Origin of the sequence: Collinsella aerofaciens (genome assembly GCF_018785265.1) — a bacterium.
GTDB classification, from domain to species: Bacteria; Actinomycetota; Coriobacteriia; order Coriobacteriales; family Coriobacteriaceae; genus Collinsella; species Collinsella aerofaciens_AI.
This window is the reverse complement of the sequence record NZ_WQPK01000024.1, coordinates 1-57,671: the sequence shown is the minus strand read 5'-3', so window position 1 is coordinate 57,671 and position 57,671 is coordinate 1. Positions and strand designations below refer to the sequence as shown.

Sequence of the window (57,671 nt, the reverse complement as noted above, 5' to 3'; positions counted from 1 at the left end):
AGAGCAGGCCATACGTCGCAGTATAGATGCCCATGGCATGATACATATTCTCCTTGGACGAAAGATAGCGGTCGTTAGAGGCTCGGAACTTGGAGCGCTCAGCTTCCTCGTTCGCAAAACTCTTGACCACGCGCATGCCAGCCAGCGAATCCTGCAGCTGAGCATTAATACCGCTGATCTTTTTGCGGTTGTCGCTAAAGACCTCGCGCATGCGCATGTTCTGCCAAAACATGATGACCGCAAACACCGCCGTCACCACGGCCATGGCAAGCGCCAGCACCGGAGCGATGGTAAAGAGGATCACAAACGAGCCGATAATCTCGATACCGCAGATGATTATCCACTCGGGCACGTGGTGTGCCGCCTCGCAGATATCGAACAGGTCGTTGACCACGCGGCTCATCATGTCACCCGAGCTGTTGCGATCGAAGTACGCAAAGCTAAAGCGCTCGTACTGATCGAACAGGTCCTCGCGCATCTTGGACTCCATGCGCGCGCCCATCACGTGGCCCCAGTAACTCACAAAGTAGCGACAGGCGCAACGGATGGCATACATCAGCACCAGACCAACCGCGATCATACCGAGCGCCTGCATAATAGCAGCCTGACCCTGGGTAAAGAGCCCACCAGTCAGATTGCGCAGAATAATAGGAAACGCCAGGTCGATGGCGGCAAGCACCAGGGCGCAAACAGTATCGGCAACAAAAAGCCCCATCTGGGGCTCGTAATACGAAAGAAACCTCTTCAGCATGTGATCCTCAAAGAAATATCAGCAATGTAAGGCCCTGGGACAAAGCAATCAGTACCACTTGTCCCAGGGCTATCCCCACTCGTTAAAGATCGGCTCCGCCCAAGCGGTGCGCGATGCTATCGCAGGCCAAGGCGCCCACGACGGTCTTGGCATCTTCGATCTTGCCGTCGAGCACGGCGTCAATCAGCTCGTGCAGCGGCACCAGATCAACGTTGACAAACTCATCATCATCGGGGTTGGGTGCATCGAACTCGAGCTTGGTGGCCAGGTAGATGTGAATGATCTCATCACAGAAGCCGCAGGACGTGACAATCGACGTCAAAAAGCGAATGCGACCAGCCCTAAAGCCCGTCTCCTCGTGCAGCTCGCGCTTGGCGCAATCGAGCGGGTCCTCGCCTGGATCGAGCTTGCCGGCGGGAATCTCGACCGTCACGCGGTCGATGGCGGTGCGGTACTGACGCACCAGTACGATCTTGCCGCTCTCGGTCAGTGCCACAACGGCCGCCGCACCCGGATGGCGAACGATATCGCGGGCGGAGCGGTGACCATTGGGCAGTTCAACCTCAAGACGGTGGACGTCGAGGATCTTGCCCTTCCAGGCGCACTCCTCCGAAAGAATCTTCTCGTGCAGCTCGGCATCGTGCGGGTCGTCGTCGCCCAGCACCAGCGCCGGCTCGTCAGCGACCTCGCCACCAGGCTCGCCCTCGGCGTGCCCATACATGCGGCTGTCCTCTTCGACGATCTGCGCATCCACGAGCTCTTCGTTCTTCTCGTCCATCCGTCTCATTCCTCTCGGACTTTAGGCATCCCAGGCGTCGCGGCCACGCAGCGCGCGCAGACCGATGTCATGACGCAGGGTCTTGCCCTCAAAATCAATCTTCTCGCAGGCCTCGTAGGCAAGGTTGCGAGCGTTCTCGAACGTGTCGCCCAGCGCGGTCACGGCAAGCACGCGGCCACCGTTGGTCACGAGTTGACCGTCCACCACGGCGGTGCCGGCATGGTACACGGTCACGTTCTCCATGGCCTCGGCGTCGGCGATGCCGGTGATGACTTTGCCCTTCTCGTAGCTGCCGGGGTAGCCCGCGCTCGTCAGGACAACAGCCACGGCCCACTCGTCACGCCAGTCGAGTTCAATCTGATCGAGCTCGCAGTTGGCACAAGCCAGCATGACCTCGACCAGGTCGTTCTTGAGGCGCGGCAGCACGACCTGCGTCTCGGGGTCGCCAAAGCGGGCGTTGAACTCCAGCACCTTGGGGCCGGCGGGGGTAAGCATAAAGCCGCCGTACAGGCAGCCGCGGTAGTCGATGCCCTCGGCGGCGAGCTCGGCCACGGTCTGCTCCATGACCTTCACCATGGTGGCGTGCTCCTCGTCGGTCACGATGGGCACCGGGCTATAGACGCCCATACCACCGGTGTTGGGGCCCTTGTCGCCCTCGAGTGCACGCTTGTGATCCTGCGAGGTGGCCATAGGACGCACGGTCTTGCCGTCGGTAAAGGCCAGCAGCGAGCACTCGGGGCCAACCAGCATTTCCTCAATGACAACGGTGTTGCCGGCATCGCCAAAGGTGCCGCCAAAACACTCACGCACGGCTTCCTCGGCCTGCGCAAGCTCAGTCGCCACGATAACGCCCTTGCCTGCAGCCAGGCCGTCAGCCTTCACGACCAGTGGGGCGCCCTGCTCGCGCACATAGGCGAGGGCCGAAGCCTCGTCAGTAAACGAGCCGTAGGCGGCCGTCGGAATGCCGGCACGCTCCATGAGCTGCTTGGAGAACAGCTTAGAGCCCTCCATCTGGGCGCCCTCGGCACCCGGGCCAAAGCAGGGAATACCCGCCGCGCGCACGGCGTCGGCCACGCCTGCCACGAGCGGAGCCTCGGGGCCAATTACCACGAGTCCGCATCCGTGGCTCTGGGCAAACGCCGCCACGGCCGCAGGATCACAATCGTCGAGAACCACGTTCTCGCCGCAGCTCGCGGTGCCGCCGTTACCCGGTGCAATGTAGAGCTTGCCGGCGCGCGGTGATGCTGCGAGCTTTGCTGCCAGAGCATGCTCGCGGCCGCCGCTGCCCAACAACAGGATGTCGATGGTTTGAGTGTCCGCCTTCAAGGGTGCCTCCTCTATGGATGAACGGCCCGCCAACCATGCGGACCCATTACAAAGCAAATATACCCCTCGGCCGCCCGCCTGGGCTGCAAAGGGGTATATCGCAATAACCGAATAGTGCCGATTACTTCCAGAATCGGTTGATGATCTGCTCGCGACCGGCGCCGACGCCAATGAACGTCACGCGGGTGTGTGCCAGATCCTCGATAAATGCCACGTAGTCCTGAGCCTCCTGCGGCAGCTCCTCAAAGCTGCGGCAACCGGTGATGTCGCACTTCCAGCCCGGGAGCTCCTCGTAGATGGGCTTGGCGTGCTCAAAACGAACCTGATGCTCGGGCACGCTCGTGTAACGCTCGCCGTCGACGTCGTAGGCAACGCACACCTTGATGGTATCGAAGGCCGAAAGCACGTCGAGCTTGGTCATGGCGATATCAGTGAGGCCGTTAACACGCGAGGCGTAGTTGGCGATGGGGCCATCGAACCAGCCGCAGCGACGACGGCGACCGGTGGTCACGCCGTACTCATAGCCTTCCTCGGTCAGCGTATGGCCGGCCTCGGACTCATAGGAAAGCTCAGTGGGCATGGGGCCCGAACCGACGCGGGTGATATAGGCCTTCATGACGCCCAGCACGCGGTCGACATTCTTCATACCAACGCCGGAGCCGGTGATGGCGCCGCCGGCGGTGCAGTTGGAAGACGTCACGTACGGATAGGTGCCGTGGTCGATGTCGAGCAGCGTCGCCTGGGCGCCCTCGAACAGCAGGTCCTTGCCCTCGTCGATCATGTTGTTGAGCAGCAGGCTCGTCTCGGTGATGTAGGGGCGCAGGCGCTCGGCCATGGGCAGGTACTCGTCGCAGATCTGGTCCACGGTGTAGGTGGGCAGGTGGTAGATGAGCTCCAGCTCGGGATTCACGCGGGCAAGAGCGGTCTCCAGCTTGTCGCGGAACAGCGCCTCGTCCAGCATGTCCTGCATGCGCAGGCCGATGCGGGCCATCTTGTCCTGGTAGCACGGACCGATGCCGCGCTTGGTAGTACCAATGTTCTTCTTGCCGAGCTTCTGCTCAAAAGCACCATCCAGATCGATGTGGTACGGCATGATAATGTGCGCGTTGCCACTGATCTTGAGGTTCTTGGTGGTGATGCCGTCGGCCTCGAACATGTCAATCTCCTCAAGGACAACCTTGGGGTTGACGACGCAGCCGTTACCGATCACCGACATATGGTCGGAATACATGATGCCGGAGGGCACCTGGTGCAGGCCGTACTTCTTGCCGTTGACGACGATGGTGTGGCCGGCGTTATTACCGCCCGAATAGCGCACGACGGCATCGAAGTCGCCGGCGACCAGGTCGCAGATCTTACCCTTGCCCTCATCGCCCCACTGGGCACCGACCAAAACGGTTGACGGCATGTTTACTCCTTACATTCATGGACTGTCTACGCGCCACGCCGGCACGCAGAAGCACAAAACATTCCCAGTATACCCGTGCAACGGGCGCCTGTCCTACTCCTCGGTATGCGCCCCATCAAGCTCATAGAACTTGGTGGATGCCGGCAGGAACATCAGGTCGACGTCACCGATCGGGCCCGAACGGTTCTTGGCCACGACGATACGCGTAACGCCCTCGTCGGGTCGATCGTCACGCGAGGCCTCGGCCTCATCAGCGGAGCGATCCAAGAACATAACGATGTCGGCGTCCTGCTCGATGGAGCCCGATTCACGCAGGTCGGACAGCTGCGGGCGCTTGCCGGTACGGGACTCAACCTGACGCGACAGCTGCGATAGCGCGATTAACGGAATCTTGAGCTCCTTGGCCATGATCTTTAAACCACGCGACATCTCGGAGACCTCGACGGTACGGCTCTCGGAGCGACGTCCCGGCGGAGGACTCACCAGCTGCAGGTAGTCCAGGATAATGATGGCCTTCTCCTTGTTGTGGAGCATGCGGCGGCTCTTGGCGCGAATCTCGGTCACCGTGGTGCCGGGCGTATCGTCAATCAGAATGTCGAGCTTAGACAAGGTCTGCGTGGCCTCGTTGATATTGGCCCACTGTTCGGGACTAATGCGGCCCGTACGGAAGTCGCTGATTGAAATCATGGCGTAGGCGCAAATCAGGCGCTGGGCAATTTCCTTGCCCGACATCTCCAGCGAAAAGAAGCCGACGGTATAGCCCGCAGCGGCGGCGTTGAGCGCTAGGTTCAGAGCGAACGACGTCTTACCCACGGCAGGGCGGGCGCCGATAATGATGAGCTGGCCCTCGCGGAAACCCATAAGCATGCGGTCGAGCGACGGGAAGCCGGTGGGCACGCCAGCGGCCTGTCCGCCGGCCTTACACACTTCCTCGGCCTCGTTATAGGCCTCGACCATAAACTCGGTCAGTGTCTTATAGCTCGACTTGACCTCGCGCGCCGTGACCTTGAGCAGCTTGCTCTCGGCCAGCTCCACGACCTCTTTGGTGTCGGTAGGGGCGTTGTAGGCCAGCGCGTTGATCTCGTTGGTGGCACCGATCAGCTCGCGCAGCATCGAGTCGCGACGGACGATGGCGGCATGGTGCTGCCAGTTCACGAGCGACAGGGTCTGACCCATCAGCTCCAAAATGTAGGCCTCGCCGCCCACGGCATCAAGCTTGTTAATGCTGCGCAGGTAATCGATCAGCGAGATAGAGTCGATGGGAATGCGGCTGTTGTACATATCGACCATCGCGGTGTAGATGGTCTTATGAATGGGCCGGTAGAAGTCATCGGGCTGCAGCTCGACCTGGGCCTCCTCGACCACCTCGGGCGACAGCAGCATGGCGGCCAGTACGTTGGCCTCTGCATCTTGGTTTTGAGGGAGACCCAATTTGGAACCGCGGTCCTCAACCGTCAGCCCCATCTCCCTTTCGTCATATGCCATGAGCATCCTCATTCATATCGCTTGCGAGCATCCATAGTATCAGCCACGGTCCCAAAACGGGCCGCGCCCCGGCAATCATCACCGAACGAAACGGATGAACGGTCCCGTATATAGGACTTCGACGCACCGTTCACCATGACACTCACTCAGCGCAAAAAACAAAAGGGCGCCCTGGTCTCCCAGAGCGCCCTTCTTAGAACAAGATTGTTGCGTTGCAGCAAATGCTACTCGGCAGCAGCCTCAGTCTCGACCTCGGCGGTCTCGGCCTCGGCGACCTCAGCGGCCTCCTCAGCCTCAGCCTCGGCAGCGAGCTCCTCGGCGGTAACGCCAACGAGAACGACAACCTCGGCCTTGATCTCGCGGTACAGCGAGATGGCAACGGTGTGGGCACCGGCAACCTTGATGGGCTTACCGAGCTCGACGCGCTTGCGGTCGATGTCCATACCGAGCTGAGCCTTGATGGCGTCAGCGATCATAGCGGCGGTAACGGAGCCAAAGAGGATGCCCTCGTCGCCGACCTTGACGTCAACGGTGACCGTCTTGCCCTCGAAGGCAGCCTTGGTCTCGTTGGCGGTAGCCAGACGGACGGCCTCGCGCTTGGCGATGTTGTTGCGACGCTCGTCAAGCTGCTTGAGGTTGCCCTTGGTGGCGGCAACAGCGAGCTTCTTGGGGAACAGGAAGTTCTCAGCGTAACCCTGAGCGACCTCTACGACGTCACCCTCGCCGCCCTTGCCCTTGATCTCATCGAGAAGAATAACCTTCATGATGTGTCTCCCTTCTTAGCCGCGGTCGCGGTTGCCACGAGAGGAAACCACGGGGACGGTGTACGGCAGGAGAGCCATCTCGCGGGCGCGCTTGATGGCGTTGGCGATGTCATGCTGATGCTGCGTGCAAGCGCCAGTGACGCGACGGGGCTTGATCTTGCCACGGTCGGTCATGTACTTACGGAGAAGCTGAGTGTCCTTATAGTCGATGAACTCAGTGTTCTCCTTGCAGAACTGGCAGTACTTACGACGCGGCTGACGTGCAGAAAAATCATTAGCCATGTCAAAATACCTTTCGTTTGGCAACTTCGGCGAACCGAAGCCGCCTCTCACTCAAAAATAGGTGAACAGCCCTTAAAACGGGATGTCCTCATCGTAGACGTCGACCGCGGGCGGCGTAGCCACCGGTGCGGCAGGACGCGGTGCGGGCGCTGCAGGGGCTGCGGGGGCGTAACCGCCCTGATCGTAGCCACCCTGGCCACCGCGGGAGCTCATAAACTCGATCTCATCGACGATGACCTCAAGCTTGCTCCGGCGCTGGCCGTCGCGCTCCCAAGAGCTGTAGCGCAGCTTGCCCTCGATCGCGACCTTGTTTCCCTTTGCCAGGAAACGGCTCACGGCCTCGGCGCGGGTGCCGAACATAGTGCAGTCGACAAAGTTGGGATAGTCCTCCCACTCGCCAGTCTGCGCGTTGCGGCGACGATCGTTCACGGCGACGCCAAAAGACAGAACCTGGGTTCCGCCGGCGGTGGCGCGCAGCTCGGGATCGCGGGTGAGGTTACCGGTGATGTTCACTCGATTGATGCTCATAACTCACTACTTCCTCTTGGGGCACAAGCCCAGTCCAAAACGACAGTCTTACTCCTGGTCGTCGCGACGGACGATCATGTGGCGGACCACAGCGTCGGTGATGCGCAGGACGCGATCAAGCTCGGCGATCTGGGTAGGATCTGCGTGGAAGTTGATGAGGGTGTAGTCACCATCGGTGAGGTCGTTGATCTCGTAGGCGAGCTTGCGCTTGCCCCACTCGTCAACGGAGTCGACCTTGCCAGCGCCCTCAGCGATCGTGGTATCGATACGCTTCATAACAGCGAGACGAGTCTCGGGGTCGAGCGACGGGTCAACAAAGAACAGCAGTTCATAAGCCTTCATATTGTCACCTCCTCTGGGCAAATGTGGCTTCAGGTCGTGAAGGTGCGCCTGAAGCAGGAAAAGACTTGGTAATAATATCTTTCAACCTCCCAAGCCGCAAGAATATGCAGCTACAACCTCATGACCTCCACATATGCCCATGCTCGCACCACGTTTCATGCGCATTCCAACCAAATGCCGACCAAGAGCTTGACGGATTTGTGAACAAGATACGGTGCCGCGGGGACAAGCTGAGCCAAGCCGCAGGTCAACGGGCACAAGGCTGTGGTCGCAAAATGCATACCAGTGGTCCACAGTACCACCCATAGATTTTTAAATTCATTGCCAAGTCGCTTATGAATACCCCTTTTGAACAATTGAGTTAATCAACCACGCTGGTCGGAAGCCGTTTTTTGGCACCTCAAACCCCACTGCAACGCCAGGCGCGGCCAAGCGTTTTAAAAAATGCCAACTTTTCTGTTTGCACTTTGCGATTCCTCGTGTATACTGACTTTCGCATTTAACGGAGAGTTGTCCGAGTGGCCGAAGGAGCACGATTGGAAATCGTGTAGGCGTCAAAAGCGTCTCCAGGGTTCAAATCCCTGACTCTCCGCCAGTTAATTCCAAAGCAGGCCTTCGAGCCTGCTTTGTTTTTACCCCACGCGGAGGGGTGGCAGAGTGGTTGAATGCGGCGGTCTCGAAAACCGTTTGGCCTGTATAAGGTCACGAGGGTTCGAATCCCTCCTCCTCCGCCATTTAGATTGAGAGAGCTCCCGAGAATGGGAGCTTTTTTGTTATCGAAATACGTCTCGATCCCACGCTTCCCCAAACATGTACGTCACCCTCCAAAACCGACATTTTTCGACATCTTTGAAGGCTGACGTACACGTTTGGATTGAGTTCACGGGAGTGGCACTATTCGGAAGGTGCCTCTTCGTCTCGCATGCCCTTCCAGTTGCGAATAAGCGCCTTGCGTAGTTCGTTTTGCTCTCGCTGGTACCCGGTGTCGGTACAGCGAGGCATGCCGAGTGCTTCGCGAATGTTGTTCATGGCGCGGTGAAAGGCGAGCTGGCTGCCGAACTGAGCCGAAGTGAGCGTAACGATTCGATATCCCATTTGGGAGAGAACGGCCTCTCGCTCCGCATCTGCTCCCTTGCGCTCGAACTCATCGTGAAAACCGCCCTTATATTCGATACCGAGCTCCCTGCGCTTATAGGTAATGAGGGCATCGATTTTGAGTGTTCGGGCTTTTGTGCAATGCCAGAGACGTTGAGGGATCTCGAGCGGTTTGTTGAGTTCGATACCTCGGATACCAACGCCGCCTTCGCTTGTTGGGAGCGAGAGGGCAATTGCCGAAGCGGTCTCCATAGGCGAGGCCGAGTGATCGTAGATGTGCCTGAGCGCGAGCCGTGCACGTGTGGCACCGGGTTTGCCGGGGTGCCGATCGAGCAGTTTGGTTATTTCATCCTTGGAGGTAGTGGCTGGTTGCCCGGTATAAGGGTCGGCGGGATTGAGCCTCATGCGATAATCGCCGCAAACTTCATAGCCATATTCGAGATATTCGATCCTATCCATCCACTCGGCAGCGAGCACAAAGGTGAAGGCTTCGTCGGTGATGAAGATTCCGGGCGTCAACTCGTTAATATGCTCGTAGGGAAGATTTTGTCCAAGAATGTGACAAACGACGCCTTTGGTACGAATTCGCTCGAATTCGAATACAACCGCGATATCGATAGTCTTAAGCATATCGGACGGAATGCCGCAGTCGGTAAGAGCCTGTCGTATGCGCGCAACACGTTGCTGGGTTGAGATGCCTTGTGCGCCTATCTGGTAGTCGTGCCGCGCAAGAGACTGAACCAAATTCTGGGGTGCATGATGGACAAGCCATGCGGTTTTATGCGAAATGAGAACAGGGGTATCCATTAAGGGCCTCTCGCTCTGAGCCGGTATCCAACTCTTATGTCCGTTGAAGTGGGGAAATATACCGGATGTGAGTAAATCAACTCACTCATGCTGTGAGCTCAATCCAAACATGTACGTCCGCCTCCAAAGATGTCGAAAAATGTCGTTTTTGGAGGGTGGCGTACATGTTTTGGATCCCTGGCATTCCAGCAATGCCATGTCAGCATCCGCTGTCAACCGTTTACCGAGCAATAGGGTCGCAATCGGCGCCGAACATGTACTATGTACGGGCATTGTCTAAACCCACAATCCAAAGGACCCCATATTGCCCGTCGTCGCCGCCATAACCGTTACCTCACATGCCTCGGATGCCATGGTCGCTATTCCGTTTTGGCTCGAGATGTTCGCTGTTGTCGCTGCATCGATCTCGGGTGTACTGGTTGCGCGCGAGCACAAGCTCGACCTGGTGGGCGCGGTCGCGCTCGCGGTGGTCTGCGGTCTGGGCGGCGGTCTCTTGCGCGACATGACGCTGCAGGTGGGCAACGTCTACATCCTCAACCAGCCAATGGCGCTGCCGCTTTCCATTGCCACGGCAGCCATCATCTACATTTTCCCGGCAATCGTCGACAAGCCCGAAAAACTCATTCCCCTGCTCGACATCATCTCGGTCGGCATCTATGCCGCCACCGGAGCGGACAAGGCGCTTGTCTACGGCTTTGCACCGGCGGTGTGCATCATGATGGGCTTCTTCACCGCAGTAGGTGGCGGCATGCTGCGCGACGGCTTTATGGGCGTGGTTCCGGGCATTTTCCAACGCACTAACTTTTATGCCATCGCGGCCATCGCCGGATCGACAAGCTACGTGTGTCTCGTTATGAGCGGCATCATGAGCAATGTCGCCGCGCTGATCGTATGCGTTGTCGTGACCATGGGTCTGCGCTGGCTCTCGCTGCGCTTTGACATCAAAAGCCCCACCGAAGAAGACATCGCGCGCTTTTTGCACCGTAAAAAGTAGGCAGCACGACACGACCCCTCGAAATGCAACCGAGAGGTTCTTTTAGAGCGCCCGCGCGTTGGGTACCCTGTTAGATGCATATCGAGCATCTGACGAAGGATTCACTATGCCCTGTAATCAATTCCCGTTGACCCAGCGCCGTAAAGCATGGGGCCGCATCACCATCCTGTTCGCGCTCATCGCGCTCGCGCTCACCGCACTTCCCACGGCGTCGTTCGCCGGCACGGACACCGCAGGCAACGTACTTGCGACCGACAATGACGCCAATCCGTCCGGCGTCGATGGTGACCTGTACTGGGCCGGCCAGGCCCTCAACTTGGACGATGCCTCCATCGGCCGCGATATTATCGCGGCGGGCGAGAGCCTATCGATTCGCGACTGCACCGTAGGCGGCGCTATTCGCCTGGCGGCGCGCACCATCGACATCGCCAAGACCACGGTTGATGGCAGCGTCACGGTGGCCGGCCAGCACGTTGTGCTCAACACCGGTAGCACCGCCAACTGTTTCTATGCGATGGGCGAGACGGTTGCTCTGCGCGGCTCCGCCAGGTCGGCAGCGCTTGCGGGCGACACGGTAACCATCGATGGCACCGTCGATGGCGATGTCGAGGTTTGGGCCGACAAGCTCATCCTGGGCAAGAACGCCCACATCACCGGCACCGTGAACGCGCACGTCTCCGAGGACCCCGAGCGCGCCGCGGGAGCCGAGGTCGGCGCACTCAAGATCGACCGCACCGAGAACGAGGATACTTCCACCGTTAACGATGTCATCGGCGGTATCGTCGCCGCGGCACTCTCGACCTGCTTTGTCGCTCTGCTGCTCGAGCTCGTCTTTCCGCGTGCGACTGCCAGCGCCGCCGGTATGCTCCACCAGCGCCCCATGCCCCTGTGGGTGAGCGGTCTTCTGGGCACGATTGCTATCGTCCCCGCCGTCCTGCTGCTAATTATCTCTATCGCTGGTCTGTCGCTTGCCGGAGCCCTCATGTGCGGTGTTATTGGCATCGCGCTGGTGTCGAGTGCCTTTGCGGGGTGTGCGATCGCCCGCATGGTCGGACACAGCCAAAACCGCTACGCCATGGCAGCCATCGGCGGCGTGATCGCCGGCGCCCTCACGGGGCTTCCCTTCGTAGGCGACTTCATCAGCGGCGTGGCCTTCGTCTTTGCACTCGGCTACATCATCCAAATCATCTGGCGCAACGCCCACCTCAAACCGCAGCAGTCGGCTAACACGCCAGAACTCCCCACCGCTTAGCCGCCAACCGCCACAAAGGGGCCAAGCACCTTTGTGGCAATGCAGACCAGCTAAATCCCCTTGCACCAAAAAGGGCGCCGACCATTACGGTCGGCGCCCTTTCTTGTTAGACGTTATAAAGCCCAGCGCTTATTTGTTGACCTGACCGGCGCGGACGGCGGCCTTCTTGCGGTCGGTGGCATTGAGCAGACGCTTGCGCAGGCGGATGTTCTTGGGAGTAATCTCGACCAGCTCGTCGTCGGCGATGTACTCCAGCGCCTCCTCCAGCGAGAAGGTGCGGGGCGGCACCAGCTGGACGGAGATATCGGAGGTCGAGGAACGCTGGTTGCCCAGGTTCTTGGTACGGGCGATGTTGACGACCATGTCGCCAGCCTTGCTGCGCTCGCCCACAATCATGCCCTCGTAGCACTCGGTGCCCGGCTCAACAAAAAGCTGGCCGCGCTCCTGCAGCGTACCCAGGGCATAGGCAACGGCCTTCTCGGTGGTCATGGAGATCATTGCGCCGTTCTGACGGTTACCGATCTCGCCGGCGTAGGGACCGTACTCCAGGAAGGTGTGGTAGAACACGCCCTCGCCGTGGGTGACGTTCATGATGCGATTCTTAAGGCCCATGATGCCGCGGGTCGGGATCTTAAACTCGAGGTGCGTCACGATGCCCGAGGTGTCCATGCTCGTCATGATGCCACCGGAGGTACCGAAGACCTCAACGACCTTGCCCGAGTACTCGTCCGGGCACTCGACGACGGCCTGCTCGACAGGCTCCATCTTGTTGCCGTTCTCGTCCTTCTTAAACAGAACGCGGGGACGGCCGACCTGGAACTCAAAGCCCTCGCGGCGCATGGACTCCATCAGGACGGACAGGTGCAGAATACCGCGGCCCGAAACCTCGACGCCACTCTTGTCCTCGAGTTCCTCGATCTTCATGGTCACGTTGTTCTCAGCCTCGTTGAACAGGCGCTCCTTGAGCTGACGGGCGCCCACGATGTCGCCGTCGCGACCGACGAGCGGGGAGGTCGAAGCCTCAAAGACGATGGACAGGGTCGGCGGGTCGATCTCAATGGGCTCGAGCTCGACGGGGTTCTCGGGGTCGGTGTAGACATCGCCGATATCGGTGCGGTCAATGCCCACGACGGCAGCGATGTCGCCGGCGCCGACTTCCTGGCACTCGGTACGGCCCAGATAGTCGAAGGTAAAGAGCTGCTTGACGGTAGCGGTGGCGCTGGAGCCGTCGTTCTTCACAACCAGAATCTGATCGCCCTGATGGATGGTACCGGAGTACACGCGACCGATGCCGATACGGCCAACGAAGTTGGAGTGGTCGATGGTCACGCACTGCATGGCCAGCGGGGCGTTCTCGTCAACCTCGGGCGCGGGCATGTCGTCGATGATCATATCGAGCAGCGGATACATGTCCATGTTGCCGTCGTTGGGATCAAGGCGGGCAAAGCCATTCATGGCGCTGGCGTAGACCACGTGCTCCATGGCGAACTCAAGCTGGTCGTCGGTGGCGCCCAGGTCGGCCATGAGGTCCAGGCAGTCGTTGTAGGCCTTCTCGGGGTTGGCGCCCGGACGGTCGATCTTGTTGATGACGATCATGATCTTGAGGCCGGTGTCGATAGCGTGACGCAGCACGAAGCGGGTCTGGGGCATGGGGCCCTCAAAAGCATCGACCAGCAGCAGGGCGCCGTCGGCCATACGCAGCACGCGCTCGACCTCGCCGCCGAAGTCGGCGTGGCCCGGGGTGTCGATGACGTTGATCTTAACGTCCTTGTACTCGATAGAGATGTTCTTGGCGAGAATCGTAATGCCGCGCTCGCGCTCCTGGTCGTTAGAGTCCAGGACGCGGTCCTCGACCTGCTGGTTGGCACGGAAGGCGTCCGTGGCACGCAGGAGCTTGTCGACCATCGTCGTCTTGCCATGGTCGACGTGAGCGATGATGGCGATGTTCCTCAGATTGTCTACGCGCATGTAGTTCCCCTATCTTCTATCTATATACAACCGGCACGCGTATGCGACCCACCCAGCAATGCAACGCTCGGCGGGAATATTGAGCCTTTTACCGAAAACTCGTTTATTTTAGCGATTTTAGATGAGAGGGGTTTCCTCACCTGCAGGTTCAGGGTCGCTCCACATAAAACCATCGCCGGCGCCCATGCCCTCATACAGCACATATGCCGAAAAACCGCTCTCGAGCGTGGTTTCGAAGAAGCTCACGAGCAGAGCATCGTGATAGCCGCCGTCAATCTCGACGCAGCCGGTGTAGCCGATGGCATAGCGAGCGATACGGCCCAGGCCCTCGTCCTTAAGACCCATCTTGTGCTCGGAGATAAAGTTGGTGGCCGCCTCGAGGCACGCCTCTTCGCCGTCCTCGTCGAGCGCCGCCAGATAACGGTTGGAAGCGGCGTCCTCAATTGCCACGACCACGCCAGGGTTTTCACCGGCGGCAAGGTCGTCCAAGAACGCGCCGATCAGATCGCACACCATGGCGTCGAGCTCGGCGGAGACGTTACCGGCGTCCTGCATATCCTGTGCCATCTTTAGACCTTCCCATCGAGTCTGGCGTCGTTACAGTTCTTGTGCCTCAGCAGCGATCTTAGCGGCAGCGTCGCGGGCGCGCATCATATCCATCGCGCGCTTGTCGAGTACCTTGATCTGACTGGTCAGCATGACCGCATCGACCACGCCCCAGATCATAAGGCCCGTAGAGATCGAAAACCCAAGCGCACCAACTGTACCACGAAGGCGCGAACAGATTGCCGCGACAAGGGCGGAGACGACAACCATCTTGATAAACGAGCCGCGGCGTTCGCGAAGCGTGCGGGCCTGCGTCACATAGGCAATGCGAGCCGCCTCAGAAGCCTCCGAGCGCATCTGGGCCTCGCGCGCAATGGTCGCCGCCTCAGCCGACATACCGCCGGCCATCAGCGAACGCTCCGCAGCCTGGACGCCCCGCATTTAGAAGTCATCGGGGGAGAGCGTATGGACGAACTCGTCGAACTTCTCGAACTCTTGCTCGTCGTCGACTTCCTCGGCATGGGCAGAAACGGTGCCCAGGCGATTCATGATGTCGTCTTCAACGAACATGGGGGCATTACTGCGTACGGCGAGGGCGATGGCGTCGCTCGGACGCGCATCGATCTTATGCTCGTTGCCATCGGCCAACACGACAACCGTCGCGTAAAACACGGGCGGCTCGGCGCGAACGATTTCGATGCGTTCGAGCTTGGCACCCAGGGCACCAACAGTATCGAGCAACAGGTCATGGGTAATCGGGCGCTCGGCGCGACCGCTATCGATGCCGCGGCTGATGGCAGCAGCTTCAAACGAACCAGTCTGAATGGAAAGGGAACGCAGTGGCGCGGGCGAGTCAGGTTTGCTGCAGCGCTCGCGAAGCACGATAAGCGATGGCACGGGACCGGCGGCCATGACGATGGTCTCTATGTCGACACGAACCATGGAACACCTCCGGTACGTAGCGGTTAACACGCGGCAGTCCGCCGCATTGAATAGCTATACTACCCAAACTTTCGCACAGCACACAAAACCAAAATGAGATTTATCGCAGACAAGAAAAAAGCCCCGAGGCAATGCCCCAGGGCTCTTCACAGTTTTGATGGTGGACCTGACAAGATTCGAACTTGTGACCTCCCGGTTATCAGCCGGACGCTCTAACCAACTGAGCTACAGGTCCATCATGGTGGAGGTTAGGGGGATCGAACCCCTGACCTCAGGCTTGCAAAGCCCGCGCTCTCCCAGCTGAGCTAAACCCCCACGGAGACAGTAATAAACACCCCAGCGGCGACTCGGCTCTCGCTGGGGTGTTTATTGCGAAAGAAAGTGGTGGACCTGACAAGATTCGAACTTGTGACCTCCCGGTTATCAGCCGGACGCTCTAACCAACTGAGCTACAGGTCCATCGCGCAAGGGATATATTAGACGAGTCGTTACGCGCGCGTCAACAACTTTTTTTGAAAATCTTTGAAGGGTGTTCGCCCCGGTCGCACGGCGGCATGTGAAGTCGCCTACTCGGACAGTCCTGACTCGCACAGAGAGCACATTAAGTGCTCTCCGGCTCGTGCGGAACTCGCGATCGACTTCGCATGCCGCCGGGCAGCCGGGGCCGACGCGGGGTTCAAAGGTTTTCAAAAAAGCGGTCGGCGCGCAGTGCGCCGACCGCCGATATATGGGGTCTGATATTTTCTAACAGTTAGGGCCTCTTACTCGTCAAGGAGATCTTCCGGCATGTCGTTGCCGTCGCCTAGATCGACAGGGGTTTCTTCGGGGGCGGAGCCGTTTTCTATGGCTTCGCCTTCGGGCCTCTCTTTGGCGGCCGTCATGCGGGCCACGGCGCAGATGCGGTCGTTGTCGTCGACGGTCATCATCTTGACGCCCTGGGTGGCGCGGCCGGTCTGGCTGATCTCGTCGGTCTTGACGCGAATGACCGTCGCGCCCTCCGTCACGATGAACAGCTCGTGCTGCGGGCCCACCGTCTTCATGGCCGCGAGGTTACCCTTACGCTCGGTCATTTGAATGGTGTAGACGCCCTGACCGCCGCGATTCTGCTCCGGGTAGTCCGCGACCGGCGTGCGCTTGCCGTAGCCGCGCTCGGTGATGACGAATAGATCGCCGTTGCCGTTAGTGACTTCCATGCCCAGAACGCTCACGCCGTCCTTCAGACCGATACCGCGAACGCCGCTGGTATCGCGGCCGGTGGCGCGCACCTGCTCCTCGGAGAACATGATCGCCTTGCCCGCGGTGGTGGCCAGGATAATCTTGTCGCCCTCGCGCACGCGGCGCACGTTCAGCAGCGCGTCGTCGTCACGCAGGTTGATAGCGATCAGGCCGTCGCGACGGCTGCGGTCATATGCGCTCATCACGGTCTTTTTGACCATGCCGCTCTTGGTGGCAAACATCAGGTACTCGTCGGCCGGGAACTCGCGGCAGCTGATGACGCTCGCGATCTTCTCGCCTTCCTCGAAGGGCAGCAGGTTGACGATCGCGGTACCGCGCGCCTGGCGCGTACCCACCGGCAGCTCGTGCACCTTCAGGCGATAGACCTTGCCCTTGCTCGAGAAGAACAGCACGTACTCGTGCGTGGACGCGATGAACATCTCATCGATAACGTCGTCCTCTTTGAGGTTGACGCCCGACACGCCCTTGCCACCGCGCTTCTGGGCACGGTAGGCAGCCACTGGGATACGCTTAACGTAGCCGGTGTGGGTGATGGTCACGACCATATCCTCGTCGGCGATGAGGTCCTCGACATCCAGGTCCTTCTCAACCTGGCTGATTTCGGTACGGCGCTTGTCGCCAAACTTCTTGGAGATCTCGCGCATCTCTTCCTTGATGACGCCCAGAATCTTCTCCTCGTGCGCCAGCAGGTCCTCGTAGTAGGCGATGGCGCGGCGCAGGCCGTCCAACTCTTCTTGGATCTTGTCGCGCTCCAGGCCGGTCAGGCGGCGCAGCTTCATCTCGAGGATGGCCGTGGTCTGCTCGGGCGTAAAGCCAAAGCGTTCGATCAGTCGGCTGCTGGCCTCGGAGTCGGTCTGCGAGGAGCGGATGATGCTGATGACCTCGTCGATATGGTCAAGGGCCATCAGGTAGCCCTCGAGGATATGCGCGCGGGCCTGGGCCTTCTTAAGGTCGAAGCGGGTGCGGCGGGTGACGACGTCGACCTGGTGGTCGATGTAGTGCTGCAGCATCTCGCGCAAGCTCAGGCATTTGGGAACGCCGTTGACGAGTGCCAGGTTGTTGGCGCCAAAGGTCGTCTGCAGCGAGGTGTACTTATACAGGTTGTTGAGCACGACCTGCGGAATGACGCCCTTCTTGAGCTCGATGACCAGACGGATGCCCTTCTGGTTGGACTCATCGCGCATATCCGAGATGCCCTCAATGCGCTTGTCGTTGACGAGTTGGGCGATCTTCTCCTGCAGGGTGCCCTTGTTGACCATGTAGGGAATCTCGGTAAAGACCAGGCGGCTGCGGCCGGTCTTGGTGGACTCCACATGTGCCTTGGCACGCACGGTAATGGAGCCGCGGCCGGTCTCGTAGCTCTGCTTAATGCCGGCGCTGCCCATGATGATGGCGCCGGTGGGGAAGTCCGGACCGGGTATGATCTGCATGAGCTCGTCGACGGTGGCGTCGGGGTTGTCGATCAGGTAGCAGGTGGCCTCGATCGCCTCGGTGAGGTTATGCGGGGCGATGTTGGTGGCCATGCCGACGGCGATGCCCTGGCTGCCGTTGACCAGCAGGTTGGGGAAGCGCGCAGGCAGTGCCACGGGCTCGGCGAGCGATTCGTCGTAGTTGGGCTGCCAGTCGACGGTATCCTTCTGCAAGTCACGCAGCAGTTCCATGGCGGGCTTGGCCAGGCGGCTCTCGGTGTAACGCATGGCCGCCGCGCCGTCGCCATCGATGTTGCCGAAGTTGCCGTGACCGTCGATGAGCGGCGTGCGCATGGAGAACCACTGCGCCAGGCGGACCATGGCCTCGTAGACCGCAGAGTCACCGTGCGGGTGGTACTTACCGATAACTTCGCCGACCGTCCAGGCCGACTTTTTGTGTGGGCGGTTGGGGTAGATGCCGCTCTCGTTCATCGCGTACAGGATGCGGCGGTGTACCGGCTTTAAGCCGTCGCGCACGTCCGGCAGGGCACGCGCTGTGATAACCGACATCGAATACTCGATGAACGACTGCTTCATCTCGCGACCGAACTCCGAAATCTGGAGCTGGCCGCCGTTGATGTCCTCGCCGGCCGAGGCGCCACGATCGACTTCGCCAAAGCTCTCCTCGAGCTCACCGTCGTCGTCCTCTTCCTCATCATCATCGGCATCGGGGTTATAGGCGTCCGGATCGCCGTCCTCGCCCTGCTCAGCACGGGCAAGCAGGCGCTTCAGATCATCGGGCATACCGGCATCGCCGGCCTCGTCCATACCCTCGTTATTGTTGATATCGTCTGCCACGTTACCTCCTCATGGTTTGCGTGGTCTATTAGTTCCCTACCACGGAGACGGCTTTTCCAGGTGCCGCAGATTCGCCCGAAAGAGGAGGGAAGCGTACTTGGGTACGCGACCGACGATTGAGGGCGAAGGTGCGGTGGCTGGGAAAGCCGCGGGGATTAGGCATCCAAGAATCGTGCGTCGTGGGCGTGTTTTTCAATGTACTCGCGGCGATAGCCGACCTCGGAACCCATCAGCTCGCGCACGGCGCGGTCCGCCACCACGGCGTCCTCGATCGACACGCGCTGCAGAATGCGGGTCTTGGGGTCCATCGTCGTCGAGGCAAGCTGCTTGGGGTCCATCTCGCCCAGGCCCTTGTAGCGCTGGACGGTATAGCCCTTGCGCTTTTTGGTGATCTTGCCGTCCTTGGCCTTGCCGTCCTCGTCGTTATCGTCGGGGTTCAGGCCCAGGCTCTGGATGGTGTCGCGCAGGATCTCGTCTTCGGGCTGGCGGCCGTTGGGATACACGTAGTGAATCTTGTTGCGCACCTTAATGCCAAAGATGGGCGGGCAGGCAACATAGACGTAGCCGGCATCGATCAGCGGACGCATGTACTTGTAGAAGAACGTCAGCAGCAGGATGCGGATATGCGCACCGTCGACGTCTGCATCGGTCATGATGATGATCTTGTGGTAGCGCGCCTTGGTGATATCGAAGTCGCCGCCGTCGCCGGCACTCGTCGTGACGCCGCAGCCGATCGCGGTAATCAGCGACTGAATGGTGTCACTCGAGAACGCGCGATGGTCACCAACGCGTTCGACGTTCAAAATCTTGCCGCGCAGGGGCAGAATCGCCTGGATGTCTCGGCGACGGCCGTCCTTGGCCGAACCGCCTGCCGAGTCGCCCTCTACGATGAAGAGCTCGGTCAGCTCGGCATCGCGCACCGAGCAGTCGGCGAGCTTACCGGGCAGGGACGCCGTCTCGAGCAGGCTCTTGCGGCGGGTCGCCTCGCGCGCCTTGCGGGCGGCGTTGCGGGCCTTGCAGGCCTGCTGGGCTTTCTTGACGATCTCGCGGGCGGGCTTAGGATGCTCCTCAAGGTAGTCGGCGAGGCCGTCGGTCACGATCTTGAGCGTCAGCGCGCGCATATAGGAGCTGCCGAGCTTGGCCTTGGTCTGGCCCTCAAACTGCGGATCGGGCAGCTTGACCGAGATAACGGCCGAAAGGCCCTCGCGCACATCGTCGCCGGTCAGGTTGGCGTCTTTTTCCTTGAGCAGGTTCTGCTTGCGCGCGTAATCGTTGATCACGCGGGTGAGCGCGGTACGGAAGCCCTCAAGGTGCATGCCGCCTTCGGGGGTGTAGATGTCGTTGGCAAACGACATGACGTTCTCGCCGTAGCCGCTATTCCACTGCAGGGAAACCTCGACCTCGCCCATCTTGGCCACAGGCGCGTCCGGGTCCGATTTGCCCTCGATGTAGATGGGCTCCTTAAAGGCCTCGGGGACGTCCTTGCCCTCGTTGAGGAACTTGACGAAGTCGATGATGCCGCCCTCGTAGCAAAACTCCTCCACGTGGGGAGTCGCTTCGCGCTCGTCGGTCAGCACGATTTTGAGGTTCTTATTGAGGAACGCCGTCTCCTGCAGACGGTTGTGCAGCGTATCGAAATCGTAAATGCAGGTCTCGAAGATCTCGTCGTCGGGCCAGAAGGTGACGGTGGTGCCCGTCGAATCCGAGGTGCCCACGACCTCCATCTTCTTGACGGTCTTGCCGCGCGAGAACTCCATCTCGTAGGTGTTGCCGTCGCGACGAACCTGAACGACCACGCGCTTGGACAGTGCGTTGACGACGGAGATGCCAACGCCGTGCAGGCCGCCCGAGACCTTATAGGCCGAGTTATCGAACTTACCGCCGGCGTGCAAAATCGTCATGACGACCTCGAGCGTCGGGATCTTTTTAACAGGGTGCTCGTCGACGGGGATGCCGCGCCCGTTGTCGACGACCGTGATGGAGTTGTCGGCGTGGACCGTCACCTGGATCTCGGTGCAGAAACCGGCCATGGCCTCGTCGACGGAGTTGTCAACGATCTCCCACACCAGGTGATGTAGACCGCTGGCGCTCGTCGAGCCGATATACATGCCCGGGCGCTTACGAACGGCCTCGAGACCTTCGAGAATCTTAATCTCGCCGCCATCGTAATCGTTTTCGTTTGCCACACGTCCTCCTTCAGTCAAGAAAATGTGTACAGCCTTACTAGTTTATCGTAAAAAAATACCCTCGGGAACGAGGGTATTTGGCTCTACAAGGCCACCAGATGCGATTTAAGGCTCTTTTTTGCTTTGCACGCCCTTGGCCCACTCGGCGCTGGCTCTCATGGCATTCTCGAGGGCCTCGCGCAGTTTTTGGTCTTCGATGGGCGCCACTTGGCGCTCAATCTCGGTGCGCTCGGCCTCACTTAGGTCGGCGTGCGGGGCCGGCGGGCGCTCGGTCGTCGCCGGGCGCAGGCGCTGCTTGGCGGCGGGCGGCGTGTGACCGGGCGCGGTGGTTTTGAACACCAGGCCGTCCACATGTGCACCGGCGCGCTCCATACGTGCGCGGATGATCTCGCGCAACAGCGTCATTTCCTGCGTCCACGAGGGCGAGTCGAGATATACCAGCAGCTCATTGGACTCGGGCAGGTAGCGCAGGCCCGTCACATGCCGCCCCTCGCGCGTGCCCGAGCACACCGCGTTCCACGCGCGATAGATCGCGCGCGACTCCTCGGCAGCCTCCATCTGCGCACGGCGCTCAGGTGTTGCAGCCGCCAGGATGCGCTGGCGCTCTGCGTTCAAAAACCCACTGAAGGCGACTGTCTCGCTCTCGCGCTCGTAATTAGCACGTCTCACCCATGCTCACCACCTTGGCTCGATCAAGCAGGTCATCGGTAAAGTACCCCAGGTTGGTCGTGGTTATGACCGTCTGGATATCATCGCCGATCAGCCGCAGAAAAGCGCCGCGACGCTCGCCGTCGAGCTCGCTCATCACGTCGTCTAAAAGCAGCAGTGGGGCGGTGCCCAGGACATCGCGAGCCACGGCCACCTCCGCCACCTTCCAGGCCAGAACCAACGTTCGCTGTTGACCTTGGCTGGCAAATGAACGGGCGGAGCGACCCGCCACGGTAAACTCAATCTCATCGCGATGCGGTCCCACCAACGTCACGCCGCGGCGAATTTCCTCGTCGGCGTGCTCATCAAGGGCAGCCAGCATGCGCTCGTACGCCCAGCCCTTCAGCTCTTCGCGATCCTCGACCTGGGGCAAATCCCCCAGCGTGGACGTATAGGTCACGTTGGCAGCCTCGCCGGACGCCACTTGCCCGTAGGCAGTGTGTACATGGCCCGCCAGCCGGTCGAGCAGGGCCAACCGGTGCACGAGCAGAGCCGCGCCCGCGCGGGCAATCGAATCGTTCCACGCGCCGAGCATCTCACGGCAGCACCAGGTCTCCTTGAGCAAGGCGTTACGCTGGGTCACGCAGCGCCCATAGGTGCTCGCAAGATCGGCATAGCGTGCGCTCAGTTGCATGCCAAAGTCATCGAGGGCGGCGCGGCGCACACTGGCGCCTCGCTTAACCATGTCCAGATGGTCAGGGCAAAACAGCACGCTCGGCAGAACCCCGCGTACACCGGCGGCAGAGCATCTCTTGCCGTTGCGGCTAAACGAGCGCTTACCGTCCTCCGCGCTCAATCCCATATCAAGCACGCGGCCGTCGCCCTCGAGCCTCAGCTCGACCTTGCACGAGCCCACGCCGTCATGGACGAGCTCGGCTGCGGTCGGATGCCTAAACGAGGCGCCGCTCGTCAGCAGCTGCAGCGCCTCTATGAGATTGGTCTTTCCCGCCGCGTTTGGTCCCGCAAGTATCGTCACGCCCTCGTCCAGGGCAAGGCGATAGCTATCGAAGCTGCGGTAGTGCGCGACGGAAAGATCGCGGGCGAACATGGTCATAGGGCAGTTGCTAGATGCGGACCGGCATGACCAGGTACAGGTAGTTGATCTTGTCGTAGGACTTGAAGATGCCCGCCTGCGAGTAGCTCTTGAGCTCCAGCGTGATCTCCTTCTCCTTGGACAGGGCATTGAGGCAGCCAAAGATGTAGTGGTAGTTGAAGGCGATGGTGCCCGACTCGCCCTCGGCCTCGACATCGATCGTCTCCTGCGCAAGGTCCTGGTCATTGGAAATGGAGGACAGGCCCATCTGCCCGTTCTCGACATCGATCTCGAACTTGACGGCGGGGTTGGCGCTCGCGATAACGGCCACGCGCTTGAGGGCGGCGTTAAAGGCGGCGACGTCGATCTTGACGCTCGTCACGCACGAATCGGGGATGAGCTGCTTGTAGTTGGGGTACACGCCCTCGATGCGGCGCGACACGTAGGTGGTGTTGCCGGCCTCAAAGACGACCTGGGTGTCGGTAGCCCCGATCATGATGGTCGCCTGGCTGGCCATGATGTTCAGCGCGTCGTTAAAGGCGTCGGCCGGAACGTTGAGTTCAAAGGAGCCCTCGAGGGTTGAGGTCTCGACCTGCGTATCGCACACGGCCAAGCGGAAGGAATCGGTCGCCACCAGGCGCACGGTGTTGTTCTCGACCTTCATGTGCACGCCACCCAGGATGGGGCGGGCCTTGTCAGTCGAGGTGACGCGCCACACGCGGCCGACCATTTCGGACAAGATATCGGTCGGCAGTTCCACGGCGCTCTCGATGGCATAGGCCGGAAACTCGGGGAAGTCATTGGCATCGAGCGTGTTCAGGCGGAAAGAGCTCTTCTCACAACCAATCAGCACCTGGCGCTCGGACAGCTCAAAGGTGACCGGGGCATCGGGGAGGGTCTTGGTGATATTGGAGAGCATCTTACAAGGGATAACCATCTCGCCCCCTTCTTCGACATGTGCCGCGATGCGATGACGGATCGAGATGGTGTAGTTAGAGGTCTGGAATTCCAAGATGCCGTCTTGCGCCTTGACGAGCACGCCCGACAGGATGGGAAGGGTGGACGCCGAAGCGACACCCTTCATAACGACGCCGATGGCTTGTGTAAGCGAGCTCTGGCTGACGGTGAACTTCATCTTTTAATACCTTTCTTTAGATATAAATATCTTAATAATAGTAATAGCACTGACGAAACTGTTGATTACTCCCAAAGACGCAGGTCAGACCCAGAAAGAGAATCGACAGCAACCTGTGTGCAACGGGGGTGGTTTTCCACGTTCAAAACCTGCGCAAAACTTTTCACCACCGCGGGTTGGGTTTTAGACACCTTATGCCCATGGTTTCGACAAGTTTTCAACAGGTGTCTCTATTTCCCTACGAGCGCAGTGTAATTTTATCGCGCAGCGATTTGAGGTCTTCGGTGACGGTACGGTCTTCCTGGATCATCTTCTGGACCTTTTTGTAGCTCGTGCTGACGGTCGAGTGGTTGCGGTTGCCAAATTCGGCGCCCACCGCCGTGGTCGTCATCTCGCACATCTCGATGGCCAGGTAGATAGCGATATGGCGTGCTTTGGCGATATTGGCGTTGCGACGCGGGCCGATGAGCTCCTCGTGCGTCACGCCGTACTGCTCTTCGATGACGGACTGAACCGTCTGGACGTTGATCTTTTTGGCCGATGTGTCGAAGTACTGGCTGGCGATGGCGTCGATATCGTCAAAGGTGAGCTCCCCGCCCTCGCGCTCGCGGTCGCCCGCCTCGCCGGCGCAGCGCTCGCAAAAGCTCTCGAGTTCGCGGATGTTGGTGCCCGAGACCTCGGCCATGTGTTTAAAGTGCTCGTCGGTCAGGTGTCCGCCGTCGCCCCCATAGGCCGCCAGCAGCGAGTCGTCGCCTGCCTCGGGAGCGGCGACGATGGTGTTCTCGTAATAGCGCTGCAAGATCTTGTATTTCATCTCGTAGCTGGGCTCTGCGACCAGGCAGAGCATGCCGGCGTTGAAGCGGCTGGTCAGACGCTCGTCCATGCTCAGGTCCTTGGGGGCACGGTCTGCCGCGATGACGACCTTCTTGTTGTTGCGGATGAACTCGTCCATGAGCTGGAAAAAGTAGTCCACGCTCGCGCGCTTGCCGATGATGTTTTGGATGTCATCGATGATGAGCACGTCCACGCCGTGGTACGCCTGCATGATGGGGGCGTTGCTCTTCTTTTGGCGGTCGAACTCGGTCATCAGGTCGTCCAGATATGCCTGGGAGTTGGCATACTTGACCTTGATCTCGGGCGACTTCTCGGCGAGCTCGTTTTTGATGGCAAGCAGCAGGTGCGTCTTGCCCAGGCCCGATTTGCCGTAGATGAACAGTGATGTGCATGTGCCGCGCTCGTCCGCGAGGGCGGCAAACTTGAGTGCCGAGCGATAGGCATGGCTGTTCTCGGGGCCGTAGACAAAGTTCTCAAAGGTAAATTTTGAGTTCGCGGCGAGCGGGGCTCCATCCGTATTCTGCTCGGCCGGCACGGTCGGTGCTGGCATGGGTGAAGCGGGGGTCGCAGCTTGCGTGGATTTAGTCGGCGCTCCGCCCTTCATCTGGTTCATCATGCGACGAAAATCGTCGGCCGAGAGCGTGTTCTTGATTGCAATGCCCGAATCCGCGCCCGCCGCTGCGTCGTGAGCGATGGGCATGTGCGTGACGGGTGCGTTCGTTGACGTCGCTACCGCGGTCGGCAACGGCGCCATGGTTTCACGGGAAACATCGCTGTGCTGGTGCTCGATTGTCGGCACGTCGCCTGCGGAGGCCGGCACCGCCGGGGAAGCAGCGGGAGCCGTGGCGGGCGCCGTCGCGGCAGCGGATTCCGTCGCGGCGCCTTGCGGTGCCACGATGTCGAGCGCAATCGGCGCAAAGGCGATTTCTTCCAGATAGGCCTCAATAGTCGGCTGATGCTTTTTGAGCTGCGCGATGGCAAAGCGCGAGGGGGCCTCGATCGTGAGCGTATCTTCGGTCAGGCTTATGGCGCGCGATTGCCCCAGCATGTTGATGAGGCGTGCATCTTGGCCGTCGCGCTGACAAAAGGCGATGGCATCCCCCAGGATGATGCTTGCTTCCTCGTCCACTGTCTCTCCCGTTCTTTAGCTCTGAGCTCGCACGCGAGCGGCGCCGAGTTCGGTCAGATGGTATTTCTGGCCATGCTTGATGACCAAGCCGGCCTGCGCCAAGTCATTGAGCGTGCGTGACCAAGTGGGGGCCGAGTTTCCAAACGTCCTCGCCAGATCGGTTGCACCGCACGCTTGATTTTGCGCCAGATAGCCCAGCGCGGCGTTGCCGCGATCGCTTACGAACACGTCCGGTTGTGGCTGCGCATACTGATTTGCTGCATTAGGATACATCATTTGAGCTGCTGGTTGTTGAGAACTCTGCATCGGCGGCATTTGCTGTTGAAAACTTTGAGGCCACTGTTGGTAAGGCTGTGGAGGCATCTGCTGGGTCCAAGGGTTGTACTGCTGCTGCGGCATCTGCTGGTACGGCTGCTGATATCCCTGCTGGTACTGCTGCGGGAACTGCTGGACATACCCCAGTGGCGGCATCTGCTGATATGGATATCCCCGTTGGTACGGCTGATAGCCCATTTGCTGGCCACCCGGCGCCCCCGTCGCCTGCTGCATTGCTGCTGCATCCTGATCAGCCAGCGGCATGGCCTCTGGCATGTTTGGCGGCATCGACATAGATGCCGCCTGGGGTTCTTGTGTGGGAAGCATTCCGGGCTGCTGCATCTGTCCCACGGGGGGCTGCATCTGCTGCGTTGCCACGGGCCGCTGCGCAAAAGCTCCCGGCAGGGGATATGTGGGCTGCTCCGTCTCGGGCCGCACGGCAGCGCCGCGTCCGCCGGCACGCTCGATTTCCTGCACGCGTTTAGGGTTCAGGCTTACCGTAACCACGGTGCCGTTGCCCATGTTGTCCTCGATGGATACGGCACCGCCGGCGTTTTCCAAATACTCCTGCACCATGGGAAACCCTGCTCCGGTTCCACGGATATAGCGCTTCATCTTGCTGTTTGCGCTGGTAACGCCAAAGTCGAAAGCACGTTCCTTGTCGTCGATGCCGGGTCCTTGGTCAGCAAAGCGGATGGTGTCTCCGCCGTCCAGAATCGAGATGATGGGCTCGGCAAAGTGTGCGTGGATAAAGTTTTCGACAATCTCGCGGATGACCATGAGCGAGATGTGGCCACCTTGTTCTTTCATGCACTGGTAGACGGTGTTGGTCGTCTCTTCCAAATACGTGCGGACATCTTGCGGATCAATGACGATCACACGCGGTGTCGACAGCATGTCGTCATAGACGGCGATGCGCGCGGCGTACATGGCTTTTGGCGCCTGCGTTGTCGTCTGTTCACCTTCGTCACGCTCTTCGCGCACGCCGGTGATGTGCTCGTTGTCGGGTGCCGGGTCTCCGGAATCGACCATGGTGTAAAAGTCGTCAGACATGCCGCTCGCAATCTTCCAAAAGGTTTCGAACAAATAGTAGCTCACTGTGCAATGTTTCTCATCTTTCGACAACTTTTCAAAACCTGTTGAAAACTTTGGAAAACGGACGAAAAGTTCTCAACATTGCCAACATGACCTGTTGAAAACTCGATGAAATATCGTGAAAAGTTGCCATGCACCGCTAAATCGAGCTTGGCTTATGGGGGAACCGTGTGAACTGCGCAACCTTTTACCTTTGATTTCTTGACATTTGAACATTGATTTCCCTACAATCTTCAAGCTCACGTGTCTATATCTGCGTCCGCGTCCCCGCGGACACTCGAAATGCAGCAGGAGGAACTTAAGATGAAGCGTACGTATCAGCCTAATAAGCGTAAGCGTGCCAAGACCCATGGCTTCCGTGCCCGTATGGCCACTAAGGGTGGTCGTGCCGTGCTCGCCCGTCGTCGCGCCAAGGGCCGCAAGCGTCTCACTGTCTAGCAGCGATACACACATCTCGCATGAAGACTATTAAGTCTCGGCAAGATTTCGAGCATGTGTTCAGTCAGGGGCGTCGTTTCAATCACCCTCTGATTCGAATGACCATATGTGAATCGGTTGGCGAAGGCGACTCCGGAAGGGTCGCCTTCGTTGGTGCTAAGCGACTCGGTTGTGCCGTCGTGCGCAACCGATCCAAGCGTGTGATGCGCGAGGCCGCCCGCAGCTGCGGATTTCCCGTTGCGGGTTATGACATCATCTTGTTCGCAACTCCCAAGACGAGGGTTTCCTCGCCGCAGGAGATGGACAAGGCGTTGCGTTCGCTTATGAAGCGCGCCGGCGTTGCCGGGGAGGAGCGATGAGCAATCACGTTTTGCGACGTGTTGCCATCGCTCCTATTCGCATATATCAACAGGTTATTTCGCCCTTATTGCCTGACGCCTGCATTTATTACCCAACGTGCTCGCAATACGCCGTCCAGGCGATTGAGAAGCACGGTGTTTTGAGAGGCTGCTGGCTTGCCGTGAGGCGCATCGCTCGCTGCAATCCCCTGCACGTCGGCGGTTATGACCCTGTGCCCTAGCGGGCACTCGCTATCGGAGGAAAACTTACATGTGGGATTGGATCGTTAACATCCTTTTCGAGCTGCTCAAGCTCATCCAGACCTTTGCGGTCGACTGGGGCCTGTCCATCATCATCCTGGTGGTCATCATCCGTCTGCTGCTGACGCCGCTCATGCTCAAGTCGACCAAGTCGACGGCTCGCATGCAGGTGCTGCAGCCCAAGATGCTCGAGATCCAGGAGCGCTATGCCGACGATCCCCAGCGTCAGGCCGAGGAGATGCAGAAGTTCTACAGCGAGAACAAGTTCAACCCCATGGCTGGCTGTCTGCCGCTGCTGATTCAGATGCCTATCCTGTTCGCCCTGTTTACATTGCTGCGCAACCTGCCGCAGTACTTTAACGACGGCACGTTCTCGTTCTTCAACATCCTGCCCGACCTGACCACCACGCCGAGCGCTTCCTTTGCCGATGGCTTTATGGTCGCGCTGCCTGCGCTGGTCTGCCTGATCCTGTTCGCTGTCCTGACCCTGATTCCGCAGCTCTATATGTCGCGCAACCAGACCGGCCAGCAGGCTCAGAGCATGCGTATGATGGCCGTTGTCATGACGGTCATGATGCTTTGGATGGGCTGGAGCCTTCCCGTTGGTGTTCTGCTGTACTACGACGTCTCGTCTGCTTGGCAGGTTATCCAGCAGATTTTTGTGACGCAGAAGGTCATCGACAAGGCGAAGGCCGATGAGGAGGAGCGCCTTAAGAACGCGCCGCTGCAGGTTGAGGTCACTCGTCGCGAGAAGAAGCCGCGCCCGCACAAGAAGAAGTAGCGGGATATCAATCTTATTTAGGTACCTAACTTTTGGAGTACGTTATGTCTGAAGAGATCATCGAGGGTATGCTTGAGGAGGTTGCCCCGCAGGTCGCGGGCGATTATCCCGAGATTGCACAGCGCTACAAGGCCGGTGAAGAGCTGACCGACGAGGAGCTCGACACCATTGCCGATGTCGCGATTTCCATCCTGCGTTCCATCCTTTCGCACTTCGATGCCGCCAACTCTCCTATCGATGAGTATGAGGGCGACGAGGGTGAGCTGATTCTGGATGTAACGGCTCCCGACCTTGCTGTTCTCATTGGCCGTCATGGTCGCACCCTTGATGCCCTTCAGGTTATGTTCTCTTTGCTGGTGAGCCGCAAGCTTGGCTTTAGGTATCCGGTTGTAGTGGACGTCGAGGGATACAAGAGCCGCCGTCAGGACAAGGTTGCCTCCATGGCACAGTCTGCAGCCGAGCGTGCCATCCGCACTCATAAGAGTGTTTCGCTTCCGCCCATGAATGCCTATGAGCGTCGACTGGTTCACATTGCACTTCGTGGCAATGATGCCGTCGATACTCATTCTGAGGGTTCTGACCCTGATCGCCATGTGGTGATTGTTGCTCGATAATCTGCTCGAGCTTATGCTAAGGGGACGTGGTTTCCACGTCCCCTTTTTTTGTCAAAAGTTCTCGATACACTGATTTTTGTCAGAAAGGAGCTTTCGTTGTTAGTACTTACTGATCAGCAAGCTGACGAGATGTTGACTCGTCTAACTTCCTATTGCAAAGAGTATTCCTTGAGCGTATCTGATGTTGAGCTGAGGAAATGTATTCAGCATTTGGATTTGGTTCTCGAAACAAATAAGACAACTAATCTCACCCGTATTCTTAACGTAGAAGATACTGCGGTACTTCATATCCTCGACTCACTTGTTTTGCTCCCCTATATCAATAAGGCTTCTGAGGGAGCTTTGCTCGATATGGGGACTGGTGCGGGCTTCCCTGGTATTCCGTTAACCATAACCACGCATCGTAAAGCTACTTATATTGACTCTGTTGGTAAGAAGGTTGATGCCGTCAATTCTTTTGTTCATGCTCTTGGGTTGAAACATGCTCATGCGATTCATGATCGCCTTGAAGAATATGCTCGAAGCCATAAGAAGCAGTTTTCTGTCGTAACCGCCCGCGCACTTGCCCCTCTACCGATTCTTGTTGAGTATGCGGCTCCGTTCCTCAAGGATGGAGGTCTATTTGTTATCACCAAGGGTAATCCTTCGGATGAGGAGCTAGTTTCCGGCATGTCGGCAGCTAAGATTTGCGGCTTCACTTTGCTTCTTAATGACGCAATCGATTTGCCTGAGGGCTTGGGCCACAGGGAGTTCATTGTTCTTAAGAAGAGTCATCCAGCATCCGTTTCATTGCCTCGTGCAAATGGCATGGCTAAGAAGAATCCGCTTGCCTAGATGTTTCACGTGAAACATAATGGATACTAACAACTTGCAGTGTTTCACGTGAAACATGGCGGTTGATATCGAATCGGAATGTTTCACGTGAAACATCCTCCGTTTGACAGCTTTAATACACACCAGGAGGGACCGTGGGATTTCGCGACGTTAAGCGTTCTAAGAACGCAAAAGACACGCGTATCATTGCAATCATCAATCAAAAAGGCGGCGTCGGTAAGTCAACGACGGCTGTAAACCTTGCAGCAGCACTGGGTGAGCAGGGTCGTAAGACACTGATTGTCGATTTTGATCCGCAGGGAAACAGTACCAGTGGATTTGGAATTGAAAAAGAAGACCTTGATCACTGCATCTATGATGCATTGTTGAATGATGTGCCGGCAGAATCGCTTGTTCTTGATACAAATTGCAAAAAGGTATTCGTAATTCCAGCTACGATTCAGCTTGCAGGTGCCGAAATTGAGCTCGTAAGCGCAATTGCTCGTGAAACCCGCCTCAAAGATTTGCTTGAGCCGATTCAGGACGAGTTCGAATTTATTTTCATTGACTGTCCTCCTTCGCTCGGCCTGCTTACTATCAATGCCTTGACCGCAGCAGATAGCGTTTTGATTCCAATCCAGTGTGAGTATTACGCACTCGAGGGCGTTACGAAGCTGCTTGAGTCAATGAAGATGGTCAAATCACGTCTGAACAAGGGCTTAGACACCTATGGCGTGCTTATGACCATGTATGACTCACGTACTTCTTTGTCGAATCAGGTTGTTGAGGAAGTTCAATCGTACTTTGGTGATAAGGCGTTTAAGACGCTGATTCCCCGTACGGTTAAAATCTCTGAAGCTCCGTCTTTTGGAGAACCGGTAATTACCTATGCACCTCAAAATAAGGGTGCAAAAGCGTATATGAACCTTGCAAAAGAGGTGATCAAGCGTGCCTAGTGCAAAGAAACGTGGTGGATTGGGACGCGGACTCAATGCTTTGGTCTCAGAGGCTGAGTATGAGACCGGTGGTTCTGCTGCATCTGCTTCAAATGCCGCATCTGAAACAAAGCTACCTATTGAGGATATCGTTCCCAACCCTAATCAACCGCGAATTCACTTTAATGAAACTGAACTTCGCGAGTTGAGCGAGTCAATCCAAGAACATGGCGTTTTGCAGCCGCTCTTGGTTCGCAAGCATGGAAACGGCTATGAGATCATCGCTGGTGAGCGTCGTTACCAGGCGTCAAAGCTTGCTGGTCTTGAGGAGCTGCCTGTCATCATTAAAGATGTTAATGATGAAGAGATGCTGGCTCTTGCTCTTATCGAAAATCTTCAGCGTTCTGATCTGAATCCCGTCGAAGAGGCTAAGGGCTATCGCCAGCTCATCGATGCTAGCGGTATGACCCAGGAGGCGTTGTCGAAGGCCGTAAGCAAGTCACGCTCTGCAATTACAAACTCGCTGCGCCTTCTCGATCTCCCCGAAGTAGTTCAGCAGATGATTTTTGAGGGTAAACTTACTGCTGGTCACGCACGTGCGATTCTTGCAGTTCCCTATGAGGATGCTCGAATTCGACTTGCAGAGAAGGTTGTTGCGGAGGGCCTTTCTGTAAGAGCGACAGAAAATCTTGCTCCATTGTTTTCTGCCGGAGAGACACCTAAGACGCTGCGGCCTGCAACGCCTCAGTCTTTTAAAAAGGCTGCGCGTGTACTTCGTCAGGTATTTAATACCAACGTGCGCGTGAAAAGCTCGCGTGGAAAGAATAAGATTGAGATTGAGTTTAAAGACGAGGAAGAGCTCTCTCGTATTCTTGGTGAAATGATTCAGTTTGATCAAGGAGGCCAAGATGAGGAATAAGATTTTAACTGCGATTGCATTGGTGACGACTGTCGCGGCCGGTGCCTTTGCTGGCTATAAGATCGCGACAGACGATGAACTTCGAGGTCGTTTGCTTCGTGGTGCGCAAGATATTGTCGATACTTCCAAGAAGAAAATGGATGTTATGACAGAAGATGTTGCCATGCGCACTGCTCAGGTAACAAAAAATCCTAAGATTAATCAAGGTTGGGTTAGCAACCAATGGGAAAATGTAGGCTATTAGGTACCTAACAATTACCCTGCATATTTTGAGCGGCCCTTGTCTGATTCATGAGACAAGGGCTGCTTATTTTGTCCGTAAACAATGGGGAAGCTAGCGGCGGTCCAAAATTGAGGTCAATAAATGAAACGGCCCCTGTTGCATATCCTGCAACAGGGGCCGTCCGATGTTTCACATGAAACGTTTTGGAGTGCGACTCCCCTATGCGCTCTTCTGAACTTTGAAGCGCTGTTTCAGCTGTCCGCAAGCGGCGTCAATATCGTTACCACGGGAGTTACGAATCGTGGTCTCGATGCCACGGGACTCAAGACGACGCTGAAGATCCTCAACCTTATGAATCGGCGACGGCTTGAGCGGGCTGCCCTCGATGTCGTTAAGTTGAATCAGGTTAACGTGGCACAGCGTTCCCTCGCAGAAGTCGCAGAGTGCCTGCATCTCGGGATTCGTATCGTTGACGCCTTCGATCATGGCATACTCATAGGTCGGGCGGCGGCCAGTCTTCTCGGTGTAGAGCTGAAGCGCTTCGTGAAGGCGAAGCAGCGTGTATTTCTTAACACCGGGCATGAGCTTATTGCGCGTCGACTGGATGGCGGAATGCAGGGAAACGGCAAGAGTGAACTGCTCGGGGATATCGGCAAATTTGCGAATACCGGGAATAACGCCGCTGGTAGAGACGGTGAGGTGACGAGCGCCGATACCGATACCATCGGGGTCGTTGAGGATACGCAATGCCTTGAGAACCTCGTCGTAGTTGGCAAACGGCTCGCCCTGGCCCATGAAGACAACGCTTGTGGCACGCTCGCCAAAGTCGTTGGATACATGAAGTACCTGGTCGACGATCTCTTGAGCGGTCAGAGAGCGCTTGAGGCCGTTGAGACCGGTAGCGCAAAAGGCACAGCCCATGCCACAGCCTGCCTGGGTGGAAACGCAGACGGAAAGCTTGTTACGACGGGGCATGCCGACGGTCTCGACGGAAACGCCGTCGTGGTACTCGAGCAGATACTTGCGAGAGCCATCTTTGGAAACCTGCTTGGTGAGTTCAGTCGGCGTGTCAAAGGCAAAAGCCTCTTTAAGCTGCTCGCGGAAAGCCTTGGGAAGGTTGGTCATATCGTCAAACGAACAAACGTTCTTCTCAAAGACCCATTCGATGAGCTGCTTCGCGCGGAAGGCGGGCTGGCCAAGTTCGGCCACGAGCTCGCGAATATCGTTTTGGCTCAAGTCGCGAATGTCCTGAGATTTAGTCCTGGGATTCATGGAAGCCTTTCGATTTTGGGGAAACGTAGAGGGTATCGCTACAATATGGTATCAGCTGCAGAAATTATAGAGGAGGAGTCTGCCCATGCCGGGTAAAAGCCTAGAGAACATGCACGTAGCGGTCTTGGCGGGCGGTCATTCCGCCGAGCGCGAGATCTCGCTCGATTCGGGAAAGAACGTTGTGGTGGCACTGAAGGAAGCCGGCTACACCTCGGTGGAGCTGCTTGACACGGCCGCTGATGACTTTATGGTAACCATGGCGACCGGCGGATTCGATGTGGCATTTATTGCCATGCACGGCGCCGGCGGTGAGGATGGCGCCATGCAGGGTGCCATGGAGACCCTGGGTATCCCCTACACGGCCTCGGGCGTACTTGCCAGCGCCTGCGGTGCCGACAAGGAGGTCTCTAAGCTCCTATACGCCAAGGCGGGCATTTCCATTGCCCCCGGCCTTGCGCTCGAGGTGGGCGATGAAGTCGATATCGATCATATCGTCGAGGTTTGTGGCGAGCGCTGCTTTGTGAAGCCGGCCGTCAACGGTTCCAGCTATGGCATTTCCCTGGTCCATGAGCCCTCCGAGCTGCCCGCGGCAATCGCCAAGGCGTTTGAGTACGGCGACAAAGTGCTGGTCGAGAAGTATGTCGAGGGTACCGAGATCACCGTCGGCGTATACGGCGAAGATGACGTACGCGCCCTGCCGATTGTCGAGATTCGTAAGCCCGAGGACTGCGAGTTCTACGATCTGGACGTGAAGTATGTCGACCCTACGGATATCCATCGCATTCCGGCGCAGATTTCACCCGAGAATTACGCTCGCGCTCAGGAACTTGCCTGTGCCGCTCACAAGGCCCTCGGTTGCCTGGGTATCTCGCGCAGCGACTTTATTGTGAGCGAGGACGGCCCCGTTATCCTCGAGACCAATACCATTCCCGGCATGACCGATACGTCGCTGTATCCGGATGAGATCCGCCACACCGACGACATGACGTTCCCGCAGGTCTGTGACAGCCTGATCCGTATGGGCCTTCGTCGAGCGGGCATTGCATGCTAATCGAGGACGCGGTTTCGTCAGGAACGCCGCAGTTTGTCATCGACTCCTATGCCACGCTTGCTGACCGCGCCAAAACGCAGTCCTTCGGCCTTATCGAGGAAGATGTGATTGTCCTCGATACCGAGACCACGGGTCTTTCGGTGCAGGACAACGAGCTGATCGAGATCTCGGCGGCCCGTCTTTCGGGCCGCGAGGTCATCGACCGCTTCGATACCTTCGTGCATCCCAAACAGCTGATTCCCGCCGAGATTACCGAGCTCACGAGCATTACAAATGCCGATGTGGCAGATGCCCCGTCGGCGGTTGAGGCCGTCGCCGCTCTCGCCGATTTTGTCGGTGGCTGCCCGGTGATCGCACACAACGCCACGTTCGACCGCTCGTTTATCGAGTCGGTCAAAGGCGGCGTCAACGTGAGCGATATTTGGATCGATTCGCTGGCGCTGTCGCGCATCGCGCTTCCGCGCCTGGCCTCGCACAAGCTGTCTTTTATGGCCGATCTGTTTGGCTGCGACTCGGTATCACACCGTGCCAATGCCGACGTCGACGCCCTGTGTGGCGTATGGCGCGTGTTGCTCGTGGCGCTCACCGACTTGCCCCAGGGCCTCATGGCGCGCCTAGCCGACATGCATCCGGACGTGCCTTGGTCCTATCGTCCTATCTTCTCATTCTTGGCAGGGCAGAACCCTGGTTCCATCTTCTCTCTCAGCGCCGCTCGTGCTGACGTTCTCAAGGCCGATCGCGCCGACGATCGGGTGGACGCCGATGAGCTGCCGGTTCTCAAGATGCCGAGTCGTGAGGAGATCGAGGCAGACTATGCACCAGGTGGCCTGGTCAATCGCATGTATCCCACCTACGAGCCGCGTGATGAGCAGATCGCGATGGCGCTCGAGGTCCGCGATGCGCTGGTCACGGGCACTCATCGAGTAATTGAGGCAGGCACAGGCGTCGGCAAATCGATGGCCTATCTGGTGCCTTTTGCCGAGGCAGCACGCCGTAACAACATCACGGTTGGTATTGCGACCAAATCGAACAATCTTGCCGACCAGCTCATGTACCATGAGCTGCCAAAACTTGCGGAGCAACTGGACGGTGGTCTGTCATTTTGCGCTCTCAAGGGGTATGACCACTATCCGTGCCTGCGCAAGCTCGAGCGCATGAGCCGCGGCCAGGTCGAGATTACCACCAAGCGCGATCCGGCGGACACGCTCACGGCGGTCGCGGTCATTATGGCGTACGTCTGCCAATCAGCCGATGGCGACCTTGACTCGCTCGGCATTCGGTGGCGCAGCGTCAACCGTCCCGACTTTACGACGGCCTCGCGTGAGTGTGCTCGTCGCCTCTGCCCGTTTTTTCCTGATAAATGTTTGGTCCACGGCGCTCGCCGTCGTGCGGCGCATGCCGATGTGGTGGTCACCAACCATTCCCTGCTGTTCCGCAACGTCACGGCCGAGGGCAGGATTTTGCCGCCGATTCGTCATTGGGTAATCGACGAGGCCCATTCCATCGAGCGCGAGGCGCGCCGTCAGTGGGCGCGTGTGGTTTCGGCGGACGAATCACGCGTTCTGTTTGAGCGTCTGGGTGGCTCGAGCACCGGCGCGCTAAGCCAGGTTTCCCGTGATTTGGCAACCTCCGAGGGCTCTACGCTCTATCTGGGCCTTACTGCCAAGGCGACGTCGACGGTTGCGCGCGCGAGCATGGCGATCGCCGGCGTGTTCGATGGCGTTCGCGAGCTCGGTCGCCGTGCCCGTGGGGGCTATGACAATGCCAATCTATGGATTGGCCCCGAGCTGCGCGAATCTGACGACTGGCATGATTTCTTACAGTCGGCCTACACTGGCATCGACGCATTGGAACAAGCTGACAAGAGCGTCGACGCGCTGGTGCAAGCCGTCGCCGCCGACAAGCCAGAGGTTGTTGTCGACCTGGGTGATATCTCGCGCCGCCTGCACGAGCTGGCCGAGAACCTAAAACTCATCATTGATGGTACCGATGAACACTACGTGTATTCGCTGCAGGTCAATCGCAGGCTGCGTGCCGGCGGAGAGTCAATGACCGCAGGGCGCATCGACATTGGCGAGGCCTTGGCAACCGAGTGGCTGCCCGAGGTTCACACGGCTATCTTTGCCTCGGCGACCATGACGGTGTCCAAAAGCTTTGAGCACTTTAACCATGCGGTCGGCCTTGATCGCATCGGTGCTTCAACGTCGTCATCGCTGCACTTGGATTCGAGCTACGACTTCGATTCGAACATGGCTGTAGTCGTTGCGGGCGATATCCCCGATCCGCGCGATCGTGAGAGCTATCTTACGGCGCTCGAGCGCGTACTGGTCGACGCCCATCTTGCCATGGGCGGATCGGTGCTCACGTTGTTCACCAATCGGCGTGACATGGAGGACCTATACGCCCGCGTTGAGCCCAAGATGGCCCGTGCGGGTCTGGAGCTCAACTGCCAGCAGCGCAACTCATCTCCTCGTCGCCTGCGCGACCGGTTTATCAACGAACCGACCTCGTCGCTTTTTGCGCTCAAGGCCTTCTGGGAGGGGTTTGATGCCAGCGGCGAGACGCTGCGCTGCGTCATCATTCCCAAGTTGCCGTTCTCGAGCCCCACGGACCCGCTCTCGTGCGAGCGCAACCTGCGCGAAGACCGCGCATGGGCGCGCTATTCGCTGCCCGAGGCGGTGCTCGAGGTTAAGCAGGCCGCGGGGCGTTTGATTCGCTCGTCGACCGATAGCGGTGTGCTGATCTTGGCGGATCCTCGCCTGGTGACGAAGGGCTATGGCAAGAAGTTCTTAACGTCGCTGCCCACGAGCTCCTACCAGCGCATCGAATCGGCGCAGATCGGGCACTATCTACAGCTGTGGCGTGCACGCCACGAGCGGCGGCGCTAAAGCGGACAGACGAGGGTTTTTGCCATATCGCACAGACGCTTTGACAGGGCGGGATCATCCAAGATGCGGATGGCTCCGCCCGCTGCGATTATCTGGCTCAGCAGCCAACGCTCGGAGCCATAATGTACGGTTACCGTTGCCATGTCTGTCCCGCTGCGCTCGATTAGGGTGATGCCGGCCCAGTCCAGATGCTCCGCCATATCGAATGGCATCAAGAGCTTTGCGCTACGCTGCGTCCGGGCAAGGGAATCGTGGAGGGATGCAACGTCCGGTGCGTGAGGCACGACGGAGTCTTCCGTCAAGGCGAGTCCCTCGATTTTATCCATGCGATAGGTGCGCTGCTCATCGACCGCGATGTCCCAGGCAATCAGATATGTTTGGTCGCCGTTTGCTGTAATGCGCAAGGGGTCGACCAGACGCTCGCGTGGCCGCGCATCGTCCATCGAGCGATACGAGATACGACAGCGAACGCCGTCCTGAATGGCGCAGCTCAGCTGCTGCCAGTGCGACCCGTGGTTGACGGTGTCAAAGACGTGCTGGTTATAGCCGAGCTCTTCGGGTAGAAGAGCATGTCGAATTCGAGCCGCCGCCTGGGGCTCGATCCCCAACGATTCAAGTTCGTGGTTGAGCACAGCGCCCTCGGCGGCACTCAGGCGCAGCGGTAGTACACGCCCGGCGTCACCGGTGAGGACCACGCGCTCGCCGTGGCATTCGCAGATGATACGCGCACCCGATTCTCGGTCCGCGAGCGTCGAGACGATTTCGAGAATCTCGTCGAGCGACGCCCCCGTGATGTCAAAGCGACTGCAAATCTCGGTTCGTGTCATGCCGCTCTCGCCGGCGGCGTAGACGGCCTCCATGATGTCGATGGCGCGCGAGAGTCTCTGCTCGCTGGTGAGTTTACGCACGGGCATGCTCGTGCACCGTCCTTTCAATGAGGTGGTTCCACGCCTGCTTGAGCGATTTGGGGGCCATGGGCCTCATGCCGTCCATGGCGTGGGCCATGCAAAATGAGGCGGCGGCTTCAAGATCGCGCACGTCAACGGTCCAAGTCCATCCCGAATCGGTGTGTGCGAGCTCACCTCGCCCGCGCGTGAGGCCGTTGATCATATCGATCTGCGTCTGCGGGGCGAACGAGAACGTAGCCGCAACGGGCGGGCGGTCGGCAAAATCGAATTCAAAGAACAGGTAGTCGTTGAGATTGAAGTCTGCAGGGATGGCGTAGGCCTTCGAAGGACGCCAAGCGCGAACGATACGGTCGCAGCGGAATGTCCTGATGTCGTCGGTGGCATTGTCGAGGCCGCAGAAGTACGCAACGCCCTCGCGCTCGAACATGCCGTAGACGCAGACGGTACGCTCTTTCTGCTCACCGCGTCCGTTCTGATATAAAAATCGCAGCGCGCATCGCTCGGCAAAGGCGCTCCATACCGCATCGACGGTGGGAGAGCGGCGGATCGGTGCTTCGTCCGCCGTCGTCCTGCCGGTGAGGTAGGCAATCTTGGAACGAATATCGGCAAGCGGCGCGGCAAAAGTGGATGAGCCGGCCGCTATTGTCTGGTCGATAGCGTTGAGCAGGATATCGGCGTCGTCTGCGGTGATGAGGCCGCCTGCCGCAAACGTGTGCTCGCGGTCGATTGTCCATGAGCTTTCCTCGGTCTCCTGCGCGCCGGCGGGGCGAACCTCCTTGATTAAGATGCCGCGTTCGAGCAGTTTGTCACGATCGCGCCGAAACTTGCGCTTATCCGAGTCGATATTGCCCGAGCCATATCCCAGGTCAGAATCCAAGACGATCTGCTCGGTCGTCAGCGGTTCGGGGGAGCTGTTGAGCACAAAGAAAAGATTGAGGATGCGCTGAGCCGTTTTATCGAAACTGGGCTCCGAATTCCCCTTTTTAATTGTCGCGGTCGCGTCGCTTGCCGTCATAGAGTCCTCGCATGAGAAGGTGGTTTGCTGCCATGATTTTAGTCCGATATGGAGATTAGGCTATATCCTTGTCCGCTCGGGGCGTTAAGATGGCCCGAATTCGGTCGTTTGCGCTCGCTCGGGGTATACTTTCGACTATATACGGTTCTAATGTGCATGCATTGGGCCTATTTGTCGGATTATGGATGTGGAGCGCACATGGCGAACACCCAGAACTATATTAACCACCTGCTGCAGAACACCGGCATCACGCCGGCATGCAGCGAAGAAGAGCGCTTGGCTGCCGAGGATATCGCTCAGATCTTCCGCAACCACGGCTTTGATCCCGAGGTTCAGGAGTTCAATGCCCCGGCGCCCAGCAGGTTGGCATTTGCCGTTACCGGTATTCTTGCGTTTGCCGGCGCCCTGCTGATGGGCATCGGCGGCGGCATCGGCTTGGTCGGCACCTTGCTGGCCATTGTCGGCGCCGTTCTTTACGTGCTCGAGCGCACGGGCCACCCCGTGGTTTCACGCCTGGGCAAGACGGGCGTGAGCCAAAATGTCATCGCCTACCACAAGGCCTCGGGCCCGCTCGCGTCTCCGCGCAACCGCCCGGTGGTCGTTGTCGCACACTACGACTCTCCCCGTGCCGAGCTGCTCGCCCGCGAGCCCTATGCTTCGTATCGTGCGCTCATCGCCAAGCTGTTGCCCGTTGCCACGGTTGCCCCTGCTGCCGTTGCCATCTTGCGTATCCTGCCGCTCCCCGGCGCGCTCAAGGTTCTGCTGTGGATTGTCGCGATCCTCGCTTCCCTCGTTGCGCTCGCCAACGCGGCAAACATCATTTCTAACCGCTACATTCTTCCCTATACGTCCGGCGCGGTGTGCAACAAGTCTTCTGTCGCCGCTATGCTCGGCGTTATGGACAACGTTGCTCCCTTCCAGGGCGAAAACGAGTTTCCCGACGATGTTCCGTTCGATACCTATTTTGGGGAGCAGAAGCGTCGTGCCGAGGAGATGGCGCGCGCAGCAGCGGAGTATGCCGCGGCCCAACAGCAAAACGACTACGGCAACACCATCGAGTATGAAGAGCCTACCTACGCCGAGGATGAGTTCGGTCAGCCGATTGCTCCCGACGCTCAGGCCGAGCCCGAACAGGGTGAGGATTTCGACGAGCAGATCGAGGGCTTTGAGGGTGCGTCTGCCGACGAGACGCTGATTGGCGCCATTGTGCCCGAGGATCAGAATCAGGCTGTCCAGGCCGAAGAGTTCAATGACGAGGTTTCCGCTGCCGAGCCGGCGGAGGAGCCTGTCGCGGCCGAGCCCGAGCCCAAGCTCTATCGCAATGCCGCCGGCAACATCCGCTTTGGTTCGGATGCCATCCGTGCGCTCGGGATGCTTCCCGAGTCCTGCACGCTCGATTACGAGGAGGGCGAGGAGCCGACGTTTGAGCCCGAGCCTGCCCCCGTCGTGACTGCACCTGCGCCCGCCGTCACCGTGGATGATGAGTCTGCCGCGGTTACCGCTGCCGTTGCCGAGCCCGAGGCGGTGTCCGCGATCGATCCCGCGGCAGGACTGGACATTTTGGCCCCCGCCGCGCCGGCGCAAGACGTTGCGGACGAGCCTGACGATGATTACGCTGAACAGCCGAGGCGCGTGTCTTACGAGAGCGATACTGATTTCTCGGCCGAGATTCCCGCGGCAACGCCCCATGCCGATATTGCATCCGCGTTCTCTTCGATTGGCGCCAGCGCTTCCAACTTCTTTAAGGGTGCGCTTGCAAAGGGCAAGAAATTTGTCGACGATTTCGAGGAGAAGCGCGCTGCCGCACGCGAGGCTGCCGAGCAGGAGGCTATCGCTCAGCAGCAGGCAGCCGAGGCGGCACGTGAGCGCGCGGCGCAAGAGCTCGAGCAGAACGAGGCTATGCAGTCCGTGCCCGTCAACGCTGCCGAAGCTACAACGTCCTTTGAGTCCCAGCAACCGGCGTCCACGGATGTTGTTGAGGCGACGACGTCTTTCGAGGCTCAGCAGCACGTCGATAGCACCATGTCGTTTGATGCCGCGCAGTTCGATTCCACGATAACGTTTGAAAAGCAAGGAACCGCGATTGCCGAGCCCCTTCCTGTTTCCGATGAGCAGGGCGACGCGGCAGACGATGACGAGCCCATTGATGCTGCCGAAATTCAGGATGCTGCCGAGGACGAGTCCGTCGAGGCCAACTCTGACGAAGAGCAATACGCGGCAGCCGATCAAGGTGATTCGGCCGAGGTCGAGCAGGAGGAGGTGCCTGCGGTTTCCGAGACTCCCGAGACGGATGAGTCGAGGCCTTACTCCACGCAGATTTTCACCATGCCGACCCCGAGTGGTTCCGGTGCCACGGTTGCCAATGTCGCTCCCACCCAGGACGAAACGGTCGATTCCCTTATGGCCCAGATTTCCTCCCAAGCATCGCCGCGTCCGCAGATGAATGTTCCCGATCCGGCGTCGGCACCGTCGCCTGCACCCTCCTCGTCTCCGCTGGCTTCGGTCCCCGATCCGTCGCTGCCGTCGATGAAGCAGACAAACGTTGCGTCTCGCACGTCGCTGTTCGACCTTCCCGATCCCTCCGCACAGGTCAACGACCCCTTTGCTACCGCCCAGGGTCCCGAACCCACATCGGCACCCGTTGCGCCTCCTATGCCCGTTGCGTCGGGCGCACAGCCGATCGAGACCATTTCGGCTCCCGCCCCTGCGGCACCCAAGTCTCGCAAGCGCGGCCTGGGCGGCCTGTTCGGTCGTAAAAAGAAAAACGAACAGGACAGCATGAGTGACTGGCTGGGCGTCGAAGACGATTACGATGCCAAGAAGTCCGGTCGCGGCATCGGTTCGTGGGATAATTTCGAGGACGATAACGATGGCTGGAAGGGCGGCGCTACGTCTTCCGACGGCGCTTCTTCCGAAGATATGCTCTCGGCTGTCGCCTCTATGGGCGACGATGAGCTGCTCGGTCACGATATCTGGTTTGTGGCAACGGGCGCCTCGGATTGTGATGGCGCCGGTATGAAGGCCTTCTTGGCTTCGCATCGCGATAAGCTCCGCGGCGTATTCTTTATCAATCTTGAATCCGTCGGCGCCGGTAGGCTTTCGGTGGTGACGGTTGAGGGCGAACAACAGCTGCTCAAGGGCGATCGCCGCATCATGAACCTGGTCAGCAAGGTGTGCAAGTCGTTCCATGTCGATTGTGGCGCGCTCGAGATGCCCTATGCCAAGACTGATGCCTATGCCGCGCTCGAGGCGAGCCGCCGAGCCCTCACCATCGCCGGCGTGGACGGCACGCGTCTGGCTTGCGCTCGTACTGAGGACGACCTGCCTCACAATGTCAACCCGACGAACATTGCCACGGTATCCGAGGTCGTGACCGAGGTTATCCGCCGTTCGTAGACGGAGCTCTAAGGAGTCAACGTGTTTTCGTATATTAAGCGCCATTGGCCTGTCTACGTGATTTTGACCTTGATTGCCATTGCGTTAGGATTTGGGGCTGCCTACATCGTGGGTGCGAAGGGCTCGACCCCTGCCTCCGCAATCAGCGAAGAGGTGGAGCAAGAACAGAGTACGGGTGCCGATGGGATTCCTGAGTCCGAGCAGACAATCGTTGATGGTGGATCTTCGTCTGCAGAGTAGATACGGCGATTTACATGATTGAAAGCGGGCGAGCCAGGGGACTGGCTCGCCCGCTTTTTCATCGCGCTAGCGCTTCTTTGGGATCGACCTAAGGCGAGCGAACCATAGGGCTGCGGCACCCGAGGTCAGGAGCGCGGTGATGCAAGCGGCGATGGGAACTGATCCTGTTGCCGGTAGGTCCTGCGGTAGGGTACAGCGTTGAATGACACGGTCCTCGTCATGTGACTCAAGTTTATCGCCGCCACCGTTGCGGCAAAGATCGACGCGTGCGCTGTTGGTGAGTGCGGTTTGGGGCGTATAAGCCGACGTTGCCTGCATGTGTACGACTGCGCCCCGAGCGTCTGTGCCAAGGATTGCTTTGGCATCGTCAAGGTCGTCGTGCTCATCCTTGAGATCATCGCGGGTCCAAGAATCCGCATCGCTTCGAGTCGTAAAGTCGGCGGCTACCGCACCGTATTCAATTCGAATGCCCGTTACGACGGTATTGGACGCAAGGTCGAGTTCTTTCGCCTCGAGTGTGGTGGATTCCGTGGTCGAGACATCCGCCTTCCAGAGGTGCCAGCCGTCGTAATCGACGAGGCGGCAATCCTCACCCAGACTCTCCCTTACTTCATCGGACTCAAGCCAAGGATTTTCGTGCCCATCGTCAAGTGTCGCGTTTGCCGGCTCATCGACGTCTGTCGAGTCCAACGGCGTCGTGCGATACCACACGTTGCACAGACCATTGAGGTCGCCGATGGCGACGGGGGTTTCGATTGAGACGAATCTCGCCGTGCCGTCTTTGGCGCACTCAAGATCATCGGTAATCGTAAACTCATCAACCCAAGTAGCGGAATCGTTTCGAGCATCGATGGTATAGGAGAAAAGCCCATCCGTATTGGTTTGCATCGCGGCGCGGTTTTTTCCATCGCCGTTAGCCAACAGACCCTTCCCGATAGGTTGGACAAGTTCCTGACGCTTGTCGACCTGTCCTTTGATCTCGATGGGCGCATCCTTCATCGCGACGGATTGGACTTCTCCCGTATCCTTTATTTCAAACGTTATCTCCTCGGCAAGGTCATAGGTCCGCGGAGACATCGTTTCGCGCAACGAGTAGGTGCCGGGTGCAAGATGTTCGATACGGTGCGGCTTGTCGGATGAGGTCCAGGAGTCTATTTCGGTTTTATCGGGACCATATAAGGTGAGCTGTGCGCCTTTCACTTCCTGCTCTCCGCTTGCATCGACCTTGGAGATATCAACCTTGGTGTAATCGTCGGATACGTTAAGCCGCGCTTCCACAACGGGTGTTTTCTGGTCGGCATAGGTAAGGTCGACGATATGGTGCGTCCGGTCGAGTAAGAAGCCGGTCGGCGCTTGAGTCTCGACGACCTCGTAGCGTGCGGTGCCAGATCCCAACGGGAGGTCGTCCGCGCGTGCTTCTCCAGTTTCATCTGTCGTGACGGTAGCGACAGTCTCACCGTCGAGCGCGGCAATGCTACCGTCGGGGCGCACGATATCACCTGAGGCACGGATCTCAAAGATGGCGCCCGCGAGGCTGCTGCCGTCTACGGCATCGGTTTTAACGATCCTGATGTTTCCGGTCGCGGCGTGGTCATAATACGAGACGATTGCAACGGGCGTTAGGTTTATATCGGCGGGTATGTTTACCTCGATCTCTCCGCCGACAAGATAGGGCTCTTTGGCCGAGGTTTCGCGTACATAATAGGTGCCCGGCACGAGCGATTCGGGCAGTGTGACGGTGCCGGTCGCGTCAGTCGTAAAGGTGTCCATTACGTTATGTGCTGGATACCAGCATGTTTGTGAGACAGGTTTGTGATTGCTGTCGAGGAGTTGGAAGGTGAATCCGGCTAGGGGAACAGAAGCGCCTGTTTGGGCATCGCGTTTTACAATCTGGAGATGCGTCGACAGAGCGTGGTTGTCCACGATATATTGAAGCTCGGCGCCGTCGGAAATCTGATTAGCCTCGACGGTCCATTCCCCCGCACGTTTAAAACCCTCGGGGACGGTTTCCGGAACCTCACGAACCGTGTAGCCGGCGCGGTCGTATGGGACGGCTCCGTGGACACCGGCTGGTCGCTTGCCTGTGCCAAACCATGCTTCGGGCTGGTCTTTGGTGGAGGCAAAGCCATAGATGTTTGTAGTCAGTGTGCCAACAACCTGCTGAGAGCTGTTACTGACAACCTCAAAGACAACATCTCCTGCCGGCTGCTCCAGGCCGGATTGATCGCTATTGCCGTAGTCCTTGAATTTTGAAATCTCAAGGTCAAACGCAATGGGAATATCGGAAACGCGAGATTCGATCTCGACCACGCCTGAATCGCCGAGTTGGTCGGCTCCAACGGTGTAAGACCAACTGTCACCGGAGGGCAAATAGCCCTCGGGCGCCTTCGATTCATAGATGGTAAAGGTTCCCAGGGGGACATCGGTGAGGGTAGCTCGACCGCTTTCATCGGTCCTGAGAGTTTGTGTCCATCCAGGGGTTGATTGCGATACGCACACGAATTCTGCTCCTGCGAGCGAAGCCCCAACTTGGGGGCCTGCATTCGTTGCGGCGTCGAGCTTTACAATGCGCAAGGTAATGGTGCCGGGTTGTTCATCAATGGTGACGTATCCGCCGTTATCCGTCGTGGTAAAGGCAATGCGATCGTGCCGGGGGATATAACCAGCTGGCGCTGTTGTCTCAACTAGGTAGTATGCCGTGTTGGGTTGGAGTGTTGCCTGCGCTCGACCGTTGCTGTCCATCTGGACGGTGCCGACACGCGCGCCGCTGGCGCTCTCAAAAACATCGAATGTTGCCCCATCAAACTGATAAGTATTGTTTCCGCTGGTAATGGCAGCGTTTGCAGACTGCTTTTGGAAGGAAACAGAGACCGCCGGTAGTACATAGAGCATGTCTTGACGTTTGCTGCCGCCCGATACGGTTCCTAGATAGCGCCGCGCGCGGTGCGGAGCGGCTTTGATGCTTCCTGATTTTGCGCTGTCGTGGAGCCATCGCGCAGCCGCCACGACTTCATTGTCGGCGGTAAAGTGCCCACTCTTGGTTTTGCCCTGAGCGGTCGTGTAGGAGTAGGTGCCGTCGACATGGGTAGTGCCGTTGAGCATCCATACGGCAAGCTGGGTGGCGGCGCGGGCGCGATCGGGTGAAAGATGGTAACCGCCAAACGACGTGGCGGTAGGATATCCGTGACAAACGATTGCCGCGAACTCGTCGTCGAGCCACACCCAGCCTTGATCAAAGTTGAGCCATGGACCGCCCGGCTTGGTGGGCCCGGGGCGTTCCTGGTTCATGCAGTAGGCGATCGAGGCGTCTTGAGCTTCATACTTGCCGATGAAGAAGGGCCCACAATCATCGCTAATAGTGCGGAAGCCGAGCTGGTCGTAGCCATCGACGGCAAATGCGGCTCCCGGTGCCAGACAGCCGAAAAGCAGGAAGAGGAGCAGGAGCAGCGGACCTGTTGCGATTGCGCTGTGGACAGAGTGCGTGGGTGCGTTGGACATGGCTGCTCCTTATCCCTCGTGCGCCGCATGGGGAGGTTGCGACGCGTAGGATGAGGCTACCCCCGAGGTTCATGCGGGTAAGTACCGGAGCCTGACCAAAAGCTTGCCCAATTCCTGACAAATTGAGCTCAAATACAACAATCAGGCAAAAGCGCAGGTAGAAGATAAGGAGAACAGGAGGCCAAAGGTCCTCGTCTCCACAATTGATGCGATTTTCAAACGAATCTCCACAGCTAAAACAAGCATCGCCACCCTTGTATCGAACAAGACAACCGCGTTATACTAGCCAACACACAAGCGGGCATCGCCAAGTGGTAAGGCATCAGCTTCCCAAGCTGACACTCGCGGGTTCGAGTCCCGTTGCCCGCTCCAGAAAAAGTAAAAGCACGACACCGTTCCGGTGCCGTGCTTTTTTCAATAAAGCGCCGGGACTCGAACCCGCCAGGGTGCGAGCGTAAAACAAACGCGAAGCGTTTGGAGCGAGCAGGCGAAGGCGCCGGCAGGCGCCTGAAGCCGGTGCGGATTTGCGAAGCAAATACGCGGACGTCCCGTTGCCCGCTCCATCGAGCATGGGAGACAGCCGGGAGTGTCAGATTCAACCCATATTGCCCGCGCATAGGCGTAGGTCCGGGACATGCCGACCGCAGCCGGTGCGTACTTGCAAAGCAAATACGCAGACGTCCCGTTGCTTGCTCCAATTCCAAAATGTTAGGTTAATGCCTGCTGCCCATACTTGCACCTGCGCACGGTACAATGGTTGAGTTACGACCAACGTGCCAATAACCAAAAAGGAGCCGCTATGATCGATCGCTATACCCGCCCGGAGATGGGACACATCTTCTCCCTCGAGAACAAGTACGCCATTTGGCAGGAGATTGAGGTCCTGGCCTGCGAGGCTCAGGCGGAGCTCGGCAAGATCGGCATTTCCAAAGAAGAGGCCCAGTGGATTCGCGACCACGCCAACTTTGAGAAGGCGAAGGTTGACGAGATCGAGGAGGTCACGCGCCACGATGTCATCGCCTTCCTGACCAACATGAAGGAGTACATCGACGCCGATGTTCCCGAGGGCGACCCCAAGCCCAGCCGCTGGGTTCACTACGGCATGACCAGCTCCGACCTGGGCGATACGGCTCTGTGCTACCAGCTCACCCAGGCCTGTGACCTGATTATCGAGGACGTTAAGAAGCTTGGCGAGATCTGCAAACGCCGTGCCTTCGAGGAGCGCAATACGCTCTGCGCCGGCCGCACCCATGGCATCCATGCCGAGCCGATGACCTTCGGTATGAAGTTTGGCTCCTGGGCATGGGAGCTCAAGCGCGATCTCGATCGTCTTGAGGATGCTCGCAGGAACGTTGCCTTCGGTGCCATCTCCGGTGCCGTCGGCACCTACAGCTCCATCGAGCCGTTCGTCGAGGAGTACGTCTGCGAGCACCTGGGCCTGGTCCACGATCCGCTGTCCACGCAGGTCATCAGTCGCGATCACCACGCCTACCTTGCCGGCGTGCTTGCCACTACGGCGGCCACCTGCGAGCGCATCGCGACCGAGGTCCGCAACCTGCAGAAGACCGATACGCTCGAGGCCGAGGAGCCCTTCCGCAAGGGCCAAAAGGGCAGCTCCGCCATGCCGCACAAGCGCAATCCCATCACCATGGAGAAGGTCTGCGGCCTGTCGCGCGTCGTGAAGTCCAACGCTCAGGTCGCCTTTGACAACGTTGCCCTGTGGCACGAGCGCGACATTTCGCATTCTTCCGCCGAGCGCGTCGCCCAGGCCGATAGCTTCATCGCGCTCGACCACATGTTCCAGTGCCTCATCCGCGTTATCGACGGCCTGCAGCTGTATCCCGCTCGCATGATGGCCAATCTCAACAAGACCCGCGGCCTCATCTTCTCCTCCAAGGTGCTGCTTGCCCTCGTCGACACGGGCATCACCCGCGAGGACGCCTACGCTATCGTGCAGGAAAACGCCATGGCCACCTGGCACGAGGTGCAGGATTGTGTCTCTGGCCCCACCTTTAAGGAGCGTCTCGAGGCCGATCCGCGCTGCACCGTCAGCCAGGAGAAGCTCGATGAGATCTTTGATCCGTGGGACTTCCTCACCCGTATCGACACGGTCTTCGATCGCCTGGAGCAGCTGAGCTTCGAGTAGGTTCGGGCATAACGTTAGCTTTTTAGGGCGCTTTGCTGGTAATGTGTGTTGCCGGCAAAGCGCCTCGTTGCATTTAGGGAAAGACGGGGATAATAGTCGTCTCGAATAACATTCTGAGAGGGGATCGCATGATTTCGTTTGATTACAAGCCTCAGGGCGTGTGTGCTCGCAATATTCACCTTGACCTTTCCGATGACGGCAACAAGGTGATGGGCGTTGAGTTTACCGGCGGCTGCGACGGCAATCTCAAGGCTATCTCCAAGCTGGTCGAGGGCGCTCCTGCCGATCGCGTAATCGAGGTTCTCGCCGGTAATACCTGCGGTATGAAAAAGACCTCCTGCGCCGACCAGCTTACACGCGCTATCGAGGCCGCTCGCGCCGAGATCGCCTAATGGGTATCGCCGATCACATCAAGAACGGAATATCGCGTCGCGGCTTTGTGCTCGGTGGGGTTGCTGCGGGCGCTGCCACGGTGCTTGCCGGATGCTCGAAAAAAACGGGTACCAGCGATGATGCCGCCGGCGAGCCGCAGGTTATCAAGGACGATTCCAAAATCATCTCGATTACGGATGAGTACGAGGCAGTCGACATCGATCTTGAGCCGGCGGCGTCGTGGACGCTGCCTCTGGGTACGCTGCTGTACTACTGCGACGGCGATTACGCCGCGGCGATGATGGCGCCCGCATCGGCACTGCACGCCAACACGCTCGGTGTGCTCAACCTGGGCGATGGCTCGCTTACCACATTAATCGAGGATCCTATCGAGGGCACGGGATATGCATTCTACGATGTCCGTGCCGGCGACGGCGTATTCGCGTGGGTTGAGATGAACTTTGCCAATTCATCGTGGAAGCTCTACGCTCAAAATCTGTCGGGCGCTTCGCTCTCTGGCGACGTGGTTGAGCTCGATCGAGGTGGCAAGGACTATGATCCGCCCCTGTTTACGGCGTTCGGGTCATCGGTCATCTGGTATAAAATGCCTTCGGCAGGCGGCAATAAAACGAGTAGTGATTCGTTTTGCTATCGTCGCTCGCTTGATGAATCCAAGGCCGAGGTAATTTGGAAATCGACGGGCCGCTTTGCATCGGCCCCGCGCGCGAGCGACGGCATTTTGACCATCTCGCCGCGTGTCCGCAACGACGAGGGCGTCTACTACGGCATAACGGCAATCGATCTGACCGACGGCAACAACACCAAGCGTGCCCAGTTGGTCCTCCCTTCGTCAGTTTCGCCTTTCGAGGCCGCATATATGGGCGATACCTTCGTGTTTTCTATCGAGGCGGCCTATAGTGGCGTGGGCAGCCTGGGCAATATGGGCACGTATATCGGTAATGAGGGAGGGCCGTACCTCTTCCTGTCACGCGAGCCGCTCGCATGTGCGGCTGGCAAGAAGAATAAATACCTTGTTAAGGTACAGGCGTCGCATTTCCTGATCGACACCTCTGCCAAGACCTATGGCTCGCTGCTGTCGCCCGACCGCGCTTTGGAGTATGGCGATTATCCAGCTACGGCGGGAAAATCGGACTCATTCCTTACGTACGCCACGGTGCGCAACAGCCAGGGTATACCAGAGACGGTCACTGCACGCCTATTCTCTCTTTAAGCTTAGAGGGGTTAAAAAGGCGCCAACAGGGGAATAAACGCGTTGTAATTGTGAGTACCGCCCGCCGAGCTGCCGCGTCATAGCGGCATCCGGCGGGCTCAGGTGCGTTAAAATGGGCTTGTTCTTAGCTAATTGAGACAGGGGGGCCGTGTTATGGCTTCAGATGCAAAAAAGATTCTGCTGGTCGAGGATGAGAAGGCAATCCGTGACGCCGTCGCTGCCTATCTCGAGCGCGAAGGCTACTGGGTTGTGGGCGTCGGCGACGGCCAGTCCGCGATCGAGGAGTTCGAGAAGCATCAGTTCGACCTGGTCGTGCTCGACCTTATGCTCCCCAAGATTCCCGGCGAGCGCGTTTGCCGCACCATTCGCGATACCTCGGATGTCCCCATCATCATGCTGACGGCTAAGGGCGAGATCGAGGACCGTATTATCGGTCTTGAGCTCGGCGCCGACGACTATCTGATTAAGCCGTTCTCGCCGCGCGAGCTCGTCGCCCGCGTTCGCGCTCTGTTCCGCCGTGCCCATCAGGCCGACGAGCCCGCCGTCGAGGTACTCGACTTCGGCGATCTGGTCATCGATATCTCGGGCCACAAGATCTTGGTCGAGGGCAAGGAAGTCGATCTGACGGCTTCCGAGTTTAAGCTGCTCACCACGCTTGCCCGCCATCCCGGCCGTGTGTATAACCGCATGGAGCTGGTCGAGAAAGTGCTCGGGTATGACTTTGAGGGCTATGAGCGCACCATCGATAGCCACGTGAAGAATCTTCGCGCCAAGCTGGGCGATGATCCCAAGAAGCCCAAGTGGCTCTACACCGTCCATGGTGTCGGCTATCGCTTCGAGGCTCCGGCCAAGACCGATAAGTCGGACGAGAAATAGGGAAATCACATATGACACCTGCGCGCTTTGAAATCGGACAAAAGCACAAGCAGGAGAGCGAGGCGGGTTCCAAGGCTAGTTGGAACACGCCTCGTTCCGATTCACGGCCAACGATGAGCTATCCCTCGCGCATGGCACTTGCTTTTGCTCTGACATCGCTCATGACAGTATTGGTGCTGGTGGGCGTTGTCTCTGTTGTGTGGGGCACGGTCTTTTCGGATTACACACGCTCCAATATCGTCGAAATCGCAAATTCCGCTGCCGAGAAGTTGGCGACCTCATATGAGGAAAATGGCTCTTGGACCGCGGGAGAACTGCGCACGGTCGCAACGTCGAGTTTGGTTTCCGACGATCTGGGCATGCAGGTCGTCAATAAAAAGGGCGTGATCGTTTATGACGATTCCTGGCCCTCGGCAAGCGCCACCGCCGATGTACGCGAAAACCAGGCTACGACCGACGACACGAGCGGCAAGAGGGCATCGCATAGCCCGGTCTCGTCTGCTCCAACCGACTCCGATAGCGTTGCTAACGTCGAGATTGTAACGTCTTCCGGCGAGCATGTCGGACAGGTAAAGCTGTGGGCCATCGGCTCCGACGCTCTGCTCACCAAGGCGGACTCTGCGTTTAGGGAGAAGACCTTTAACGCCATGGCCCTCGCCGCGGTTGTTGCAATCTGCATTTCGGTCGTTATCGGATCGCTCGTGTCGCGCATGCTCACCAAGCCGATTCATCGCATCACCAGTACCGCAAAGCAAATCCGTGACGGCGACCTGTCGGCTCGCACGGGACTGCGCGGTGATGACGAGATCGATCAGCTGGGTGAGACCTTCGATGAGATGGCCACTTCGCTCGAGAAGGATATGAAACACGAGAAGCGCCTGACCTCAGACGTTGCACACGAGCTTCGCACGCCGCTTATGGCCATGCTCGCAACGGTCGAGGCCATGCAGGATGGCGTGTATCCCACCGACGATGAGCATTTGGAAACCGTTGCTTCCGAGACGCGTCGCTTGGCTCGTCTGGTGCAGCAGATGCTCGACCTGTCGCGCATGGAAAACAGCGCGGCTCCGCTCAACCTTGAGCCGGTGGACATGGTTCCTTTCGTGCGTTCCATCGTCAATGCCCAGGAGCGCCTGTTTGTCGACCGCGATCTGCGCCTGCGTTTTGCGGACGAGACCCAGGGTCACGACGATGTCGTCGAGGCCGATCCCGACATGATCACGCAATGTGTTATCAACCTCATGAGCAACGCCATGCGCTACACCCCCGAGGGCGGTTGGGTCGTGGTGTCGGTGCTCAGTGACCGCAAGCACGTCAGCATTGCCGTTTCTGATACCGGTATCGGTATTGCCAAGGACGATCTGTCGCGTATCTTCGGACGATTTTGGCGCGCCGATGCCAGCCGCGCCCGCGAAGCCGGCGGCCTGGGCGTTGGCCTCGCCGTGACCAAGCAGATCGTCGAGCGTCACCATGGCTACATATCCGTGGAGTCGGAGCTTGGAAAGGGTACGACTTTTACAATTCATCTGCCCCGCGAGCACACGGCAGACGCGGCATCTACTACAATGGAGCACTAGCTTTTCGCTATTCGGTGAAGGAGGGGCCGCGTCCCTGCCGCTCCGAGTTTGCGAAAACATGCGGGAAAGAACCCGCATTTCTGTCGTATTTAGGTAAGGAGTGACTCACGTGACAACGATGGAGCGTCGTCCGGATTCCCGTGGCAAGGTTCGTGATATTTACGATGCCGGTGAAAACCTGCTGATGGTCGCCACCGACCGCATTTCTGCGTTTGACTTCATTCTTCCCGACGAGATTCCGTTTAAGGGAGAGGTACTCAATCGCATCTCGGCATTCTGGTTCGATAAGTTTGCCGACATCGTCCCCAACCATCTCGTTTCCATCGACCCGGCGGATTTCCCCGAGGAGTTTGCTGAGTATCGTGACTACCTCGCTGGCCGCGCCATGCTGGTTAAGAAGGCCCAGACGATTCCTATCGAGTGCATCGTCCGCGGCTATCTGACCGGTTCGGGCAAGAAGACCTACGACGAGAACGGCACCGTCTGCGGCATCCAGCTGCCTGAGGGCCTGACCGAGGCTTCCAAGCTTCCTGAGCCGCTGTTCACGCCGTCCACGAAGGCCGAGATCGGTGACCACGACGAGAACATCTCGTTCGAGCGTTGCTGCGAGATCGTGGGCGAGGACATCGCCACGCAGATTCGTGACCTTTCCCTCAAGATCTACAAGGCCGCTGCCGAGTACGCCGCGACCCGTGGCATCATCATTGCCGACACCAAGTTCGAGTTTGGTGTTATTGATGGCAAGGTCACGCTGATCGACGAGTGCCTCACGCCCGACTCCAGCCGTTTCTGGCCTGCTGCCAGCTACGAGGAGGGCAAGATCCAGCCTAGCTACGACAAGCAATTCGTCCGCAATTGGCTCAAGGCCAACTGGGATATGACGGGGGAGACCCCGCACCTGCCCGCCGAGGTCATCGATGGCACGTCCGAGCGCTATCGCGAGGCCTTCCAGATCATCACCGGCTCCCAGTTCACAAGCATGAAGGAGAACGCATAAGTGAGTACCCGTAGCGCCACGAACAAGCGCACGCAATCCCACGAAGTTACCGGGGTTGCGCGCAAGTCTGCCGCATCTGCTAAGCCCGCCCGCCAAGCAGCGAGCTCCGTTCGCATCGTGCCGGCTTCGTCTAAGGCACGCCGCAAAGAGCTCGAGAAGGGCGAGAACCTCGAGGGCCTCTCTAAAGAGGAGAAGCGCGCCCGCAAGGCCAAGCAGCGCGCCAAGGAGGACCGCATCTATACGGTGTCGAATATCCTCCTCAAGCAGGACGAGGACTACACCAAGCGCCGTCGCATCTGGTGGATTGTGCTCGCCATTGGCATGGTGCTCGTCGTGGCAATTTGGGCCTCGCTGTACTTCGCTCCCGCTGGCATGGTGTCCAGCCCTGTCCAGATGGTCGGCATCGTTTTGTCCTATGTCATCATCCTAGGTGACTTTATCTACGACTTCGCTCGTATTCGTCCCTTGCGCAACGTGTACCGCGCGCAGGCCGAGGGCATGTCCGAGAACAAGCTCAACGCTCTTATTGAGCGCGCGGCTGCCGAGGAGGACCAGAAGGACTCCAAGAAGAAGTAGCGTTTGCATACATACTTATCGCTAAGATATAAGGCGCGTCGTTTTTGCGGCGCGCCTTTTTACTGTTCTATAGATAGATGGAGTGGCACATGATTCGAGCTGCCCTGACGGTCGAAGAGGCTCTGGAGGGCATGAAGGCCCTGGAGCCCAAGATTAAAAACTACGCGCGCCTGGTCGTCCGCAAGGGCGTAAACGTCAAGCCCGGCCAGGAGGTCGTCGTTCAGTCTCCGGTCGAGTGCGCGCCGTTTGCGCGCGTGGTGGTCGCGGAGGCCTATGCTGCCGCCGCCGGCCACGTGACGGTCATTTGGGCCGATGATGCCGTGACGAGGCTCACGTACGAGCATGTCGAGAAAAGCTATTTTGAGCAGACACCCGAGTGGAAGCGCATGCAGCTGGATTCCTTGGCCCAGGATGGTGCCTGCTTTGTCTTTATCGAAGGTGCGGATCCTGCGGCCCTCAAGGGCATCGATCCAGCCAAGCCGGCCGCGGCATCAAAGGCGAGGAATACGCAGTGCAAAGTTTTCCGCCGTGGACTGGATTACAACATCAATCCGTGGTGCATCGCCGGCGCTCCGGTCGTGGCTTGGGCGCACGAGGTGTTCCCAGGAGACGCCGATGAGGTTGCAATCTATAAACTGTGGAATGCGATTCTGCACACCGCGCGCGCCGATGGCCAGGACCCGGAGAGCGACTGGGAACTCCATGACGCCGCATTCGAAAAGAACCTGCGTTTCCTGAACGACAATCGTTTCGACTACTTGCATTACACCGCGGCAAATGGAACCGATCTGACGATTGGCATGACGAAGGGTCACGAGTGGGCCGGCGGCAAGGGCAAGACGCCCGATGGACACCCCTTCTTCCCCAACATTCCCACCGAGGAAGTCTTCACCTCGCCCGATCGCATGCGCGCCGACGGTATCGTGTACTCGGCCATGCCGCTCATCCACCACGGCAATAAAGTCGAAGATTTTTGGATTAAGTTCGAGGGCGGCCGCGTGGTGGACTACGACGCCCGCGTGGGCAAGGCAACGCTTGCGAGCATTATTGACACCGATGAAGGTGCCGCTCATCTGGGCGAGGTCGCGCTCATTTCCAAGAACACTCCGATCCGCGAAAGCGGCGTTCTGTTCTATGACACGCTCTATGACGAGAACGCTAGCTGCCATCTCGCGCTAGGTGTCGGTTTCCCCGAATGCATCGAGGGTGGGTATGACATGTCCAAGGAGGAGCTCCTGGAGCATGGCGTTAACGTCTCGAGCACGCACGTCGATTTTATGATCGGCACGGACGACATCGATATTACGGGCATTACGCCTGATGGACGTGAAGTTGTGATTTTCCAGAACGGCCAATGGAGTTGGGAATAGTCCCAGACCGTGGTACAATGCCACCCGCGGGCCGTTAGCTCAGCTGGCAGAGCAGGGGACTTTTAATCCCAAGGTCCAGGGTTCGAACCCCTGACGGCCCACCCAAAGATTGTTGAGACGGTCAACTTCGGTTGGCCGTCTTTTTTGTTGCCGGTGCACGGGTTCGAACCCGTCGGGGCGCGGAGCTAAGTAAACGCGTGAGCGTTTGCCAGCGCAGCGCGCAAGGCGCGAAAGCGCCGCAGCGGCCGCCTGCGAAGCAGGCTGAACCCCCGACGGCCCACCCAAAGAAAGGAAAACGAAATGAAAACAGACAGATACGGAATTAGCGGCAGCACATTAAAGATAATAGCGGCCATTTCGATGGTTCTCGATCATGTAAGCAGGATCGTCCTGACCAATGGAATCATGACTCACGCATCGTACAATCAGATATCAGACGAGCAGTGGGCGATTCTAAGCGAGGCTTCGGATGTGCTTCATGTTCTTGGCAGAATTGCATTTCCCTTATTTTGCTTTTTGATAGTTGAGGGATTTTTGCATACTCATGACATAAAGAAGTACCTGCGAAATATGCTTGTCTTCGCAATCATTGCGGAGCCCATATACGATTTCGTTCAAACCGGGCAACTATTCGACCTTCGGCAACAAAATGTTATGTGTGAGCTCCTGCTTTCCTTGGTCTTTTTGATTATTCTGGAAAAGATACAAAGTCTTTCAAAATGGAAGAGGCACATCGCAGAATTTGCTCTGATTGTTTTGATAGCACTGGCAGCTGAATACACTAAACTAGATGGCGGCGTGTATGGCATTCTGCTTGTGGCTGCATTCTATTTATTCCACGACAGCAAGGCCAAGATGTTCTTTGCTGCAGTATGCGTAGTGCTCCTTTCGTCATGCCATATAGTTGGCGGCGGATTTGAGTTTGCTACAGCTAATGTATTTAATCCTGATGTTGCTGCCGCGGTCGTTTCGTTGCTGCTTATCAATCTTTATAATGGCAAGCGAGGGCTGAAGCTGAAATACTTCTTCTACGTTTTCTATCCGGCACATCTTGCTCTGCTTTATGGTGTCTCACTTATTGTTTTGAACTGTCTTTAATAACTCTCAAACAAGTCTCTGAAAGCAGAAACAAACTGACCCTAAGACTGCTTGTGAATTTCCGGAAGACCTGAGAGATGCGAGGATAGACAACGAGGGCTGCAGAAAGATGCTTCTCAGTTCTCTGGCGGATCGCACGTATCTGTATGAGGATCACTTCCGCACACTCATTAATAGCAGTGATAAACACGGCAGATCCTCAAAACATGGGACTGCGGAGGTCGAACGATGCTTCGACAGCATGAATGGCAGCGAGAAAGTGAGTTCGGAAACATCCTTTGGATGCTCCACCATAGAACAGAAAGCGATCGACTCCGGTTGATCGCTTTTTTGTTGCCGGTGCATGGGTTCGAACCCGAACTTCTCTATATATAAGAACGCTTGGCGAACAAAACCTGCCTTTTACCGACGGGAAACAAATAGCTGATGCTTTTGGAGTAAAGTGGCGCTCCAGAGATGACCGATGCCTTAACACCTATAAACCAGCTGGTCATCGCCAATATCAGAAGCCAATGCTTCAGTTATAACCTCAGGGACGCGACTGAGGGACATATTCGTTTGTGAACAAAATATGGAGTGCCAGATTCCCGCCCCCGGCGCCCCTCCGGTCTGGCAATATATCTCCTTGCCGC

49 protein-coding genes and 7 tRNA genes (1 of these 56 running past the window's edge) are annotated in these 57,671 nt (G+C 58.3%); 28 read left to right on the top strand and 28 right to left on the bottom strand.

Translation table 11 applies throughout. The annotated features are described in order from the left end of the window. From GPK42_RS04660 to rpsF, 9 genes are all read right to left on the bottom strand, one after another. Positions 1-751: the beginning of an ABC transporter ATP-binding protein gene (locus GPK42_RS04660; RefSeq protein WP_215693847.1), read on the bottom strand. The gene continues 1,022 nt to the left of window position 1, outside the view; only the first 751 of its 1,773 coding nucleotides appear in the window; its start codon is at positions 749-751; the stop codon falls past the left edge of the window. An 82-nt stretch (positions 752-833) separates the two neighbouring features. Then, entirely contained in the window at positions 834-1,529 is a 696-nt protein-coding gene (locus GPK42_RS04655) for an NUDIX domain-containing protein (protein ID WP_215693845.1), read from the bottom strand. A 21-nt stretch (positions 1,530-1,550) separates the two neighbouring features. Continuing rightward, entirely contained in the window at positions 1,551-2,855 is a 1,305-nt protein-coding gene (purD, locus tag GPK42_RS04650) for a phosphoribosylamine--glycine ligase (protein ID WP_215693843.1), read from the bottom strand. A 121-nt stretch (positions 2,856-2,976) separates the two neighbouring features. Continuing rightward, a complete protein-coding gene (locus GPK42_RS04645; protein WP_215693841.1) occupies positions 2,977-4,263 on the bottom strand; it encodes an adenylosuccinate synthase in 1,287 nt (428 codons plus the stop codon). A gap of 93 nt (positions 4,264-4,356) precedes the next feature. After that, positions 4,357-5,754 carry a replicative DNA helicase gene (dnaB, locus tag GPK42_RS04640; protein WP_172677996.1) on the bottom strand — a complete coding sequence of 466 codons (1,398 nt, stop codon included), beginning with the start codon at positions 5,752-5,754 and terminating at the stop codon, positions 4,357-4,359. A gap of 218 nt (positions 5,755-5,972) precedes the next feature. Then, the gene (rplI, locus tag GPK42_RS04635; protein WP_055310293.1) at positions 5,973-6,512 is read right to left on the bottom strand and encodes a 50S ribosomal protein L9; all 540 of its coding nucleotides are present in this window, start codon (positions 6,510-6,512) and stop codon (positions 5,973-5,975) included. A 15-nt stretch (positions 6,513-6,527) separates the two neighbouring features. Beyond that, positions 6,528-6,794, bottom strand: a complete 267-nt coding sequence (gene rpsR / locus GPK42_RS04630) for a 30S ribosomal protein S18 (RefSeq protein WP_006235829.1) — start codon at positions 6,792-6,794, stop codon at positions 6,528-6,530. A 72-nt stretch (positions 6,795-6,866) separates the two neighbouring features. Continuing rightward, positions 6,867-7,322, bottom strand: a complete 456-nt coding sequence (locus GPK42_RS04625) for a single-stranded DNA-binding protein (RefSeq protein WP_215693839.1) — start codon at positions 7,320-7,322, stop codon at positions 6,867-6,869. Between the two features lie 48 nt (positions 7,323-7,370). Beyond that, the gene (rpsF, locus tag GPK42_RS04620) at positions 7,371-7,664 is read right to left on the bottom strand and encodes a 30S ribosomal protein S6 (RefSeq protein ID WP_006235831.1); all 294 of its coding nucleotides are present in this window, start codon (positions 7,662-7,664) and stop codon (positions 7,371-7,373) included. Positions 7,665-8,168: 504 nt separating this feature from the next. On the opposite strand from rpsF, the gene GPK42_RS04615 reads away from it, so the two are divergent. After that, a tRNA-Ser gene (locus GPK42_RS04615) sits at positions 8,169-8,259 on the top strand. Positions 8,260-8,307: 48 nt separating this feature from the next. Next, positions 8,308-8,398, top strand: a tRNA-Ser gene (locus tag GPK42_RS04610). Between the two features lie 160 nt (positions 8,399-8,558). Here the strand turns inward: GPK42_RS04610 and GPK42_RS04605 are convergent. Beyond that, on the bottom strand, positions 8,559-9,566 hold the full coding sequence (locus GPK42_RS04605) for an endonuclease domain-containing protein (RefSeq protein WP_215693837.1): 1,008 nt from the start codon (positions 9,564-9,566) through the stop codon (positions 8,559-8,561). 304 nt (positions 9,567-9,870) lie between these two features. Here GPK42_RS04605 and GPK42_RS04600 point away from each other — a divergent pair, with 304 nt between their 5' ends. Together GPK42_RS04600 and GPK42_RS04595 are read left to right on the top strand one after the other, a co-directional pair. Further along, positions 9,871-10,560 carry a trimeric intracellular cation channel family protein gene (locus GPK42_RS04600; RefSeq protein ID WP_252200106.1) on the top strand — a complete coding sequence of 230 codons (690 nt, stop codon included), beginning with the start codon at positions 9,871-9,873 and terminating at the stop codon, positions 10,558-10,560. Positions 10,561-10,666: 106 nt separating this feature from the next. Further along, on the top strand, positions 10,667-11,812 hold the full coding sequence (locus tag GPK42_RS04595; RefSeq protein ID WP_215693835.1) for a DUF8173 domain-containing protein: 1,146 nt from the start codon (positions 10,667-10,669) through the stop codon (positions 11,810-11,812). A 129-nt stretch (positions 11,813-11,941) separates the two neighbouring features. On the opposite strand, the gene typA is transcribed toward GPK42_RS04595, so the two are convergent. From typA to GPK42_RS04525, 14 genes are all read right to left on the bottom strand, one after another. After that, a complete protein-coding gene (typA, locus tag GPK42_RS04590; RefSeq protein ID WP_006235837.1) occupies positions 11,942-13,780 on the bottom strand; it encodes a translational GTPase TypA in 1,839 nt (612 codons plus the stop codon). Between the two features lie 117 nt (positions 13,781-13,897). Next, positions 13,898-14,347, bottom strand: coding sequence for a hypothetical protein (locus GPK42_RS04585; RefSeq protein WP_089572580.1), 450 nt, complete (start codon positions 14,345-14,347; stop codon positions 13,898-13,900). 30 nt (positions 14,348-14,377) lie between these two features. Next, positions 14,378-14,734 carry a hypothetical protein gene (locus GPK42_RS04580; protein WP_215693833.1) on the bottom strand — a complete coding sequence of 119 codons (357 nt, stop codon included), beginning with the start codon at positions 14,732-14,734 and terminating at the stop codon, positions 14,378-14,380. Between the two features lie 33 nt (positions 14,735-14,767). Then, entirely contained in the window at positions 14,768-15,268 is a 501-nt protein-coding gene (locus tag GPK42_RS04575; RefSeq protein WP_215693831.1) for a bifunctional nuclease family protein, read from the bottom strand. A gap of 158 nt (positions 15,269-15,426) precedes the next feature. Next, positions 15,427-15,503 (bottom strand) — tRNA-Ile (locus GPK42_RS04570). A 4-nt stretch (positions 15,504-15,507) separates the two neighbouring features. Beyond that, positions 15,508-15,583, bottom strand: a tRNA-Ala gene (locus GPK42_RS04565). A gap of 67 nt (positions 15,584-15,650) precedes the next feature. Next, a tRNA-Ile gene (locus GPK42_RS04560) sits at positions 15,651-15,727 on the bottom strand. A gap of 302 nt (positions 15,728-16,029) precedes the next feature. Next, positions 16,030-18,741, bottom strand: coding sequence for a DNA gyrase subunit A (gene gyrA, locus GPK42_RS04555; RefSeq protein WP_215693881.1), 2,712 nt, complete (start codon positions 18,739-18,741; stop codon positions 16,030-16,032). 185 nt (positions 18,742-18,926) lie between these two features. After that, positions 18,927-20,957 carry a DNA topoisomerase (ATP-hydrolyzing) subunit B gene (gyrB, locus tag GPK42_RS04550; RefSeq protein ID WP_117769723.1) on the bottom strand — a complete coding sequence of 677 codons (2,031 nt, stop codon included), beginning with the start codon at positions 20,955-20,957 and terminating at the stop codon, positions 18,927-18,929. Positions 20,958-21,062: 105 nt separating this feature from the next. Then, positions 21,063-21,626, bottom strand: a complete 564-nt coding sequence (locus GPK42_RS04545; protein ID WP_338404330.1) for a DciA family protein — start codon at positions 21,624-21,626, stop codon at positions 21,063-21,065. Beyond that, positions 21,613-22,719 carry a DNA replication/repair protein RecF gene (recF, locus tag GPK42_RS04540; protein ID WP_215693829.1) on the bottom strand — a complete coding sequence of 369 codons (1,107 nt, stop codon included), beginning with the start codon at positions 22,717-22,719 and terminating at the stop codon, positions 21,613-21,615. The genes GPK42_RS04545 and recF overlap by 14 nt, the downstream gene beginning before the upstream one ends. Before the next feature lie 10 nt (positions 22,720-22,729). Beyond that, entirely contained in the window at positions 22,730-23,833 is a 1,104-nt protein-coding gene (gene dnaN, locus GPK42_RS04535; RefSeq protein ID WP_152068594.1) for a DNA polymerase III subunit beta, read from the bottom strand. Between the two features lie 238 nt (positions 23,834-24,071). Further along, the gene (locus GPK42_RS04530) at positions 24,072-25,796 is read right to left on the bottom strand and encodes a DnaA ATPase domain-containing protein (RefSeq protein ID WP_117746864.1); all 1,725 of its coding nucleotides are present in this window, start codon (positions 25,794-25,796) and stop codon (positions 24,072-24,074) included. Between the two features lie 15 nt (positions 25,797-25,811). Then, the gene (locus tag GPK42_RS04525) at positions 25,812-27,236 is read right to left on the bottom strand and encodes an ATP-binding protein (RefSeq protein WP_252200105.1); all 1,425 of its coding nucleotides are present in this window, start codon (positions 27,234-27,236) and stop codon (positions 25,812-25,814) included. A gap of 273 nt (positions 27,237-27,509) precedes the next feature. Between GPK42_RS04525 and rpmH the strand changes: the two genes are divergently transcribed. The 9 genes from rpmH (at position 27,510) to GPK42_RS04480 (ending at position 32,549) form a co-directional block, all read left to right on the top strand. Continuing rightward, on the top strand, positions 27,510-27,644 hold the full coding sequence (gene rpmH, locus GPK42_RS04520) for a 50S ribosomal protein L34 (protein WP_019127408.1): 135 nt from the start codon (positions 27,510-27,512) through the stop codon (positions 27,642-27,644). A gap of 20 nt (positions 27,645-27,664) precedes the next feature. Further along, complete coding sequence (rnpA, locus tag GPK42_RS04515) at positions 27,665-28,003, top strand: ribonuclease P protein component (RefSeq protein ID WP_006236191.1); 339 nt, start codon at positions 27,665-27,667, stop codon at positions 28,001-28,003. Beyond that, a complete protein-coding gene (gene yidD / locus GPK42_RS04510) occupies positions 28,000-28,224 on the top strand; it encodes a membrane protein insertion efficiency factor YidD (RefSeq protein WP_082421942.1) in 225 nt (74 codons plus the stop codon). Before rnpA ends, yidD begins: the two co-directional genes overlap by 4 nt. A 29-nt stretch (positions 28,225-28,253) precedes the next feature. Beyond that, on the top strand, positions 28,254-29,024 hold the full coding sequence (locus GPK42_RS04505; RefSeq protein ID WP_006236192.1) for a YidC/Oxa1 family membrane protein insertase: 771 nt from the start codon (positions 28,254-28,256) through the stop codon (positions 29,022-29,024). Positions 29,025-29,068: 44 nt separating this feature from the next. Further along, positions 29,069-29,638 carry a Jag family protein gene (locus GPK42_RS04500; RefSeq protein WP_215693827.1) on the top strand — a complete coding sequence of 190 codons (570 nt, stop codon included), beginning with the start codon at positions 29,069-29,071 and terminating at the stop codon, positions 29,636-29,638. 168 nt (positions 29,639-29,806) lie between these two features. Beyond that, positions 29,807-30,472 carry a 16S rRNA (guanine(527)-N(7))-methyltransferase RsmG gene (rsmG, locus tag GPK42_RS04495; protein ID WP_252200104.1) on the top strand — a complete coding sequence of 222 codons (666 nt, stop codon included), beginning with the start codon at positions 29,807-29,809 and terminating at the stop codon, positions 30,470-30,472. A 134-nt stretch (positions 30,473-30,606) separates the two neighbouring features. Then, the gene (locus tag GPK42_RS04490; RefSeq protein ID WP_215693823.1) at positions 30,607-31,407 is read left to right on the top strand and encodes a ParA family protein; all 801 of its coding nucleotides are present in this window, start codon (positions 30,607-30,609) and stop codon (positions 31,405-31,407) included. Continuing rightward, a complete protein-coding gene (locus GPK42_RS04485) occupies positions 31,400-32,305 on the top strand; it encodes a ParB/RepB/Spo0J family partition protein (RefSeq protein WP_215693821.1) in 906 nt (301 codons plus the stop codon). The genes GPK42_RS04490 and GPK42_RS04485 overlap by 8 nt, the downstream gene beginning before the upstream one ends. After that, entirely contained in the window at positions 32,295-32,549 is a 255-nt protein-coding gene (locus GPK42_RS04480) for a hypothetical protein (protein ID WP_117564012.1), read from the top strand. The genes GPK42_RS04485 and GPK42_RS04480 overlap by 11 nt, the downstream gene beginning before the upstream one ends. Before the next feature lie 198 nt (positions 32,550-32,747). Here the strand turns inward: GPK42_RS04480 and rlmN are convergent, their stop codons facing one another. Continuing rightward, positions 32,748-33,800: a dual-specificity RNA methyltransferase RlmN gene (gene rlmN, locus GPK42_RS04475; RefSeq protein ID WP_215693819.1), complete on the bottom strand. Its 1,053-nt coding sequence runs from the start codon at positions 33,798-33,800 to the stop codon at positions 32,748-32,750. Positions 33,801-33,885: 85 nt separating this feature from the next. Here rlmN and GPK42_RS04470 point away from each other — a divergent pair, with 85 nt between their 5' ends. Continuing rightward, positions 33,886-34,851 carry a D-alanine--D-alanine ligase family protein gene (locus tag GPK42_RS04470; RefSeq protein ID WP_215693817.1) on the top strand — a complete coding sequence of 322 codons (966 nt, stop codon included), beginning with the start codon at positions 33,886-33,888 and terminating at the stop codon, positions 34,849-34,851. Beyond that, positions 34,845-37,739, top strand: a complete 2,895-nt coding sequence (locus GPK42_RS04465) for a helicase C-terminal domain-containing protein (RefSeq protein WP_215693815.1) — start codon at positions 34,845-34,847, stop codon at positions 37,737-37,739. Before GPK42_RS04470 ends, GPK42_RS04465 begins: the two co-directional genes overlap by 7 nt. Here the strand turns inward: GPK42_RS04465 and GPK42_RS04460 are convergent. Both GPK42_RS04460 and GPK42_RS04455 read right to left on the bottom strand, forming a co-directional pair. Continuing rightward, on the bottom strand, positions 37,736-38,653 hold the full coding sequence (locus GPK42_RS04460) for a helix-turn-helix transcriptional regulator (RefSeq protein WP_215693813.1): 918 nt from the start codon (positions 38,651-38,653) through the stop codon (positions 37,736-37,738). The genes GPK42_RS04465 and GPK42_RS04460 overlap by 4 nt on opposite strands. Further along, positions 38,640-39,662: a helix-turn-helix transcriptional regulator gene (locus tag GPK42_RS04455; protein WP_117647825.1), complete on the bottom strand. Its 1,023-nt coding sequence runs from the start codon at positions 39,660-39,662 to the stop codon at positions 38,640-38,642. Before GPK42_RS04455 ends, GPK42_RS04460 begins: the two co-directional genes overlap by 14 nt. 198 nt (positions 39,663-39,860) lie before the next feature. Here GPK42_RS04455 and GPK42_RS04450 point away from each other — a divergent pair, with 198 nt between their 5' ends. Then, on the top strand, positions 39,861-43,058 hold the full coding sequence (locus tag GPK42_RS04450; RefSeq protein ID WP_215693811.1) for a hypothetical protein: 3,198 nt from the start codon (positions 39,861-39,863) through the stop codon (positions 43,056-43,058). A gap of 21 nt (positions 43,059-43,079) precedes the next feature. After that, on the top strand, positions 43,080-43,298 hold the full coding sequence (locus tag GPK42_RS04445) for a hypothetical protein (protein ID WP_215693809.1): 219 nt from the start codon (positions 43,080-43,082) through the stop codon (positions 43,296-43,298). A gap of 66 nt (positions 43,299-43,364) precedes the next feature. Here GPK42_RS04445 and GPK42_RS04440 read toward each other — a convergent pair whose 3' ends face one another. Continuing rightward, the gene (locus GPK42_RS04440) at positions 43,365-46,796 is read right to left on the bottom strand and encodes a SpaA isopeptide-forming pilin-related protein (protein ID WP_215693807.1); all 3,432 of its coding nucleotides are present in this window, start codon (positions 46,794-46,796) and stop codon (positions 43,365-43,367) included. 297 nt (positions 46,797-47,093) lie between these two features. Between GPK42_RS04440 and GPK42_RS04435 the strand changes: the two genes are divergently transcribed. From GPK42_RS04435 to GPK42_RS04385, 11 genes are all read left to right on the top strand, one after another. Next, a tRNA-Gly gene (locus GPK42_RS04435) sits at positions 47,094-47,168 on the top strand. A gap of 427 nt (positions 47,169-47,595) precedes the next feature. After that, a complete protein-coding gene (purB, locus tag GPK42_RS04430) occupies positions 47,596-48,942 on the top strand; it encodes an adenylosuccinate lyase (RefSeq protein WP_215693805.1) in 1,347 nt (448 codons plus the stop codon). Between the two features lie 128 nt (positions 48,943-49,070). Then, the gene (locus tag GPK42_RS04425) at positions 49,071-49,334 is read left to right on the top strand and encodes a TIGR03905 family TSCPD domain-containing protein (protein ID WP_117848466.1); all 264 of its coding nucleotides are present in this window, start codon (positions 49,071-49,073) and stop codon (positions 49,332-49,334) included. Beyond that, a complete protein-coding gene (locus GPK42_RS04420) occupies positions 49,334-50,545 on the top strand; it encodes a twin-arginine translocation signal domain-containing protein (protein ID WP_215693803.1) in 1,212 nt (403 codons plus the stop codon). Before GPK42_RS04425 ends, GPK42_RS04420 begins: the two co-directional genes overlap by 1 nt. A 153-nt stretch (positions 50,546-50,698) precedes the next feature. Next, complete coding sequence (locus tag GPK42_RS04415; protein ID WP_006236208.1) at positions 50,699-51,421, top strand: response regulator transcription factor; 723 nt, start codon at positions 50,699-50,701, stop codon at positions 51,419-51,421. An 11-nt stretch (positions 51,422-51,432) separates the two neighbouring features. Then, a complete protein-coding gene (locus GPK42_RS04410; RefSeq protein ID WP_215693801.1) occupies positions 51,433-52,998 on the top strand; it encodes a sensor histidine kinase in 1,566 nt (521 codons plus the stop codon). A gap of 118 nt (positions 52,999-53,116) precedes the next feature. Further along, positions 53,117-53,995 (top strand): phosphoribosylaminoimidazolesuccinocarboxamide synthase, encoded by an 879-nt coding sequence (locus GPK42_RS04405; protein WP_035136481.1) that lies wholly within the window; start codon positions 53,117-53,119, stop codon positions 53,993-53,995. Next, on the top strand, positions 53,996-54,571 hold the full coding sequence (locus GPK42_RS04400; RefSeq protein ID WP_215693799.1) for an ABC transporter permease: 576 nt from the start codon (positions 53,996-53,998) through the stop codon (positions 54,569-54,571). It begins immediately after the preceding gene. A gap of 89 nt (positions 54,572-54,660) precedes the next feature. After that, the gene (locus GPK42_RS04395; RefSeq protein WP_035136479.1) at positions 54,661-55,941 is read left to right on the top strand and encodes an aminopeptidase; all 1,281 of its coding nucleotides are present in this window, start codon (positions 54,661-54,663) and stop codon (positions 55,939-55,941) included. A 28-nt stretch (positions 55,942-55,969) separates the two neighbouring features. After that, positions 55,970-56,042, top strand: a tRNA-Lys gene (locus GPK42_RS04390). Between the two features lie 199 nt (positions 56,043-56,241). Beyond that, positions 56,242-57,039, top strand: coding sequence for a TraX family protein (locus tag GPK42_RS04385; RefSeq protein ID WP_195361593.1), 798 nt, complete (start codon positions 56,242-56,244; stop codon positions 57,037-57,039). Positions 57,040-57,671: the final 632 nt, after the last annotated feature.

Coding starts and splice junctions, on each gene's coding strand:
- GPK42_RS04655 (WP_215693845.1), bottom strand. CDS start 1,529: ATGGACGAGAAGAACGAAGAGCTCGTGGATGCGCAGATCGTCGAAGAG.
- GPK42_RS04645 (WP_215693841.1), bottom strand. CDS start 4,263: ATGCCGTCAACCGTTTTGGTCGGTGCCCAGTGGGGCGATGAGGGCAAG.
- dnaB (WP_172677996.1), bottom strand. CDS start 5,754: ATGCTCATGGCATATGACGAAAGGGAGATGGGGCTGACGGTTGAGGAC.
- rplI (WP_055310293.1), bottom strand. CDS start 6,512: ATGAAGGTTATTCTTCTCGATGAGATCAAGGGCAAGGGCGGCGAGGGT.
- rpsR (WP_006235829.1), bottom strand. CDS start 6,794: ATGGCTAATGATTTTTCTGCACGTCAGCCGCGTCGTAAGTACTGCCAG.
- GPK42_RS04625 (WP_215693839.1), bottom strand. CDS start 7,322: ATGAGCATCAATCGAGTGAACATCACCGGTAACCTCACCCGCGATCCC.
- rpsF (WP_006235831.1), bottom strand. CDS start 7,664: ATGAAGGCTTATGAACTGCTGTTCTTTGTTGACCCGTCGCTCGACCCC.
- GPK42_RS04605 (WP_215693837.1), bottom strand. CDS start 9,566: ATGGATACCCCTGTTCTCATTTCGCATAAAACCGCATGGCTTGTCCAT.
- GPK42_RS04595 (WP_215693835.1), top strand. CDS start 10,667: ATGCCCTGTAATCAATTCCCGTTGACCCAGCGCCGTAAAGCATGGGGC.
- typA (WP_006235837.1), bottom strand. CDS start 13,780: ATGCGCGTAGACAATCTGAGGAACATCGCCATCATCGCTCACGTCGAC.
- GPK42_RS04585 (WP_089572580.1), bottom strand. CDS start 14,347: ATGGCACAGGATATGCAGGACGCCGGTAACGTCTCCGCCGAGCTCGAC.
- GPK42_RS04580 (WP_215693833.1), bottom strand. CDS start 14,734: ATGGCCGGCGGTATGTCGGCTGAGGCGGCGACCATTGCGCGCGAGGCC.
- GPK42_RS04575 (WP_215693831.1), bottom strand. CDS start 15,268: ATGGTTCGTGTCGACATAGAGACCATCGTCATGGCCGCCGGTCCCGTG.
- gyrA (WP_215693881.1), bottom strand. CDS start 18,741: ATGGACGAGGCCGGCGATGCCGGTATGCCCGATGATCTGAAGCGCCTG.
- recF (WP_215693829.1), bottom strand. CDS start 22,719: ATGACCATGTTCGCCCGCGATCTTTCCGTCGCGCACTACCGCAGCTTC.
- dnaN (WP_152068594.1), bottom strand. CDS start 23,833: ATGAAGTTCACCGTCAGCCAGAGCTCGCTTACACAAGCCATCGGCGTC.
- rpmH (WP_019127408.1), top strand. CDS start 27,510: ATGAAGCGTACGTATCAGCCTAATAAGCGTAAGCGTGCCAAGACCCAT.
- rnpA (WP_006236191.1), top strand. CDS start 27,665: ATGAAGACTATTAAGTCTCGGCAAGATTTCGAGCATGTGTTCAGTCAG.
- yidD (WP_082421942.1), top strand. CDS start 28,000: ATGAGCAATCACGTTTTGCGACGTGTTGCCATCGCTCCTATTCGCATA.
- GPK42_RS04505 (WP_006236192.1), top strand. CDS start 28,254: ATGTGGGATTGGATCGTTAACATCCTTTTCGAGCTGCTCAAGCTCATC.
- GPK42_RS04500 (WP_215693827.1), top strand. CDS start 29,069: ATGTCTGAAGAGATCATCGAGGGTATGCTTGAGGAGGTTGCCCCGCAG.
- GPK42_RS04480 (WP_117564012.1), top strand. CDS start 32,295: ATGAGGAATAAGATTTTAACTGCGATTGCATTGGTGACGACTGTCGCG.
- rlmN (WP_215693819.1), bottom strand. CDS start 33,800: ATGAATCCCAGGACTAAATCTCAGGACATTCGCGACTTGAGCCAAAAC.
- GPK42_RS04470 (WP_215693817.1), top strand. CDS start 33,886: ATGCCGGGTAAAAGCCTAGAGAACATGCACGTAGCGGTCTTGGCGGGC.
- GPK42_RS04465 (WP_215693815.1), top strand. CDS start 34,845: ATGCTAATCGAGGACGCGGTTTCGTCAGGAACGCCGCAGTTTGTCATC.
- GPK42_RS04460 (WP_215693813.1), bottom strand. CDS start 38,653: ATGCCCGTGCGTAAACTCACCAGCGAGCAGAGACTCTCGCGCGCCATC.
- GPK42_RS04455 (WP_117647825.1), bottom strand. CDS start 39,662: ATGACGGCAAGCGACGCGACCGCGACAATTAAAAAGGGGAATTCGGAG.
- GPK42_RS04450 (WP_215693811.1), top strand. CDS start 39,861: ATGGCGAACACCCAGAACTATATTAACCACCTGCTGCAGAACACCGGC.
- GPK42_RS04440 (WP_215693807.1), bottom strand. CDS start 46,796: ATGTCCAACGCACCCACGCACTCTGTCCACAGCGCAATCGCAACAGGT.
- purB (WP_215693805.1), top strand. CDS start 47,596: ATGATCGATCGCTATACCCGCCCGGAGATGGGACACATCTTCTCCCTC.
- GPK42_RS04425 (WP_117848466.1), top strand. CDS start 49,071: ATGATTTCGTTTGATTACAAGCCTCAGGGCGTGTGTGCTCGCAATATT.
- GPK42_RS04420 (WP_215693803.1), top strand. CDS start 49,334: ATGGGTATCGCCGATCACATCAAGAACGGAATATCGCGTCGCGGCTTT.
- GPK42_RS04415 (WP_006236208.1), top strand. CDS start 50,699: ATGGCTTCAGATGCAAAAAAGATTCTGCTGGTCGAGGATGAGAAGGCA.
- GPK42_RS04410 (WP_215693801.1), top strand. CDS start 51,433: ATGACACCTGCGCGCTTTGAAATCGGACAAAAGCACAAGCAGGAGAGC.
- GPK42_RS04405 (WP_035136481.1), top strand. CDS start 53,117: ATGGAGCGTCGTCCGGATTCCCGTGGCAAGGTTCGTGATATTTACGAT.
- GPK42_RS04395 (WP_035136479.1), top strand. CDS start 54,661: ATGATTCGAGCTGCCCTGACGGTCGAAGAGGCTCTGGAGGGCATGAAG.
- GPK42_RS04385 (WP_195361593.1), top strand. CDS start 56,242: ATGAAAACAGACAGATACGGAATTAGCGGCAGCACATTAAAGATAATA.